The 57,671-nt window shown below is 70.1% G+C and carries 44 protein-coding genes and 1 riboswitch (2 of these 45 only partly in view); of the genes, 19 read left to right on the top strand and 25 right to left on the bottom strand.

The window, feature by feature from the left end; all coding sequences use genetic code 11:
• Both scpA and meaB read left to right on the top strand, forming a co-directional pair.
• Positions 1-494, top strand: the 3' end of a protein-coding gene (scpA, locus tag OG905_RS35800) for a methylmalonyl-CoA mutase (protein ID WP_328680965.1). Its footprint begins 1,708 nt before the window's first position; the window shows 494 of its 2,202 coding nt (coding positions 1,709-2,202); the start codon falls outside the window, past its left edge; it ends in the stop codon at positions 492-494.
• A 13-nt stretch (positions 495-507) separates the two neighbouring features.
• On the top strand, positions 508-1,497 hold the full coding sequence (gene meaB / locus OG905_RS35795; RefSeq protein ID WP_328680963.1) for a methylmalonyl Co-A mutase-associated GTPase MeaB: 990 nt from the start codon (positions 508-510) through the stop codon (positions 1,495-1,497).
• Positions 1,498-1,721: 224 nt separating this feature from the next.
• Here the strand turns inward: meaB and metE are convergent, their stop codons facing one another.
• Positions 1,722-4,043, bottom strand: a complete 2,322-nt coding sequence (gene metE, locus OG905_RS35790) for a 5-methyltetrahydropteroyltriglutamate--homocysteine S-methyltransferase (protein WP_328680961.1) — start codon at positions 4,041-4,043, stop codon at positions 1,722-1,724.
• Between the two features lie 124 nt (positions 4,044-4,167).
• Positions 4,168-4,400: riboswitch (cobalamin riboswitch) on the bottom strand.
• Between the two features lie 45 nt (positions 4,401-4,445).
• Here metE and OG905_RS35785 point away from each other — a divergent pair.
• A complete protein-coding gene (locus tag OG905_RS35785) occupies positions 4,446-5,198 on the top strand; it encodes an ArsR/SmtB family transcription factor (RefSeq protein WP_328680959.1) in 753 nt (250 codons plus the stop codon).
• 73 nt (positions 5,199-5,271) lie between these two features.
• Here OG905_RS35785 and OG905_RS35780 read toward each other — a convergent pair whose 3' ends face one another.
• Positions 5,272-6,483, bottom strand: coding sequence for an LmeA family phospholipid-binding protein (locus tag OG905_RS35780; RefSeq protein ID WP_328680958.1), 1,212 nt, complete (start codon positions 6,481-6,483; stop codon positions 5,272-5,274).
• Between the two features lie 149 nt (positions 6,484-6,632).
• Between OG905_RS35780 and OG905_RS35775 the strand changes: the two genes are divergently transcribed.
• Together OG905_RS35775 and OG905_RS35770 are read left to right on the top strand one after the other, a co-directional pair.
• On the top strand, positions 6,633-7,220 hold the full coding sequence (locus tag OG905_RS35775) for a putative glycolipid-binding domain-containing protein (protein ID WP_328680957.1): 588 nt from the start codon (positions 6,633-6,635) through the stop codon (positions 7,218-7,220).
• 34 nt (positions 7,221-7,254) lie between these two features.
• A complete protein-coding gene (locus OG905_RS35770) occupies positions 7,255-8,595 on the top strand; it encodes a 6-phospho-beta-glucosidase (protein ID WP_328680956.1) in 1,341 nt (446 codons plus the stop codon).
• 142 nt (positions 8,596-8,737) lie between these two features.
• Here the strand turns inward: OG905_RS35770 and OG905_RS35765 are convergent, their stop codons facing one another.
• Complete coding sequence (locus OG905_RS35765; RefSeq protein WP_328680955.1) at positions 8,738-9,682, bottom strand: lytic polysaccharide monooxygenase auxiliary activity family 9 protein; 945 nt, start codon at positions 9,680-9,682, stop codon at positions 8,738-8,740.
• A gap of 219 nt (positions 9,683-9,901) precedes the next feature.
• On the opposite strand from OG905_RS35765, the gene OG905_RS35760 reads away from it, so the two are divergent.
• The 4 genes from OG905_RS35760 (at position 9,902) to OG905_RS35745 (ending at position 14,845) form a co-directional block, all read left to right on the top strand.
• Entirely contained in the window at positions 9,902-10,732 is an 831-nt protein-coding gene (locus OG905_RS35760) for a hypothetical protein (protein ID WP_328680954.1), read from the top strand.
• Positions 10,733-10,800: 68 nt separating this feature from the next.
• Positions 10,801-13,158, top strand: a complete 2,358-nt coding sequence (locus OG905_RS35755; protein WP_328680953.1) for an FHA domain-containing protein — start codon at positions 10,801-10,803, stop codon at positions 13,156-13,158.
• A 14-nt stretch (positions 13,159-13,172) separates the two neighbouring features.
• On the top strand, positions 13,173-13,826 hold the full coding sequence (locus OG905_RS35750; protein WP_328680952.1) for a hypothetical protein: 654 nt from the start codon (positions 13,173-13,175) through the stop codon (positions 13,824-13,826).
• Positions 13,826-14,845 carry a serine/threonine-protein kinase gene (locus tag OG905_RS35745; protein WP_328680949.1) on the top strand — a complete coding sequence of 340 codons (1,020 nt, stop codon included), beginning with the start codon at positions 13,826-13,828 and terminating at the stop codon, positions 14,843-14,845. Before OG905_RS35750 ends, OG905_RS35745 begins: the two co-directional genes overlap by 1 nt.
• A gap of 19 nt (positions 14,846-14,864) precedes the next feature.
• On the opposite strand, the gene OG905_RS35740 is transcribed toward OG905_RS35745, so the two are convergent.
• Positions 14,865-16,133: a streptophobe family protein gene (locus OG905_RS35740; RefSeq protein WP_328680947.1), complete on the bottom strand. Its 1,269-nt coding sequence runs from the start codon at positions 16,131-16,133 to the stop codon at positions 14,865-14,867.
• Between the two features lie 215 nt (positions 16,134-16,348).
• Here OG905_RS35740 and OG905_RS35735 point away from each other — a divergent pair, with 215 nt between their 5' ends.
• Entirely contained in the window at positions 16,349-17,578 is a 1,230-nt protein-coding gene (locus OG905_RS35735) for a DUF6777 domain-containing protein (RefSeq protein ID WP_328680945.1), read from the top strand.
• Between the two features lie 36 nt (positions 17,579-17,614).
• On the opposite strand, the gene OG905_RS35730 is transcribed toward OG905_RS35735, so the two are convergent.
• The 3 genes from OG905_RS35730 to OG905_RS35720 form a co-directional block, all read right to left on the bottom strand.
• Positions 17,615-18,532: a GNAT family N-acetyltransferase gene (locus OG905_RS35730; protein WP_328680943.1), complete on the bottom strand. Its 918-nt coding sequence runs from the start codon at positions 18,530-18,532 to the stop codon at positions 17,615-17,617.
• Positions 18,533-18,604: 72 nt separating this feature from the next.
• Positions 18,605-20,056, bottom strand: a complete 1,452-nt coding sequence (locus OG905_RS35725) for an amino acid permease (RefSeq protein WP_328682776.1) — start codon at positions 20,054-20,056, stop codon at positions 18,605-18,607.
• A gap of 158 nt (positions 20,057-20,214) precedes the next feature.
• On the bottom strand, positions 20,215-21,171 hold the full coding sequence (locus tag OG905_RS35720) for a hypothetical protein (protein ID WP_328680941.1): 957 nt from the start codon (positions 21,169-21,171) through the stop codon (positions 20,215-20,217).
• Positions 21,172-21,588: 417 nt separating this feature from the next.
• On the opposite strand from OG905_RS35720, the gene OG905_RS35715 reads away from it, so the two are divergent.
• A complete protein-coding gene (locus OG905_RS35715; RefSeq protein WP_328680940.1) occupies positions 21,589-24,873 on the top strand; it encodes a GH92 family glycosyl hydrolase in 3,285 nt (1,094 codons plus the stop codon).
• Positions 24,874-24,923: 50 nt separating this feature from the next.
• On the opposite strand, the gene OG905_RS35710 is transcribed toward OG905_RS35715, so the two are convergent.
• Both OG905_RS35710 and OG905_RS35705 read right to left on the bottom strand, forming a co-directional pair.
• Positions 24,924-25,745 carry an alpha/beta fold hydrolase gene (locus OG905_RS35710; protein WP_328680937.1) on the bottom strand — a complete coding sequence of 274 codons (822 nt, stop codon included), beginning with the start codon at positions 25,743-25,745 and terminating at the stop codon, positions 24,924-24,926.
• On the bottom strand, positions 25,742-25,915 hold the full coding sequence (locus OG905_RS35705; protein ID WP_328680936.1) for a hypothetical protein: 174 nt from the start codon (positions 25,913-25,915) through the stop codon (positions 25,742-25,744). Before OG905_RS35705 ends, OG905_RS35710 begins: the two co-directional genes overlap by 4 nt.
• Before the next feature lie 195 nt (positions 25,916-26,110).
• Between OG905_RS35705 and OG905_RS35700 the strand changes: the two genes are divergently transcribed.
• Entirely contained in the window at positions 26,111-27,151 is a 1,041-nt protein-coding gene (locus tag OG905_RS35700) for a permease (protein ID WP_328680934.1), read from the top strand.
• Positions 27,148-27,918 carry a TIGR03943 family putative permease subunit gene (locus OG905_RS35695; RefSeq protein WP_328680932.1) on the top strand — a complete coding sequence of 257 codons (771 nt, stop codon included), beginning with the start codon at positions 27,148-27,150 and terminating at the stop codon, positions 27,916-27,918. Before OG905_RS35700 ends, OG905_RS35695 begins: the two co-directional genes overlap by 4 nt.
• 9 nt (positions 27,919-27,927) lie before the next feature.
• Here the strand turns inward: OG905_RS35695 and OG905_RS35690 are convergent, their stop codons facing one another.
• From OG905_RS35690 to OG905_RS35665, 6 genes are all read right to left on the bottom strand, one after another.
• The gene (locus OG905_RS35690) at positions 27,928-30,957 is read right to left on the bottom strand and encodes an alpha-mannosidase (RefSeq protein WP_328680931.1); all 3,030 of its coding nucleotides are present in this window, start codon (positions 30,955-30,957) and stop codon (positions 27,928-27,930) included.
• 30 nt (positions 30,958-30,987) lie between these two features.
• Positions 30,988-33,006 carry an endo-beta-N-acetylglucosaminidase gene (locus OG905_RS35685; protein ID WP_328680929.1) on the bottom strand — a complete coding sequence of 673 codons (2,019 nt, stop codon included), beginning with the start codon at positions 33,004-33,006 and terminating at the stop codon, positions 30,988-30,990.
• A gap of 219 nt (positions 33,007-33,225) precedes the next feature.
• Positions 33,226-34,482: a glycoside hydrolase 5 family protein gene (locus OG905_RS35680; RefSeq protein ID WP_328680928.1), complete on the bottom strand. Its 1,257-nt coding sequence runs from the start codon at positions 34,480-34,482 to the stop codon at positions 33,226-33,228.
• A gap of 44 nt (positions 34,483-34,526) precedes the next feature.
• Positions 34,527-35,378, bottom strand: coding sequence for a carbohydrate ABC transporter permease (locus OG905_RS35675; protein WP_328682775.1), 852 nt, complete (start codon positions 35,376-35,378; stop codon positions 34,527-34,529).
• A gap of 5 nt (positions 35,379-35,383) precedes the next feature.
• Complete coding sequence (locus tag OG905_RS35670; RefSeq protein WP_328680926.1) at positions 35,384-36,364, bottom strand: carbohydrate ABC transporter permease; 981 nt, start codon at positions 36,362-36,364, stop codon at positions 35,384-35,386.
• Between the two features lie 12 nt (positions 36,365-36,376).
• Complete coding sequence (locus OG905_RS35665; RefSeq protein ID WP_328680924.1) at positions 36,377-37,663, bottom strand: ABC transporter substrate-binding protein; 1,287 nt, start codon at positions 37,661-37,663, stop codon at positions 36,377-36,379.
• 274 nt (positions 37,664-37,937) lie between these two features.
• On the opposite strand from OG905_RS35665, the gene OG905_RS35660 reads away from it, so the two are divergent.
• Complete coding sequence (locus OG905_RS35660; RefSeq protein WP_328682772.1) at positions 37,938-38,942, top strand: LacI family DNA-binding transcriptional regulator; 1,005 nt, start codon at positions 37,938-37,940, stop codon at positions 38,940-38,942.
• Here the strand turns inward: OG905_RS35660 and OG905_RS35655 are convergent, their stop codons facing one another.
• The 3 genes from OG905_RS35655 to OG905_RS35645 form a co-directional block, all read right to left on the bottom strand.
• Complete coding sequence (locus OG905_RS35655) at positions 38,943-40,274, bottom strand: carboxyl transferase domain-containing protein (protein ID WP_328680922.1); 1,332 nt, start codon at positions 40,272-40,274, stop codon at positions 38,943-38,945. It lies immediately after the preceding gene.
• Positions 40,267-41,676: an acyl-CoA synthetase gene (locus tag OG905_RS35650; protein ID WP_328680921.1), complete on the bottom strand. Its 1,410-nt coding sequence runs from the start codon at positions 41,674-41,676 to the stop codon at positions 40,267-40,269. The genes OG905_RS35655 and OG905_RS35650 overlap by 8 nt, the downstream gene beginning before the upstream one ends.
• A gap of 96 nt (positions 41,677-41,772) precedes the next feature.
• Positions 41,773-42,744: a LysR family transcriptional regulator gene (locus tag OG905_RS35645; protein ID WP_328680920.1), complete on the bottom strand. Its 972-nt coding sequence runs from the start codon at positions 42,742-42,744 to the stop codon at positions 41,773-41,775.
• 85 nt (positions 42,745-42,829) lie between these two features.
• Between OG905_RS35645 and OG905_RS35640 the strand changes: the two genes are divergently transcribed.
• Complete coding sequence (locus OG905_RS35640; protein WP_328680919.1) at positions 42,830-43,525, top strand: type 1 glutamine amidotransferase domain-containing protein; 696 nt, start codon at positions 42,830-42,832, stop codon at positions 43,523-43,525.
• A gap of 156 nt (positions 43,526-43,681) precedes the next feature.
• Here OG905_RS35640 and OG905_RS35635 read toward each other — a convergent pair whose 3' ends face one another.
• On the bottom strand, positions 43,682-44,134 hold the full coding sequence (locus tag OG905_RS35635) for an SPW repeat protein (RefSeq protein WP_328680918.1): 453 nt from the start codon (positions 44,132-44,134) through the stop codon (positions 43,682-43,684).
• Positions 44,135-44,298: 164 nt separating this feature from the next.
• On the opposite strand from OG905_RS35635, the gene OG905_RS35630 reads away from it, so the two are divergent.
• Positions 44,299-45,417 carry a sulfite oxidase gene (locus tag OG905_RS35630; RefSeq protein WP_328680916.1) on the top strand — a complete coding sequence of 373 codons (1,119 nt, stop codon included), beginning with the start codon at positions 44,299-44,301 and terminating at the stop codon, positions 45,415-45,417.
• A 19-nt stretch (positions 45,418-45,436) separates the two neighbouring features.
• Here the strand turns inward: OG905_RS35630 and OG905_RS35625 are convergent, their stop codons facing one another.
• The 6 genes from OG905_RS35625 to OG905_RS35600 all read right to left on the bottom strand — a co-directional run bounded on the left by OG905_RS35625 (position 45,437) and on the right by OG905_RS35600 (position 53,555).
• Entirely contained in the window at positions 45,437-47,854 is a 2,418-nt protein-coding gene (locus tag OG905_RS35625; protein WP_328680913.1) for a SpoIIE family protein phosphatase, read from the bottom strand.
• Positions 47,851-50,409: a SpoIIE family protein phosphatase gene (locus OG905_RS35620; RefSeq protein WP_328680912.1), complete on the bottom strand. Its 2,559-nt coding sequence runs from the start codon at positions 50,407-50,409 to the stop codon at positions 47,851-47,853. The genes OG905_RS35625 and OG905_RS35620 overlap by 4 nt, the downstream gene beginning before the upstream one ends.
• Before the next feature lie 46 nt (positions 50,410-50,455).
• Positions 50,456-51,277 (bottom strand): maleylpyruvate isomerase family mycothiol-dependent enzyme, encoded by an 822-nt coding sequence (locus OG905_RS35615; RefSeq protein ID WP_328680910.1) that lies wholly within the window; start codon positions 51,275-51,277, stop codon positions 50,456-50,458.
• 108 nt (positions 51,278-51,385) lie between these two features.
• Positions 51,386-51,832, bottom strand: a complete 447-nt coding sequence (locus OG905_RS35610; RefSeq protein WP_328680908.1) for an SRPBCC family protein — start codon at positions 51,830-51,832, stop codon at positions 51,386-51,388.
• A 139-nt stretch (positions 51,833-51,971) separates the two neighbouring features.
• Positions 51,972-52,550, bottom strand: a complete 579-nt coding sequence (locus OG905_RS35605; protein WP_328680905.1) for a YdeI/OmpD-associated family protein — start codon at positions 52,548-52,550, stop codon at positions 51,972-51,974.
• Between the two features lie 42 nt (positions 52,551-52,592).
• Entirely contained in the window at positions 52,593-53,555 is a 963-nt protein-coding gene (locus OG905_RS35600) for an NAD(P)-dependent oxidoreductase (protein WP_328680903.1), read from the bottom strand.
• 174 nt (positions 53,556-53,729) lie between these two features.
• On the opposite strand from OG905_RS35600, the gene OG905_RS35595 reads away from it, so the two are divergent.
• The 3 genes from OG905_RS35595 to OG905_RS35585 form a co-directional block, all read left to right on the top strand.
• Positions 53,730-54,017, top strand: coding sequence for a hypothetical protein (locus tag OG905_RS35595; RefSeq protein WP_328680902.1), 288 nt, complete (start codon positions 53,730-53,732; stop codon positions 54,015-54,017).
• Positions 54,018-54,249: 232 nt separating this feature from the next.
• Complete coding sequence (locus tag OG905_RS35590; RefSeq protein ID WP_328680900.1) at positions 54,250-56,970, top strand: glycoside hydrolase family 2 protein; 2,721 nt, start codon at positions 54,250-54,252, stop codon at positions 56,968-56,970.
• 108 nt (positions 56,971-57,078) lie between these two features.
• Positions 57,079-57,671, top strand: partial view of a MurR/RpiR family transcriptional regulator gene (locus tag OG905_RS35585; protein ID WP_328680898.1) — the 5' portion only. It continues 331 nt past the right edge of the window; 593 of the gene's 924 nt are visible here — the first part of the coding sequence; it begins with the start codon at positions 57,079-57,081; the stop codon falls past the right edge of the window.

The following is a 57,671-nucleotide window of genomic DNA, read 5'->3' as shown; positions in this document are numbered from 1 at the left end:
CCGGTGTGTACCGGAACGAGGCAGGGACGTCACCCGCGGTGGAGCAGACCCGCACGCTGGTCGAGGAGTTCGAGCAGGCCGAGGGCCGCCGTCCGCGCATCCTGGTCGCCAAGATGGGCCAGGACGGTCATGACCGCGGCCAGAAGGTGATCGCCACGGCCTTTGCCGACCTGGGCTTCGACGTGGATGTCGGCCCGCTGTTCCAGACGCCTGAAGAGGTGGCCCGCCAGGCGGTCGAGGCGGACGTCCACATCGTCGGCGTGTCATCGCTGGCGGCCGGGCATCTCACCCTCGTACCGGCGCTGAAGGAGCAACTGGCCGCCGAGGGACGGGACGACATCATGATCGTGGTGGGCGGGGTGATTCCTCCCCAGGACGTCCAGACGCTGCACGAGGCCGGAGCCGCGGCGGTCTTCCCGCCGGGCACGGTGATCCCGGATGCGGCGCAGGACCTGGTGAAGACGCTGGGCGCCTCGCTCGGCCACGAGTTGTAGGACTGTGCCCCGGATGCGTCCCACCCTCGACATCGACAGCTATGTCAAGGGCGTGCGTGAGGGGTCGCGGGCGTACATCGCCCGTGCCATCACGCTCGTCGAGTCCACGCGCGCCGATCACCGTGCGCTGGCCCAGCGGCTGCTGACCGAGCTGCTGCCGTATTCCGGTACGGCACGGCGGGTGGGCGTCAGCGGTGTGCCCGGCGTCGGCAAGTCCACGTTCATCGACGCGCTCGGCACGATGCTCACCGGCCTCGGCCACCGGGTCGCGGTCCTCGCCGTCGATCCGTCGTCGACCCGTACGGGCGGCTCCATCCTGGGCGACAAGACCCGGATGGAACGGCTCGCGGTGGATCCGGCCGCCTTTGTGCGGCCGTCCCCCACCTCGGGCACGCTGGGCGGAGTGGCCAAGGCGACCCGCGAGACCATCATCGTGATGGAGGCCGCCGGCTACGACGTGGTGCTCGTGGAGACGGTCGGGGTCGGCCAGTCGGAGACCGCCGTGGCCAACATGGTGGACTCCTTCCTGCTGCTGAGCCTGGCCAGGACCGGTGACCAGCTGCAGGGCATCAAGAAGGGCGTCCTGGAGCTGGCCGACGTGATCGCCGTCAACAAGGCGGACGGCCCGCACGAGCGCGACGCACGCTCCGCCGCCCGTGAACTGGCCGGTGCGCTGCGGCTGATGCACCCCGCCGACGCCGCCTGGACTCCCCCGGTGCTGTCCTGCAGCGCGCGGGAAGGCACCGGGCTCGACACTCTCTGGGAACGTCTCGAACAGCACCGGGCGCTGCTGGACTCCACGGGCAGGCTGGCCGCGAAACGCCGCGACCAGCAGATCGACTGGGCCTGGACGATGGTCCACGACGAGCTGCGGGACCGGCTGCGCAGCCATCCCGGGGTGCGCGCGCTCGCGCCCGGCCTCGAACAGCAGGTGCGGGACGGGGAGTTGACGGCGACGCTGGCGGCGGAACGGATCCTTCAGGCGTTTCAGCGACCGCACTAGGCCGTGTCTGACAAATCTCGCCTGGCGCGCGACACCCGGCACGCACACTCGCTGCGTTGTCGGAGTCATCCAAGTACGTCCAGTACGAGGATGATCCTCCGCCTTGCGATTGCACGCACCGGACGCCGCGCACCCGCCCTGCGGGCGGACGGCGCTATTTGTCAGACACGGCCTAGCGGTTCCAGGGCGGGGCTCGATGCGGCTCCGCCCCGGAACCGAACGGCTCAGGACGACATCGTGAGCCCGGCGCGGACCTCGCGGGCCGCGGCGACCAGGTGCTCCAGTGAGGTACGCACCTCGGGCCAGCCGCGCGTCTTCAGACCGCAGTCGGGGTTGACCCACAGCCGCTCGGCAGGAATCGCCTCAAGTCCCTTCCGCAGCAGCGCGGTTGCCTCCTCAGCACTCGGCACCCGTGGTGAGTGGATGTCGTAGACACCCGGTCCCACCTCGCGCGGATAGCCTGCCGTGGCGAGTTCGCCGGCCACCTGCATGTGGGAGCGGGCGGCCTCCAGGCTGATGACATCGGCGTCGAGATCGTCAATCGCCCGGAGGATGTCGCCGAACTCGGCGTAGCACATGTGCGTATGGATCTGGGTGTCCGGACGTACGCCGCCGGTGGTCAGCCGGAAGGCCTCCGTCGCCCAGGCCAGATAGGCCTCGTGGCCGTCGCCGCGCAGCGGCAGCGTCTCGCGCAGCGCGGGCTCGTCCACCTGGATCACCGAACTGCCCGCCGCCTCAAGGTCGTTCACCTCGTCACGCAGGGCGAGGGCGACCTGACGCGCGGTCTGGGCGAGCGGCTGGTCGTCTCGTACGAAGGACCAGGCGAGCATGGTGACAGGTCCGGTGAGCATGCCCTTGACGGGACGGTCGGTGAGCGACTGGGCGTAGCGGGTCCAGCGGACCGTCATCGCATCGGGGCGGGAGACGTCGCCTGCCAGGATCGGCGGCCGGACATAGCGGGTGCCGTACGACTGGACCCAGCCGCGCTGCGTCGCGAGATAGCCGCTGAGCTGTTCGGCGAAGTACTGGACCATGTCGTTGCGTTCGGGCTCGCCGTGTACGAGTACGTCGATGCCGGTCTTCTCCTGGAAGGAGACGACCTCGCGGATCTCGGCCTCGATGCGCTCCTCGTACCCCTGGGTGTCGATGCGCCCGGCCCGCAGGTCGGCCCGTGCGGTGCGCAGTTCGACGGTCTGCGGGAACGAGCCGATAGTGGTCGTGGGCAGCAGGGGAAGGCGCAGACGTACGCGCTGGGCTGCCGCGCGCTGCGCGTACGGGAGGCTGCGCCGGGTGTCCGCCGCGGTGACGGCCGCGCTGCGGGCGCGAACGGCGGGGTCGCGGGTGAGCGCGGACGTGGCGCGGGAGAGCAGGTCGGCCCGGTTGGCGGCGAGCCTGGCGGCGATGGCGTCGGTGCCCTCTGTCAGCCCGCGGGCCAGCGTGACGACCTCGGCCGTTTTCTGGCGGGCGAAGGCCAGCCAGCGGGCGACCTGTGTGTCGACATCGCGTTCCGCGGCGGCGTCGAGCGGCACATGCAACAGGGAGCAGGACGGCGCGACATCCACTCGGCCGGCCAGCCCGAGCAGGGTGGCGAGGGTGGCGGCCGACTTCCCGAGGTCGTTGATCCATACGTTGCGACCGTCGACGACACCGGCGACGAGCCGCTTGCCGGGCAGTCCGCCGACGGCCGCGAGGTCGCGGAGGTTGGCGTGGGCCGCGCCGGTGAAGTCGAGGGCCAGTCCGTCGACGGGTGCCTTGGCCAGGACGGGAAGTGCGTCGCCGAGCCGGTCGAAGTAGGAGGCGATCAGCAGCTTCGGCCGGTCACTGAGCCCTCCGAGCTCGCGGTAGGCACGGCCCGCGGCGCCGAGCACGGCGGGCGGCTGGTCCTGGACCAGGGCCGGTTCGTCGAGCTGGACCCACTGGGCGCCCGCGGCCCGCAGCTCGCGGAGCACCTCGGCGTACACCGGCAGGAGCCGGTCCAGCAGGGTGAGCGGCTGGAAATCGGAAGCAACTCCGGGCGCGGGCTTGGCGAGCAGCAGATAGGTGATCGGCCCGACGAGCACCGGGCGGGCGGTGAGACCGAGCGCGAGCGCTTCCTTCAGCTCGGCGACCTGCTTGGCACAGTTGGCTGCGAAGGAGGTCTGGGGGCCGAGTTCGGGGACAAGGTAGTGGTAGTTGGTGTCGAACCACTTGGTCATTTCCAGGGGCGCGACGTCCTGGGTTCCGCGCGCCATGGCGAAGTAGCCGTCGAGCGCGTCGGCGTCGACGGCCGCCCGGTGACGCGGGGGAATGGCGCCGACCATGACGCTGGTGTCCAGGACATGGTCGTAGTACGAGAAGTCTCCGGTGGGGACTTCGTGGATACCGGCGCCTGCGAGCTGCTGCCAGGTGGCCCGGCGCAGCCGGGCGGCCGTCTCCTTCAGGGCGCCGGCGTCGACGCGGCCTTTCCAGTAGCCCTCGACGGCCTTCTTCAGTTCCCGGTTCGGGCCCTGGCGGGGGTAGCCGTGGACGGTGGCCCTGGATCCTGCGGCCGTGGATGTGCTGGTCACGGAACTCTCCTTCGCGAGTACTCGTCCATGACCTCGGACAGCTCGTGGGACGCGAAGGAGGGCAGAAACAGCCGTCTGCCCATGCCGCCGACCCGCCCACGAGGTCACCGAGATCTCCGCGCGCGTTCGCGCACGGGCAGTGGCAGGTCTTCGGACTCATGGGCACGCCCTCGCGTACGGGTTCGCGTACGCAGGCACCTACTGGCCGTCGCTTCCCGGATCCGCTGCCGGATCCAGTGCGTATGACGGCGGTCGTTCCCACTCACCGCTGCGGGGCAGTTCCGGATTCCCACCGGATTCCCTCTTGCGACGCGTCTGCCTGGAGGGCAGGGCGAACCAGCTGCACGATCACCCTAGGCGCGCCATTGACATGTGACCAAACGGTCACCTATTTTGGATGGCATGGACGAAGTGTTCAAGGCACTGGCCGACCCGACGCGGCGCAGCCTCCTCGACGAGCTCTTCCGTCAGGACGGGCAGACGCTCAGCGCGCTCGAGGCACGCTTCGGCATCAGCCGCTTCGGCGTGATGAAGCACCTCAAGCAGCTCGAGGAAGCCGGCCTGATCGTGACCAGACGCCGCGGCCGGGAAAAGCTCCACTTCCTGAACCCCGTCCCTATCCGGCTCGTCCACGACCGGTGGGTGAGCAAGTACGCGGAACCCTGGGCGGCCGCACTCAGCGGCCTCAAGAGCCGACTGGAGAGCCCCGTGGAAAAGGTCTTCGAGATTTACATCCGCACCACCCCTGAGCGCCTCTGGGAGGCGATCACCGACCCCGAGATCCGGAGCAAGTACAACTTCGGCATGCGGGTCACCTCGGACTGGAAGCCCGGCGGGCGCTTCGAGATGGGCTCCCCCAAGGCCGACGGCCTGCTCGGCGAGGGCGAGATCCTCGAAATCGATCCACCGCGCAAGCTCGTCCAGAGCATGGTCGCGCTCTGGAGCGACGAGGTGAAAGCCGAAGGCACGTCGAGGGTCACCTGGGACATCGAGCCCGTCGGCGACTCCTGCCGGCTCACCGTCACGCACGACCAGCTGCGCGAGGGCGCGAACGAGCAGCTGTACGGCGGTTGGCCGATGATCCTCTCCGGCCTCAAGACCTGGCTGGAAACGGGCGAGCTGCTGACCACGCCGGGCTCACTGATGTACACCTGATCAGGCCCGGCGACCCGCTTTTCCGGTACGGCTGTGCGAGGTGGGACCCGTACCGGAAAAGCGTCGGGTCACCTCAGGAGCCGCCGGACTGCCCGATACGCAGGCCGGCTCCCACCACGCGCGCCTTGATGCCGTCGCGCTCCACGGTGATGTGCTGGAGCCGCAACTCCTTCAGCGAGCGGGGAAGTTCGAAGGAGAGCGACAGCCGCTCGGACAGCTCCGGGGGCTTGAGGGCGAGCAGCGCCTCGACCACACCGGGATCGATGCCCACCTTCCGCAGCAGTTGCGGATGCTCCAGTACGACATCGACGAGATTGACCTTCATCAGCCGCTCGATGAACTTCGGTGCGCTGGTGAGCCGGTGGAGCTCCTCCTCGCTCCGCAGCGCCCGGCGCACATACTCCCTGGGCACTCCGAGCCGGTCCACGATCGCGGGCACCGCAAGCAGCGCCTTCAGCCGGGCGCCTTCGCTGCTGATCCGCTCGGCGGCCTCGCGGTGCAGTCGCAGGCCGGAGTGTTTCGGGTCCGTGCCGGGCCGGTAGGTGGCCACCCGGGGAATGTCGAGCTGCATGCCGTCCAGGGTGGTGGTGAGGGAGCGTTCGTTGTCGCGCTGAATGTGCGCCTGTGCCTGTACGCGCAGATCCTGTCCGGCGACGGCGAGTTCGCCGTTCACCCGGACCGCGTCCGCGCCGCTGCCGGTGAACTTCAGCTGTGAGGCGCCCAGTTCACGGTTCAGGTCGTCGAAGGAGAGCAGCACCTCGCCGTCCAGATCGCCGATGACGGCGCCCTTGATCGAGGTCGGGGCATCCCCGACGATGCGTACGTCCTTGGCGGTTGCCCGCACCTCGGCCAGCGAGACGCGATCGGCCGAGACATCGGGCACGGTGACATCGACCCGGTCGATCCGCTCGTCGAGCAGCTGGGTGAGGAACGGAAAACCGTGAATGTCCACGTCGGGCCTGGTGGCGAGCCCGAGCGACTTCTGGATCTTGTCCGCGGCCCTGCTCTGCGCGTAGTACTCCGCGAGACGGTCGGCGAGCAGCAGACACAGGGTGCACAGGACGGCCGCGGCGGTCAGCTTCACCACCGCGGGCAGCGCCGCGAACCGGCTCTTGCCACGGTGGTTGGGCGGTGTCCAGTCGTCGTCGTCCGGGTCGGAGGTGAGCCCGAGCTCCAGTGGGTCCTTCGGGTCGTAGACGCTGAAGTCGGGCTCGGGATCTGCCAGTTGAGCGAGTTCTTCGTACGGATTTCGTGGATGCGCTGATATGCGTGTGGGGGGTCGCATCGCCTCATCCCACCATGTCGGCCACCCTCGAACGCAAGTCCTACTACCGATGCGTAGGGGTTTGAGCCAAATATCGGCGACTCTGCTGCGCAGACGCCGTGGCGCGCGTCACCGAGCGCGGCGCCTCGCCGGCTCATTAGGCTGAGGAAATGGTCACGTCGCACGTCCTCACATGGGAAGTCACCGGGAGCCAGGGGTACGAGACCTCATGGATCGAGCTCCGTGGCACGACGCTCCAGGCCCGCGGGCGCGCGGTCGGAACCAGGCCGGAGGTCTACTGGCTCTCGTACGACCTCGACACCGACGAGGACTTCGTGACCCGTGAGCTGCATGTGCGCGCCGCGACCGCCCACGGTTCGCACGAACTGCGCCTGCTGCACGACGGCTCCGGCCGGTGGACGGCCGGCGGAAAGCAGCTTCCGGAGATCGACGGCGCGCTCGACTGCGATCTGGGGCTGTGTCCGCTCACCAACACCATGCCGGTGCTGCGGCACGGGCTCCACCTGGCGCCGGGCGAGCGGACGTTCCTGATGGCCTGGGTCTCGGTGCCCGATCTGACCGTGCACGCCTCTCGGCAGACGTACACCCATCTCGGGCGAACCGACACGGGTGCACTCGTCCGCTACGCGTCGGGCGACTTCCGCAGCGATGTGGAGTTCGACGCGGAGGGGCTCGTGATCGACTATCCGGGTCTGGCCCACCGCATGTCGGCAAGCGCGGCGGCGCGTCCCGAATGACCGTCGACGAGGCCGGAGTGAAGGTGGTGGAGGTATGAGGCTCACGATCCTCGGCGGCGGGGGCTTCCGCCTGCCGCTCGTGTACGGCGCCCTGCTCGCCGACCACGCGGAGGGCCGCATCACCCAGGTCGTCCTGCACGACGTGGACGCCGCTCGGCTGACCGCGATCGCACGGGTCCTCGCCGACCAGGCCGAAGGAGTGCCCGACGCGCCGCGGGTCACCGTCACCACCGACCTCGACGAGGCGCTGCGCGGCGCGGACTTCGTCTTCTCCGCCATCCGCGTCGGCGGCCTGGAGGGCCGCGCGGCCGACGAACGGATCGCCCTGGCCGAGGACGTCCTGGGCCAGGAGACGGTCGGCGCGGGCGGCATCGCGTACGGACTGCGCACCGTTCCGGTCGCTGTCGATATCGCACGCCGGGTCGCCCGGCTCGCCCCCGACGCCTGGGTCATCAACTTCACCAACCCTGCCGGTCTGGTCACCGAGGCCATGGCCCGCCACCTCGGCGACCGGGTCATCGGCATCTGCGACTCGCCGGTGGGACTCGGCCGCCGGGTCGCCCATGCCCTGGGCGCGGACCCCGCAACGGTTTCGCTCGACTACGCCGGCCTCAACCATCTGGGCTGGCTGCGCGGCCTGCGCGTCGACGGCCGCGACGAGCTCCCCCGGCTGCTCACCGACGCCGAGCTGCTCGGCTCCTTCGAGGAGGGCAGGCTCTTCGGCGCGGACTGGCTCCAGTCGCTGGGCGCGATTCCGAACGAGTATCTGCACTACTACTACTTCAACCGCGAGGCGGTACGCGCCTATCAGGAGGCCGGGCAGACCCGCGGCGCCTTCCTCCAGGAGCAACAGGCCACGTTCTACGCGGAGATGGAGCGGCCCGACACCCCGGCGCTCGCGACCTGGGACCGCACCCGAGCCGAGCGCGAGGCCACCTATATGGCACACAACCGCGAGGCCGCGGGTGCGGGTGAGCGCGACGCGAGCGACCTGGAGTCGGGCGGCTACGAGAAGGTCGCCCTCGCCCTGATGCGGGCCATCGCCCACGACCAGCGGACCACGCTCATCCTCAATGTCCGCAACCGCGCGACCCTTTCGGTGCTGGACGAGGCGGCGGTGGTCGAGGTGCCGTGCTCCGTCGACGCGAACGGCGCGCATCCCCTCCCCGTGTCCCCGCTGCCGCTCCACGCCACCGGTCTGGTCTGCGCCGTCAAGGCCGTCGAGCGCGAAGTGCTCGCCGCGGCCGACAGCGGCTCGCGCGCGACCGCGGTGAAGGCCTTCGCGCTGCACCCGCTCGTCGATTCCGTGACCGTCGCCCGCCGGCTCGTCGACGGCTACACCAGCGTCCACCCCGCGCTCGCGTACCTGAGGTAGGAGCCCGCACATGCACGACGAAACGCCGCCGCATCGAGGAGCGCGTCGCACGCATCCTGGACAACCCGGCCGTGACGGTCGAGGCGGTGAAGCTCGCGGACGACCGCTCGGGCGAAGTGGTCCTGACGCTTCGGCTGACCCGCTAGCGCGTGGCTCGGCGCCTGAGGACCACCGACAGGACCACCGCGAGCAGCGCCAGCACGGACGCCGCCCCGCCGATCAGCACAGCCGAGTCGTTCGCCCGTTCCGCCGTGGCCGCGGCAGAACGGCCGACGGGCTCGACGGGCGGCTGGGCGGCCTGCTGCCCGCCCACAGGGACGTCGGTGGGTGACGCCTCCACGGTAGGGGCCTGGCTCGGCGGCACCTCGGCCGGCTCGGTGTCGCCGGGCGGGGCCACGCTCGGCCCCGTATCGCCCTGCTGGCTGTCGTTCGACTCCTCGTGGTCGGCCATCACCACGTCGGAGCACGAGTAGTACGTGTCCGGAGTGCTGGAGTTCCGCCAGATCGTGTACAGAACGTGACGGCCGGTGAGCCCCTCCGGGAGCCTGCCGTTGATCCGGTAGGAACCGCCCCGCAGCTCCGGGTCGGTGGCCTTGGCGAACGGCACGGACTGCAGATCGTCCCAGGTCAGCGGTTCGGCGGGATCGTAGCTCTGCTTGGTGAGATACAGGCTGAAGGTTCCCTCGTGCGGGATCGTCGTCCGGTAGGTGAGCGTGAACGCGGACCCGGCCGTCAGGGGCGTCGCCGGCCAGTCCGTACGGGGAAGGTCCAGGCCCTTGTACGCGTCGAGGCCCGCGCTGCACAGCTGTCCGTCCGGGATGAACTGCCGGTCTCTGCCGCGGACGCCGGGGACGCGCAGGTTGTCCCAGTCCTCGAACGCCGATCCGCCATTGACGGCGATGGCGGCCCGGCAGGCCGCCGACGCCCGCTGCACGCCCTCGGAGCTGCATGCGGCGACCCGGCTGACGGGATCGGTCGGCGCGCCGTGCGCCTGGGCGGCGCCGGCGGCGGCGACGGTGACGCTGAGTGCGAGTGGCACGGCACCGACGAGCGCGACGGCGGCGACAGTGCGACGATGGTCAATCATCCGCGGCAGACCTCCTGGGTGGGCGGGGTGGCCTGCCGAGTAGTACGACATCGCCCGGCGTAGCGTTCATTACGGGCCACAACCCGAGCGGAACGGCCGAAGATCCGTAGAACCGCGCAGGTGGCCGGTTCCGCCCCCCGCGCCCTACCGGCCAACACCGGACGTCGGATAGACGTTCCTGGGCGCAGGGCTGTTCCCCAAACCGCGGAGGTATGCCGCATGAACCGAGGACGGACGAGCACCACGACACCCGGCAAGAGCCGCTTCGACGACATCTACAACCGGCCGGATCCGCGCGCCTACTTCCGTCGGCTCGCCCCGCTGCAGTACGAGATTCCGCATCAGGCCCAGGACGCGTTCCGCAGGGCCCGGGCCGACCGGGCCGCGGCCGGGGACACCGGCGGCCCCGTCACGGTCCTCGATCTGTGCTGCTCGTACGGCATCAACGCCGCGCTCCTCAACCACGACCTCACGCTGGCCGAGTTGTACGCGCACTACACGGGCCCGGAGGCACAATCCCTCACCACCACCGAACTCATCGACCTGGACAAGGAGTTCTACGCCTCGCGACGCCGCGAGGACGCGACTCCCGCGATCGGTCTCGACGCCGCGGACCAGGCGGTGCGCTATGCCCTGGCCGTCGGCCTGCTGGACGAGGGGTACGCCGAGAACCTGGAGCAGCACGCACCCAGTGAGCAGCTGAGGCGTGCCGTCGCGGGCACCGGGCTGATAACGGTCACCGGAGGAATCGGCTACATCACCCGCCGCACCTTCGAAGCCCTGCTGGAGTGTGCCGAGATACCCCTCTGGGTCACCGCGTTCGTCCTGCGGACCGTCGACTACGAGCCGGTGATCTCCGCTCTGGCCGATTTCGGTCTTGCCACCGAGACTGACCCGGCGCACGCCTATCCGCAGCGGCTGTTCACCGGTTCGGCGGAACAGCGCAATGCCGTCGAGCAGGCCCGTCTGCTGGGTCACGACCCGACGGGCCTCGAGGCCGAAGGCCGCTACTACACGCGGCTGTACCAGTCCCGCCCCCGCGCCGCCTGACCGGGCGCAGATCGCGGGCGACGGATCGCGGGCGGGCGCAGATGTGGACCAATCGCTAGAATTCGAGCATGGGAGAGCGGCCTGTCGCGCCGATTGCGCCCGAACTCGTCCTCGAAACCGACGCGGGCTCCACGGTGATGAGTCCGAGCCGGGACTATCACGTCGGGCGCGACCCCTTGAGCGACATCGTCATCGACGATGCCCGGGTGTCCTGGCACCACGCGGTGCTGCGGACCGAAGCCGGGCACTGGACGATCGAGGACGAGGACAGCACCAACGGCACGTACGCCGACGGCCGTCGGATCCACGAATGGGGCGTCGGCCCGGGCAGCGTCATCAGGTTCGGCAATCCCGCGGACGGACCGCGTGCTGTTCTGATCGGCCGGGATCCCCCGGCCGCCGTACTGCGGGAGCCGGACCGCCCGTCCCAGGTCTCCATGCCGTCAGCGACGGGTACGTTCCGGCAGCCGACCACCGTACGGCCGCTGCCGGTGCGCACCGTACGCATCGGGCGCGGCCCCGACAACGAGCTGGTCATCGACGATCTGGTCGTCTCGCGCAGGCACGCGGAGCTGCAGGCGCATCCTGACGGCACGTACGAGATCATCGACCTCGGCTCGCACAACGGCACCTACCTCAACGGCCAGCCGGTCGACCGCGCGCCGGTTCTGCCCGGTGACATCGTCGGCATCGGCCACTCCGCCTTCTGTCTCGTCGGTGACGAGCTGCAGGAGTACGTCGACACCGGCGAGGTCTCGCTCGACGTCCAGGACCTGGCGGTGTCGGTGGACCGGGGCCGTAAGACACTGCTCGACCACGTGTCGTTTCCGGTGGGCGAGAAGTGCCTGCTCGCCGTGGTGGGCCCCAGCGGCGCCGGCAAGTCCACGCTTCTCAACGCGCTCACCGGCCTGCGGCCCGCCGACCAGGGCACCGTCCTGTACGACGGACGCGACCTGTACCGCGACTACGCGGAGTTGCGCCAGCGCATCGGACTCGTACCGCAGGACGACATCCTGCATTCGCAGCTCGGTGTGGGCCGAGCCCTGGGCTACGCGGCCGAACTGCGCTTTCCGCAGGACACCGCGAAGGCCGAACGGCAGGCCAGGGTGGCCGAGGTGGTGCGTGAGCTGGGCCTGGAGCAGCGGGTCGGCCAGCCGATCCACAGTCTGTCCGGCGGCCAGCGCAAGCGGGTCAGTGTGGCCCTCGAGCTGCTGACGAAGCCCTCGCTCCTCTTCCTCGACGAGCCGACCTCCGGACTCGACCCCGGCATGGACCGCTCGGTCATGCGCATGCTCCGCGGCCTCGCCGACGACGGCCGCACCGTCATCGTCGTCACGCACAGCGTCCTCAGCCTGGATGTCTGCGACCGGCTGCTGGTGCTGGCGCCCGGTGGCCGGATCGCCTACTACGGGCCGCCGGACGACGCGCTGGCCTTCTTCGGCTTCGAGGAGTGGCCGGAGGCGTTCGAGGCCTTCGAGAACGACCAGGACCGGGACTGGGCGGGTACGTACCGCGGTTCGCCCTTCCACCGGCAGTACATCGCGAACTCCACGACGCAGCCGGTGCTGCCGCAGGACCAGGTGGCCGCCCAGATCGCTCCGCCGCCGAAGGCACAGAGCTGGGGGACACAGTTGTGGACCCTGGTGCGCCGGTACGCGGCCGCGCTCGGCGCCGACCGGACCTTCCTGGTCATCATGGTCGCGCTGCCCTTCGTGATGGGCGCTATGACCCGCGCCCTGGCGGGCAGCACGCTGACCCAGGAGACGGCGATGAACGCGCTGCTCATCCTGTGTGTGGGCGGGGTGCTGACGGGCGCGGCCAACGCTGTACGGGAGCTGGTCAAGGAACGCGTCATCTACCAGCGGGAACGCGCCGTCGGGCTGTCCAGATCCGCGTATCTGATGTCCAAGGTCGTGGTCCTCGGCACGATCACCGTGCTGCAGGCGGTCGTCCTGACCCTGGTCGGGCTCGGCGGCGTCGACCTCTCCGCGCCGGGCGGTGAGGGGGTGCTGATGCCGCCGCTCGTGGAGATCACCCTGGCCGTGGCACTGCTGTCCTTCACCGCGATGATGCTCGGCCTGCTGGTCTCCGCGCTGGTGCGCAAGGAAGAGGTCACGATGCCTCTGCTGGTGCTCCTCGCCATCGTCCAGGTCGTGTTCTGCGGCGCGCTGTTGAAGCTGGACGGGGTCCCCGGGGTCGAGCAGCTGGCGTGGCTGGTGCCCTCCCGGTGGGCGCTGGGAGCGATGGCGGGAACGATCGGACTGCACCGGATCGTCCCGGGCAAGCTGACCACCGACCCGCTCTTCGAGCACGACGCCGCGGTGTGGCTGCTCAACATGGGCATGATGGTGGTCCTCTCGGTCGTCTTCGGATACGCGGTCGCGAAGCTGCTGCGCCGCCATGAACCCGCCATCATGCGGAAGTAGGGGCGGGATCACCGATGACGATCGAGGACTTCCGCCCGACACATGTCGTCCCCCAGGACGGACTGCCCGCCTGGGAGGCCCCGGACGTGTCCCGGCCGACCGAGCCGCTGGACCCGCTGCTGCCGGTACAACTGCTGGAGCGGCGCGGGGACTGGGGGCAGATCCTGTGCGCGAACGGCTGGTCGGCGTGGGTGGACGGCCGATTGCTGGTCTCCGTACCGCAGGAACCCCCGGCTGCCGGACGGCCGATGGCCCGTACGGCGGATCCGCGGCCGCTGATGGCCCGCGTCGAGGAGACTCTGGGCCAGTACCGCAGCGCGGCGGAGGACCTGGCGGCCGGGCGGGCGGACGGCGAGACCTTCCACCGCCGGACGCGGGGGCTGCGGGTGGGCATGGTCGTGGAGGGTGAGTCGGTCTGGCTGTACGACGCCGAGCACGAGCGGTGGGTCTACTGCGACGGGACGCGCCTTCGGACGTACGCGACGCCGTCGGGACCCGCTGCCGGGACTTCGCCGTCGGGGACCGGTACCGCGGCGCCGGCGGAAGCGACGCGAGTGGTCGGCCCGGGCGAGGTCGCGCCGGAGTCGGGCAGGGCGGAGGAGACCCGTCCGGTGCCGCCCGTCGGGGACTCCCCCGGCCATCCGCCCACGCGGCCCGGTGAGCCCTGATGGCCGGTGCCCCGCGTGACGACGACCTGCCCACCGGAAGGCCCTCCGAGCTGCTCGGAAAGCAGATCGCGGGTTATCTCGTCGAGAGCGAGATCGGCCGCGGCGGCATGGCGGTCGTCTACCGCGCCAAGGACCTGCGGCTCGACCGCACCGTCGCGCTGAAACTGCTCGCCCCCGAACTCGCCCGCAACGACACCTTCCGCAAGCGTTTCACGCACGAGTCACGGGTCGCCGCCGCCATCGACCACCCGCACATCGTGCCGATCTTCGAGGCCGGTGAGACCGACGGCATTCTCTACATCGCCATGCGCTTTGTCGCCGGACAGGATCTGCGCGCCCTCCTGGACCGAAAGGGGCCGCTCTCGGTACGTGCGGCCGGCCGGATCGCCGCACAGGTGGCGTCCGCGCTCGACGCCGCCCACGACCACGATCTGGTGCACCGGGACGTCAAACCGGGCAACATCCTGGTCGCGGCGGGCACGGACAGCGACCACCCCGAGCACGTCTACCTCACCGACTTCGGGCTGACGAAGAAGTCGCTGTCGCTGACCGGGTTCACCACGGTCGGCCAGTTCGTCGGGACCCTCGACTATGTGGCCCCGGAGCAGATCTCGGGCCGCCCGGTGGACGGCCGGTGCGACGTGTACAGCCTGGCCTGTGTCGTCCACGAGATGATGGCGGGGGCCCCGCCCTTCCAGCGCGACGACGACATGGCGCTGTTGTGGGCCCATCAGTACGATCCCCCGCCGCCGCTGACCGAGCAGCGCCCCGATCTCCCGGCCGCGGTCGACGGCGTACTGGCGCGGGCTCTCGCCAAGTCGCCCGACGAGCGCTACGACAGCTGCCTCGCGTTCGTGTCCGCGCTGCGCACGGCGGGCGCCGTACGGGAGGCGGGTGGCGGCCATCCGCCGACGCGGGTGGATGTCCGCGTGGCCAAGGGAGTTCAGGAACCCGGGCCGCCGCCGCTGCCGCCGCCCTGGGCGAGGCCGGTGTTCCCCGGGCTCGGGCCCGGTGTGTGACGGCTGTCCGGCCGGCGGATCAGATCTCGCCCCTGCGGTGCACGCGGGAGGCGAGCAGACTGCCGAGGAAGCCGGTGACCAGTCCCCACAGGACGGCCAGGCCGAGCGCGGCCCACAGCTGCGGCTTCAGCGTCACCACTCCGCTCAGGCCGCCGGCGATGTCGCCGATGCCCAGCAGGGACAGGCCGTAGTGAGCGTCGACCGGAACGACGAGGCAGATGGTCAGCACCGTGAGCGTGAGCCCCACGGCCATGTGAACGGCGTGCTGCCAGGCTCGCATCCGGGCAGGTGAACGCACGGCCATCACGAACGCGGCACCCAGCACCAGGACCGCGGCCACGACAACGAGCCACCACGCCCGCTCGTCGTAGTCGGCGAGCGAGCCGACATTGAGTGTGGAGTCCTTGGGCGTACGGAGAACCGAGTCGAGCACCTGCGGCATGGGCAGCCCGAAGGGACCCTCGACCCGTCCCTCCCACGAGGCGCCGAGACCGAGGGTGAGGGCGAGCCAGACGAGGTTGGGCAGTCCGAGCAGGATCACGGCGAAGGTCTCGGCGGTGTGGCCCCGGGTCGCCGCGACGACGAGTCCGATGACCACGCCGACCACGACATAGGCGAGCAGGAGCACGACCATGGCGAAGGCGGCCGGGCGCACCGACTCCTGGAAGCGCACCAGTCGGGCGGGGAGCGGGGCCTTGCGCGATACGAGCAGGGCGAGGACGAGGAGGCCCGCGAGCCAGACCAGGCCGAGGACGAGCGTGAGCGGGATGTCGGCGCGGAATCCGACCTGGGGCGAGGCGTCCAGCAGGTCGCCGATGTCGCCGATCGTTCCTTCGCCGAGCGGGATGTCGAAGGTGTGGCGGGCCAGCGCTGCGAGGCCGATGAGCGCCAGCGCCCACAGCACCGCCAAGCGGGCGGCCCAGCCGACGAGTTCACGGGTCCCGGCGACGGCACGGTTGCGCAGCGGCCGCAGAAAGCCGGCGGCGATGACGAGGGCGCCGGCGAGGGTGACCGACAGTGGCAGCACGCTGAGGTCGGCCTTGGTGTCGGCGATGAATCCGGCGTCGCCCGAGAGTTCCACGGAGCCACCGACGGCCATGACGACCACGGCCGCGGCGACGCTTCCAAAGGCATTTCCGGGAAGGTCGGCGGCGCCTGCGGCCCACAGGCCGAGTGCGGCGGTGGCGAAGAGGGCGATCACCCCTGCGAGCACCGCCACCAGGGCGTCGCCCCAGCCGGGGGAGGAACGCGTCGTACGGCTCCGGCGGCCGGTCTCCTGGAAGCTCACGCTGCCACGCTAAGCAGGGCTGCGGCACTGCGCCCGCTGTGGTGGGCCGACCGCGTCGGCTTGCGGGCCGTCCAGGTGTGGAGCACACAATGGGCTCGGTATGCGCGATAGTAGGCATTTTTCGTTTTTGCCCGTATTCACCGGCATTGCTGTGTCGAGTTTCCGGCGCTGACGTACTCCTGCGCCGGACATTCCTACGCTGGAAGGAAGGGCCCGTGAGCGCCCAACCGCCGTCGTCCGACCGCCCCACAGGACCCCCGTCCGGCCCCCTCTCGGGCCCGACGCAGCAAGGCCCGACGCCTCCGCCCGGCACTCCCCCGGGACCCCCGACCGGTGGTGGCGGCGGTGGACCGGGCGGCACCGGAGGAGGCGGGCAGGCACAGGGCCCGGGCGGGGAGCCCGAACGCCCCTGGTGGCGGTCCGTCCCCAGAATCGCGACGATCGCCGCCGCGCTGATCGCCGTCGTGGCCCTGACCCTTGTCCTGACGCGCCCCGGAGGAGGCGGCACGGCCGCGGCCGGGGAGATCGTCAGAGACCCCGTCAACGCGGCGGGTGATGATCCGTACACGCCCCCGTCGACGGACAAGGAGCCCCCTCCCAAGGACCCGCCCGCCCCGCGGGCGGGAAAGCTGAGCGGCTCGGATGCCGGCGTGTACGGCGGAACACGGCATACGACCAGCTGCAACGTGGAGAAACAGATCGGCTATCTCTCCGCGACTCCGGCCAAGAACAGCGCGTTCGCCTCGGTCCTGGGCATCAGCCCCGACCAGGTGCCCGGTTATCTGCGCTCGCTGACCCCCCTTCGGCTCAGCTATGACACCCGGGTCACCAATCACGGCTACAAGAACGGCGGCCCCACCACGTATCAGTCGGTGCTGCAGGCGGGTACGGCCGTCCTCGTCGACGACCACGGCGTTCCGCGAGTGCGCTGCGCATGCGGCAATCCGCTGCAGGAGCCGAAAAAGGTGCAGGGCGACGCCAGGCTGACGGGCCCCACGTGGTCCGGCTTCCAGACCACGAAGGTGGTGCAGGTTCAGCCCTCCGTCACCGTGATCAACATCTTTGTCGTCTTCGACCCGAACCAGGGGGAATGGTTCGGGCGGAAGGCCGGTGACCAGCACGGACGCCACGACAAGAAGGTCTCGCCGCCCGTGACCCGGCCGCCCACGTCGCCGTCCCCGAACACGTCTTCGCCGTCGGCGGGTGTCTCGTCGCCCTGCCCGCCCCCGGCACAGCCCTCGCCCGGGTCGAGCAGCCCCTGCCCCCCGACGTCGCCTTCTTCGAAGCCCCCGTCGCCCGAGTCCCCGTCGTCCTCGTCGCCTTCATCGGAGTCGCCCTCGTCGGAACAACCGGAGTCGGGCTCGTCGTCCCCTGAGTCGTCCAGCGGCTCATCGGCCTCGCAGCCCGACGCGGCCTCCTGGTCCACCTTCACACCGAGCCTGTGAGCCCGTCGGCCCGCCGGGCTCAACCGCCCGGTGCCGCTACCCGAGTTCGAGCGTCGTGACGCCGAAGGTGCGCTCCGCCCGGATCTCGGGGACCGGCCCGGTGTACATGCGCACCGTGTGCGAGCGCGCTTCGAGGCCGCGCGCCGTAGCGAGGGCGCCCGCGGCGTGCTGGGGTTCGGGGATGTCGATGGAGACCTCGTCCTCGGGCCCGAGATGCGCGGTGAGGGCGTCGAAGAGCGCTTCGGCGTCCTCGGGCGTGTCGGCGAACAGCGGCCCGATGCGATGGCCGTCGCGGGCCGGGCGGATCACTCCGTAGCCGCTGAGGTGTCCCTCACGCAGGCGGGCGTAGGCGACATGTCCCGCCGCGGTGAGCCATCGCGCGACGAAGGCACGCCGGTCGGCGGGGAAGCACTGCCGGTCGTACGCAGCGATCGCGTCGACATGGGCCGCGGTGACGGGCACGACGTCCGGCACGGGGGCTGTGGACCGCTCGGGGCGGCCGCCGTAGCGGAGGGTGTCGTTGGCGGACTTGAACCCGGCGCGCATGTAAGTGGGTTGCTGCTCGGGGACCGCGTCCAGGCCGACGGTGCGGGTCCCGGCGTGCGGGAAGGCGGCCCGCCAGGTCGCCAGGCCGAGGCCCTGCCTACGGTGGTCGGGGTGGACGAGGTAGTAGCCGAGGAAGGCGTACTGCTCCGAGTAGTTGACGATCGAGACGGCGGAGAGCGTGCGGTCGCCCAGGCGGCCGATGAAGAAGCCCGCGGGATCGGTGGGGTGGAAACAGGCGACGTCGCCGCGGCCGGGATTCCACCCCTCCTCGGCGGCCCACCCCGCCACCTGGTGCCAGTCCTCCAACGAGGCTGCGGTGACGGTGAGTCCGCCCGCGCCGCCGGGCGTGCTCCCGGCGGCGCGCTCGACGGCGGCAGGTGACTGGGGGGCTTCGCCGAGGGGGTTCATACGTTCTTTCGTCCCTTCAGATGGTGGTGGGTGTGGCCGCCGTGCGCGGCCTCGGGGTGGTTGTGCCGGCGGTCAGATCAGGTCCATGGCGGCCACTTCGTCGGGGCTGCCGTAGCTGACCGGCCCCTGGAAGCGGCGGCGGGCGGTGGCGAACCACCACACCGTGGCGATGAACAGCACAACTCCCAGTGCGATCGGCGCGTAGTTGAACGTCGTTCCGGTGATCGGAGAGACCTGGGGCAGCATGAACAGCACGCTGCTGAAGACGATCCAGGTCACGGCGATCACGCCCACCGGCTTGCCGTAACGGCCCAGGTTCCACGGTCCCGGCTGGAAGTCGTCGAGCCGCAGCCGCAGGAAGATCGGCACTCCGTAGGCGAGATAGAGTCCGACGACATTGACGCTCACAATGGCGGTGAAGGCCGTGTGCGACCACCAGGCAGGAATGATCAGCGCCATGGAGCAGGCCGCGGCGAGCCACACCGCATTGACCGGTGTACGGGTCCGCAGGGACACCGAATGCCACCAACGGGAGCCGGGCATCGCCCCGTCGCGCGAGAAGGCGAAGATCTGGCGGGTATTGCTGGTCATGTTGGCGAGCCCGCAGAAGAGCATGGCGCCGATCACGATCAGCAGAAGCAGCTTCGCTGTGCCCATGCCGAGCGCGTCGATGAGAATCTGCACCGGGGGCGCTGCGGCGCTCGCTTCGGCTGCGTAATCGTGGATCGCGTACACCAGGGCGAGCATGAGGATCAGCCCGGCGCCCGCGGAGTAGGAGATCGCCCGCATGATGCCCTTGGGCGTGTTGACCGTCGCCTTCACGGTCTCCTCGGACATGTGGAAACTGCCGTCGAAACCGGTGAAGGTCCAGCTGGTCACGAGCAGACCCAGCATTGCGGCGTAGATGCCATTGGTGAAACCAGTGTTGTTCGCGAAATGGGTGACGAAGGAGGCCGACTGATGGTGCGCCGGTTTCACGGTCAGGGCGACGACGATCACCACCATGCCGATCAGCAGCCACCACACGGAGATCCGGTTGAGGGCGGCGACCAGTTGCACCGTGTACGTGTTGGCCAGCGCCTGAAGGACCAGGATCACCGCCGTGATGAGCACCGTGCGCTGCGCCGTGACCTCGTAGCCCGGCCACTGCATGACTATGAAGGCCTGGACGAAGGTGGCCGCGGCGTAACCGGTCGCGGCGGTGCCGCCCACCTGGCCGACGAAGTTCAGCCAGCCCGTGTACCAGGACCAGGCTCCGCGGTGCCGCTTGGCGAGCTTGCCCGCGGAGAAGTACAGCGCGCCACTAGTCGGGTAGGCGGAGGCGATTTCACCCATCGCCGCCCCGACGAACAGCACCATGACCGATACGCCGATCCACCCGAAGACAAGGATCCGCGGCCCGCCCGCGCCCATGCCGAAGCCGAACGCCGAGAAGATCCCGGAGATGATGTTGATGATGGTGAAGGAGATGGCGAAATTGTCGAACGCCCGGAATCTGCGGGTGAGTTTCCGGGGATAGCCCATGGCGTGCAGTGTCGCGTCGTCGTCGAGGGCGACCGACTCCGCATCCTGACGGTATTTCGAGCGAAGGGCAGACGTACGCTCGGACACAATCGCAGCCTTTCTCATTGGGGGTGAGAGAACTGGTCGGCTTCATTGAGGGAACATCTCGTGCAGCAATGTCATGCCGCACTGGGAATGGGGAGCCCGCAGGAGCGTCTCGCTCTGGTCAACTGGTCCGCCGGGGCACCGAAAGCACTCCACGGCATACGTGAGGCATAGGGCCCCATCGCCGTGAGCACCTCCCGAGCCTCGAATTCGCGCTTCGCCATGAAGAGCGCGTGGGCCAGATACGAGAGGTCGAGTACGGGAGTGAACCGGTAGTCGGCCACCTGGGGGAACCAGTTGTTGTAACTGCCCCTCGCAGCGGCCAGCCACTGCGGCTGTTCCCAGGTGCGGTCGGCCAGCAGGGCCGAGGCGTCGTAGTCCTCGACGAGGGCGACCAGCGGCAACAGCCTCAACGCGGAGGAGGCGGGGGCCCGGTGACTGAGGAAGGAGGCGACGTCCCAGCGCGCACTCGCCGTCCCGCCGTGGCGGGTGAAGAAGAAGGCAAGAAATCGGTGGTGCGCCTCGCGGTGCCAGGGGTCGAGCCGGAGGATGTGGGCGAACAGCTGCCAGGGTCCCGGCGGCGCGGTCAGCAAGCCGTTGGGGGCCGGGTCCCGGGGGCGCTTGAGGCGGGACAGGGCCAGTTGGACCACCCATGGAGTGGGGTCCTGCGGCAGCATCTGCGCCGCCCGTTCGCTTGCCGCCTGCGCTATCCCCACGAGCGTTCCCGCCCGGCGGTCATGGGCATCGGCCATCCGTAAGGCCCGGAGCATGGCCACGCGCGCCCACAGCAGTGCCGACTCCGGGCCCGGCTCCTCGTCCAGCCACCGCTCGGCAAGATCGGAGTCCGCCGCCTCGGACGCCAGCACCAGGGAGCGATGGGCCCGCACTTCGAAATCGTGGCGCGCGTCCAGGAGGGCTTCGTGCGCGCTCAGGTACCGGCCGGCCTTCACATCGATACAGGCCTGAGCCAGCTGGCGGTCATCGGCAGCCGGATGCCAGACATACTGCCCCTCGAACGAGCCAGCAGCCATGAACCCCTCCCCGCTCCTGCAGACGACACCACCCATGCACAGATTCCGGCCACGCAGAATTAAGCCGGATCCCTTCCATTGATCCACGGCAGCGAGCACACCCTACTCACCAACAAGTCATATCGAAAACAGCAGTCCGGTTGATCCCACCGTCAACTCATTCAGGATTGCACTAACCGGACCGTAGCCTTTTCCGCACCCCCAACTCGCGGGACATCCGTATGGCATATGCGCTTCTCCGTGAGATCTCCGGGGCGGAATCCGGTGCCCCGCCTGATGCCCCGTAGCGCCCGTAGCGCCCGTAGCGCCACCGTATGGCCGGGCGACCGTGCCGTGGACGGCCGTTGACAGGTTTGCGCGGCCGTGACATCTTTCCCGAGCCCGAATCAGACAACGTTGTCAACAAGGGGTGGCCCTATGCGACGGTCAGTCGGCCGGATCCGAAACTGCGTGACCAGCCTGGCCGTTGGCGCCCTGCTGACCGGCGCTCTCAGCGGGCCGGCCGCCGTCAGTGCCGCCGCCGCACCGGTGGCCGACCCGACGAGTCTGGTCAACCCCTTCGTCGGCACCCAGAACTTCGGCAACACCTTCCCCGGAGCGAGCGCGCCCTTCGGGATGGTCCAGGTCAGCCCGGACACCGGCGGCCAGGGCGGCTACGACTACCAGCAGAACAGGATCCATGGCTTCAGCCAGACCCATCTGTCCGGCGTGGGCTGCTCCGTCGCGGGCGAGCTCCCGATCATGCCGACCACCGGTGCGGTCGACCGCGTGAACCCGGATGACTACCGCTCGGAGTACTCCCACGACGACGAGCAGGCCGAGCCCGGCTACTACCGCGTGAAGCTGAAGACATACGGCATCGACACCGAGCTCACAGCAACGCAGCGCACCGGCTGGCAGCGCTACACCTTCCCTTCGACCGGCGCCGCCAACGTCCTGTTCAACACCGGCAGGGCCAACCAGAAGGTGTACGACTCCGAAGTGCATGTCGTCGGAGACCGCACTGTCGAGGGCCGGGTGCACGCGGGCAACTTCTGCGCGGGCAAGGACGACCACACCGTCTACTTCACCGCCACCTTCGACCGGCCCTTCAAGACCCAGGGCACTTGGCGCGGCTCGACCCCGGAGCCGGGCAGCCGGGACGCCGCGGGCGAAGGCGGCAACGGCGCGTGGGTGAGCTTCGACGCGAGCACCGACAAGGACGTCGTGGTGAAGGTCGGCCTCTCGTACACCGGCCTCGAAGGCGCCCGCAGGAATCTGACCGCGGAGACGAAGGACTCGTACGACTTCGACGCCACCCGCGCCGCCCTGCACCGCAGCTGGCAGGAGCAGCTCGGCTCGATCCGTATCGGCGGCGGTTCGCACGAGAGGCAGAGCGCCTTCTACACCGCGCTCTACCACGCACAACTGCACCCCAACCTGGCGGGCGACGTGGACGGCCGCTACACCGGCTTCGACCGCAAAGCCCATACGGCGAACGGCCATACGCCCTACCAGAACCTCTCGTTGTGGGACACCTACCGCCCGCAGAACCAGCTGCTTGAACTCCTTCAGCCCGGTGTCGCCCGCGATGTGGCGCTCTCCGTGGTCGCCATCGGCAAGGACGGCGGCTGGCTGCCGCGCTGGGCGCTCGCCAACAGCGAGACCAACATCATGACCGGTGACCCGGTGACCCCGTTCCTCGTCGAGGCCTGGTCGAAGGGCCTGCTCGCCGGGCACGAGCAAGAGGCGTACGCGCTGCTGAAGCAGAACGCCACGAGCACGCCGCCCGCCGAATCCCCGTACAACGGCCGCTCGGGCGTGGGCTTCTACCGCGAGCGCGGCTACATCCCCTCGGGTCTCGCCCTCGGCAAGGACTGCGCCGACAAGGGCGGCGACAACGACTGCAACCACCCCGCGTCGGCCACCCTGGAGTACGCGGCAGCCGATGCCTCGCTGGCCCTGATGGCCGGTGGGCTCGGCCACCGGGCCGACGCCAAGGCGTTCGCCGCACGCGGCCGGTGGTACCGCAACCTGTGGGACTCCTCGATCGGACAGTTCCGCCCCCGTACGACGCAGGGGACGTGGGTGACGCCGTACGACCCGGTCGAGGCGGGCCATCAGTTCCACGAGGGCGGCGCCCACCAGTACCAGTGGCTGGTGCCCCAGGATCCGGCCGGGCTTGTCGCGCTGATGGGCGGCAGGAAGGCCGCCGAGAAGCGGCTCGACGCCTTCTTCGTCCACGACAAACTGCTCACCGACCCGGCCGGTACCGCGCGCAACGACTGGATCTCCCAGCCCTACGACTACTACGGCAAGCCCACCTACAACCCCAACAACGAACCCGATCTGCACGCCCCGTACATGTATCTGTGGGCGGGTGCACCCGCGAAGACCGCGACCGTCACGCGCGCGGCGATGACGCTCTTCACCAACGGCCCGGACGGCATGACCGGCAACGACGATCTGGGCACGATGTCGGCCTGGTACGTCTTCTCGTCGCTGGGTCTCTATCCGACGATGAGCGGCGCCGACTTCCTGGCGCTGTCCAGCCCGCAGTTCGAGTCGGCGACGGTCAGGATCGGACAGTACGGCCACAAGCAGGGCGGCACGCTGGAGATCAGTGCTCCCGGGGCGAGCGACGACCGGCGCTATGTGCAGAGCGTGGCCCTGAACGGCGAGGACGTAGCCACCACCTGGCTGGACTGGGACGCGATCGCGCGCGGCGGGCGGCTGGCCCACCGGCTCGGAACCCGGCCGTCGGCGTGGGGCACCGGCAAGAACGCCGAGCCTCCGTCCGTGGGCGCGGCGGCCGCAGCCGACAGCCGCCGGCATGTCGACGCCTCGCTGCGCACCGCATCGGACGCCGTGCCGGCGGGCGACGGCGCACAGACCGCCCACCTCTCGCTGGACGTACTGGCCCAGTCGCCGGGAGATGTACGCGTGTCCCTCGCTGCCAAGGCCCCCGCGGGCTGGGCCGTGGAAACATCCTCGCCCCTCACTCTCGCCTCCCGCCGTCTGCCGGTGCAGACGACGGTCCCGCTCGCGGTGACGGTGCCGCCGGGCACCGCGGTCGGCTCGTATCCGGTGCAGATCACGGTCACGGCGCAGGGCATCGCGCCCGTCGTCCGTACGGCCACCGTGGATGTGCGGACCGCGGCGAGCTGTGCGGGAGCCGGGACCGGGCAGTGTGCGGTGGACCTGGGCGGCGCCATGAACCACGACGGTACGGCGACGAAGGAGCAGCCGGGCCAGGGCAACTTCGACGGCCTTGGCTGGAGTTACGACGGCGACCTGCTGCCGAAGGCCGGTCCGGTCGTCTGGAACGGCGTGACGTACAACGCGCCCGATGCGTCGGGGACGGCCGGGAACTTCGTCGAGGCCCGCGGCCAGGCGCTGCTTCTTCCCACGGGGGCACGCTCCTCGCTGCGTCTGGTCGCCGCCGCGCACAACGGTCCGGTCGCGACGACGCTCACCGTCCGCTACACGGACGGAAGCAGTGCGGATGTGCCGGTCACCGTGGGCGACTGGGCCGGTTCCACACCGTCCGGCAGCACGGTCGTGCTCGACATGCCGCACCGCATCAAGGACGGACAGGGCGTGGACGGCCCCCCGGTGCGGCTGTTCGGCGGCACGGTCACGCTCGACGGGACAAAGACACTGCGCTCGGTGACGCTGCCGGACGACCCTCGGGTCGAGGTGTACGCGATCACGCTGGCGTGAGCCACATCTGCACATCACCCGTGGCCGACTGCGCCCTGCCGCTGGAGCCGTCAGCCCCTGATGAAGTCGAGCAGATCGGCGTTGAAGGCCTGCTCGTAGTCGCCGGTCAGACCGTGCGGTGCGCCGGGGTAGACCTTGAGCGTCGCGTCCTTTACCAGCTGGACGGACTTGTGGGCGGCCGCGACGATGGGCACGATCTGGTCGTCGTCGCCGTGGGCGACGAGGGTGGGGACGTCGATCCGCTTCAGGTCCTCGGTGAAGTCGGTCTCCGAGAACTGGGCGATGCAGTCGTACGCGGCCTTCAGACCGCACTGCATGCTCTGCAGCCAGAACGCGTCCCGGGTGCCCTGGGAGACGGACGAGCCGGGCCGGTTCGCCCCGTAGAAGCTCTCGCTGAGGTCCTTGTAGAACTGCGACCGGTCGCGCTCGACGCCCGCCCGGATGCCGTCGAAGACGTCGATGGGCAGGCCTTCCGGATTGGCGTCGGTCTTCAGCATCTGCGGCGGTACGGCGCCGAGGAGTACGGCCTTGGCCACGCGGGCCGTGCCGTGCCTGCCGATGTAGCGGGCCACTTCGCCGCCGCCGGTCGAGTGCCCGACCAGGATGACCTCGTTGAGATGGAGCGACTCGATCAGCTGGGCGAGATCATCGGCGTAGGTGTCCATGTCATTGCCCTGCCATGGCTGGCCGGAGCGGCCGTGGCCCCGCCGGTCGTGGGCGACGGCACGGAAGCCGTTCTCGGCGACCAGCCGCAACTGCCCTTCCCAGGCGTCGGCGTTGAGCGGCCAGCCGTGGCTGAACACGACGGGCTGCCCGCTGCCCCAGTCCTTGTAGTAGATCTCGGTGCCGTCGGTGGTCGTGAAACTGCTCATGAGCTGCTGTCCTCTCGGTCGGACGAAGCGACGTACGCAGGTGAGAGCGGTGTTGGCGACCTGGCCTCCGTCCACGGGTCGAGGTTGGCGGCGGCGCCCTGGCAGAGCGGCGCGCTCGGCGCGGGCACCGCGAACTTCTCGTACAGCTCCTTCGCCTCATCCTCGCTCACAGCGCCGGCGAACGCGTACCGGAACGGCTCGTAGGTCAGCGGCACCGCCTGTCGGAGAAGTCCGGCACAGGGGAAGCTCCGCGGTTCGGAGCCGGAGATCACCTGGTATCGGTCACATGTTCGCGTTTCAACGTATGCAGGGCGCACCGATCTCCTGGTTATCGTGATGCCCTGTCACGGACAACCGGAGCAGATGTGCCCAATACGGAAGAACTGGCGGAGCGGCCGCTGAGCGGGCAGGCCGTCGAGCCCATCCCCCAGACCGCGCCTGACCGCCTCGTGCCCTCTGTTGTCGTCGCCGGAGCGGTCTCGCTGTTTCTCCTCGTCGCGCTCGGCCGACTGCTCGGCGCCGACCAGTGGCTCACCCATCCCAGTTTCCGGGCCTGGCAGACGATCTGCGTGGCCATCGCCGTACAGGCACTGCCGTTCCTCCTGCTGGGCACGCTGATCTCCGGCGCCGTCAACGCCTTCGTCCCCGCTCACGCCTTCAGACGGATCCTGCCGCGCAACCCCGCGCTGGCGGTGCCGGTGGCGAGCGCCGCGGGCGTCGTACTGCCCGGCTGCGAGTGCGCGTCGGTGCCGGTTGCGGGCAGCCTGATCCGGCGCGGTGTCACTCCGGCCGCCGCATTCGCGTTCCTCCTCTCCGCACCCGCGGTCAACCCGGTCGTGCTCGCGGCGACGGCGGTGGCCTTCCCCGGCAGTCCTCAGATGGTCGTCGCGCGGCTGATCGCCTCGCTGGCCACGTCCGCAGCCATGGGCTGGCTGTGGCTCAGGCTCGGCCGCTCCGAGTGGCTGCGGATGCCGTCCCGGCACACCGGGCACCAGAGCGGCCACGGCCGCTGGGACGAGTTCCGCCTGGGCTTCCAGCACGACTTCCTGCACGCCGGAGGGTTCCTGGTGTTCGGCGCCATGGCGGCCGCCACCTTCAATGTCACCGTGCCGCGCTCGGTGCTCGAGACCTTCTCCGGCTCGGCCTGGATGTCGGTGCTCTTCCTCGCGGGCCTGGCCGTCGTCCTGGCGGTCTGCTCGGAGGCGGACGCCTTTGTGGCCGCCTCGCTGACCGGCTTCTCCCCCACGGCACGGCTGGCGTTCATGGTTGTCGGCCCGATGGTCGACCTCAAACTGATCGCCCTGCAGGTGGGGACCTTCGGCCGGGCCTTCGCCGTACGGTTCTCGACGGCCACGGCCATCACCGCTGTCGTGTGCAGCGCACTGACCGGGTGGTGGCTGCTGTGAAGCGCACCCTCCAGGCAGGGCTGCTCCTGCTCACCGGGGCCGGGGTCCTGCGGGTCTCCCTGTTCAGCGACATCGTCCTGCGGTATGTCAAGGCGGGCCTGCAGCCGTACGTGATCGCCTCGGGCGTCTGCCTGATGGCGCTGGGCCTGACCGGCGCGGCGCGCGACAGACCCGGACGGGACGGACCCGCTGAGGACGGACCCGGACATGAGCACGAGCAGGAGCACGTTCCGGAGCACGAGCACGGACATGATCACTCGCACGGTCCCCGCATCGCGTGGCTGCTGCTCCTGCCCGCGCTCGCCCTCCTGTTCCACGCGCCCCCCGCACTCGGCTCGTACACAGCCGCCCGCGACAACGCCAAGGTCGTCGAGGACTACGACCGCTTCGACCCGCTGCCGGCGCACGGCCCCGCGCCTCTCTCGCTGACGGAGTTCATCGCCCGGGCGCAGCAGGACGACCACCAGGCCCTCAAGGACCGCACCGTGGTCCTGTCGGGCTTCGTCACACCGGGCAAGAACGGCACCTGGGATCTGACCCGGCTGCTGGTGGCCTGCTGCGCCGCCGACTCCCAGTCCCTGACGGTCACGATGCACGGCGTGACGGCGCCGCCCGCCGACACCTGGGCAAAGGTCACCGGCACCTGGCATCACGAGGGCACCCTGGGAACGCCCTCTGCCGCCCTCGCCCTCGACGTGACCTCCCTCCAGAGGATCCCGCAGCCTCCCAGCCCCTACCGGGACCGGGCCCCCGCCATCGATTCCTGAGCCGCGCGATCAGGCCCGCGACCGCGCCAGGCGCAGCGTGACCAGCTCGAAGGGCCGCAGGCTCAGCTTCACCGCGCCGTCGGCCAGTTCGGGCGTCGGCGCGTCGGCGAGGGGCCTCTCCAGCAGGTCGGTCGCCACTGCCGCCGCCACCTCGAAGCCGGGGGTGAGGCGGGCCCGTGCCCGGCCGCCGTGGGACTCGTAGAGCCGTACGACGACATCGCCACTGGCGTCGTCCGCCAGCTTCACCGCAGAGACGACCACCGCGTCGTTGTCGACCGTCACCAGCGGCGCCACCTCCGCGCCTCCGGCCACCCGTCGTTCGGGCAGATTGATCCGGAAGCCTTCGCGGACCGCGTCACCGATCGCCGCACCGGGCACCAGGGCATGGCGGAAGCGGTGCACACCCTGGTCGGTCTCGGGGTCCGGGAAGCGCGGGGCCCGCAGCAGCGAGACCCGGAGCGTGGTCGTCGTACCGGAGTCGGCGGCACGCACCGTACGGGTCATGTCATGGCCGTACGTCGAGTCGTTGACGAGTGCGACGCCCCAGCCGGGCTCCTCGATATGGACGAAGCGGTGGTTGCAGGCCTCGAACTTGGCGGCCTCCCAGCTGGTGTTGGTGTGGGTGGCCCGGTGGAAGTGGCCGAACTGGGTCTCCGACGCGTAGCGCTCGGCGTGGACGTCCAGCGGGAAGGACGCCTTGAGGAACTTCTCGGTCTCGTGCCAGTCGACCTCGGTGTCGATGTCGAGCCGCTTGGTTCCGGCGGCCAGGGTCAGCAACTGGGTGACCTTCGAGTCGCCGAAGCTGCGGACGACGCGCACCCCGGCGGAGGCCTCGCCCGCGACAGGCGTGACCTCATCGGCCCGAGTCAGGTCGGTGACGGTGTTGCGGTAGAACTCATCCACGTCCCAGGCGTCCCACATATTGGGGAAGTCGGGGTGGATCTGGAGCAGATTCGCCGCCTGGCCGGGGGCGACCGTCTCGCGCTCCGCTGCGATGTCGTACGCCGACACGATCAGGCCGCGTCCGTCGATCTCCACCTGGAGCAGGCCGTTGTCGAGGATGAAGCCGCCGCCCTCGCGCGGGATCAGCCGGGCCGGGTCGCCGCCGGTGGCGACGGCCGCGCCTCCGGCCGGAACGCCGTGCCGCTGGTGGGGCGCGGCGTTGAAGGCAAGCGTGCTGGAGCCGTCACCGGCGAGCGCGCGCTGCGCCGCGTCGATGATCCCGTCCAGTTCGCCGGCGAGTGCCACATACGTCTTCTCCGCCTCGCGGTGCACCCAGGCGATCGAGGAGCCGGGCAAGATGTCGTGGAACTGGTGCAGCAGTACCGTCTTCCAGATCCGGTCCAACTGCTCGTAGGGATAAGGGAATCCGGTGCGTACGGCGGCGGTCGCGGCCCACAGCTCGGCCTCGCGCAGCAGCGACTCGCTCCTGCGGTTTCCCTGCTTGGTCTTTGCCTGGCTGGTGAGCGTCGCCCGGTGCAGCTCCAGATAGAGCTCGCCCACCCACACCGGTGGATTGAGGTATTCGGCCTCGGCCTTGGAGAAGAAGTCGGCGGGCGTCTCCCACCGGACGGTCGCGGAGCCTTCGAGGCTGCGCATCCTGGCCGCCTTGGCGACCATCTCCCGGGTGGTGCCGCCGCCTCCGTCACCCCAGCCGGTGGGCGCGAGCGAGTGTGTGGCGACGCCCTTGTCCTTGAAGTTCTTTTCCGCGTGGGCGATCTCGCTGCCCCTCATCGAGCAGTTGTAGGTGTCGACGGGCGGGAAGTGGGTGAAGATCCGGGTGCCGTCGATGCCTTCCCACTGGAAGGTGTGGTGCGGAAACTTGTTCGTCTGCGACCAGGAGATCTTCTGGGTCAGCAGCCACTTGGAGCCCGCCGCTTTGATGATCTGCGGAAGACCGGCCGCGAAGCCGAAGGTGTCGGGCAGCCATGCCTCGTCGTTCTCGATGCCGAACTCGTCGAGGAAGAAGCGCTTGCCGTGCACGAACTGCCGGGCCATCGCCTCCGAGCCCGGCATATTGGTGTCGGACTCGACCCACATGCCGCCGGCCGGCACGAACCGTCCCTCTGCCACGGCCTCTTTGACCTTGGCGTAGACCTCGGGGCGGTGCTCCTTGATCCAGGCGAACTGCTGCGCCTGCGACATGGTGTAGATGAAGTCCGGCTCGTCCTCCAGCAGGGCCGTCATGTTCGCTGTCGTACGGGCGACTTTGCGCACGGTCTCGCGCAGCGGCCACAGCCACGCGGTGTCGATATGGGCGTGGCCGACCGCGCTGATCCGGTGCGCCGAGGGCGCGGCCGGGGTGGACAGGACCTCTTCGAGGCGTGAACGGGCGGCGGCAGCACTGCCATTGACGTCCTGGAGGTCGATCGCGTCGAGGGCGTGCCCGACGGCACGCAGGATGTCCCAGCGGCGGGCGCCCTCCACGGGAAGCTCGTGCATCAGCTCGCCCAGCACCTCCAGGTCGAGCACCAGCTGCCACACCGTCTCGTCGAAGACGGCGAGATCCATACGCGCCAGCGTGTACTGCGGTTCGGTGCCCGCCGTCTCCTTGTCACCGAGCCGCGTCGGCCGGAAGGGGCGGTAGTCGAGGATGACGGGATTGGATGCTGCCTCGATGTGCAGCCGTACCGCCTCGCCGCCCTCGACGGGCGAACCGATGCGCACCCACTGGTTGCGCGGGTTGAGCCCCTTCACCGGGGTGCCGTCGGGGCGGTAGACCAGGCCCTCGCACTGGAAGCCGGGCATGTTCTCGTCGAAGCCCAGGTCGAGGATCGCCTCCACCGTCCTGCCCGCCCATTCGGCGGGCACGGTCCCGGTGACGGTGAACCAGCTGGTGCCCCAGGGAGCGCCCCACATGTCGCCGACCGCGATCGGCCCCGGCGAGGCGGCGAGCCCTTCGGCGACCGGGACGGGCTCCCCCGGCGCGTTCCAGACGGCCACCTGGAGGGGTACGGACTCGGGGTACACGGCGGGTCGGATGCGCTCGTCGAGTACGCGCTTGAGGCGGGCTTCGACGAGGCTGCGGTCGTCATGCATGCGGGGCTGCTCCGAGGGTTGCGGTGGTGGTTACCAGGGGTGGACTGCGGTCGCGGGGGTCGATGTGATGTAGAGCTCCCCGACCGCGCGCAGTTCGAACCGCGCGGACCGCTCACCCTGCTCGGGTGTGAGCCCGGGTACGAAGAAGGCTCGCTGACAGGTCGCGCCGAGGAAGCGGCGCGTCCCGTCGTGCAGGACACGGTGCAGTGCGTAGTGCCGCACCGCACCGGGGGCTGTCTGCCACACGAAGCGCAGATCGCCGCCTGTCGCGGACGCGATCCGCAGCCCGGACGGCGCGGCGGGGCTCTGGGCGGCCTTGTCGCGGACGGCCAGGGCGCCCAGCCGCCATGCCACGGGTCCGCCGCTCGCGGTGAGGCGGACACCGAGGGCGCGGACGGTCCCGGACAGACCGGTCAGCCGCACGGTCGTGGTGGTCCAGTCGCTGCCCGGGCCGAGGGTGCCCACGGCGCGATAGGTGTACGGATGGGGCTTGCCCGGCCCGGACGGCTCGGCCACGGCGACCGCGAGCTCGACGGTGCCCCGGCCGGTGTCGGCGCGGTGGGTGAGCTCGATGACCGTGTCCGTGGTGAGCGGCAGCCGGGTCGCGTACAGGTCCACCGTGGCGGGCGCGCCCAGCGGGACGTGGACGAGGAGGCTGCTGCCGCCGTGCCAGGCGTCGGCGAAGTCATAGGCGACCGAGGGGCGTTGGCCGTTCGTGCGCACGACCCACTGGCGGGAGGGGAGGCGGTCCTGGACACCGAGGTGGTTCCACGGGGCCTCCGACGTCACCTTGCCGCCCTCGTACCAGCGCAGTCCGTGGCCGGTGTTGAACACGGTGGCGAAGGGCACGCCGTCCACGGTCGAGCGGTCGGCGACGGCCGAGGCCGGAGCCCGCCAGGCGTCCCCGGGTGTGGGCTTGGACGGGTCGAGCGACTGCCCGCTCCAGAACCGGTCGTCGGCGGCGTGGAACTGAGCAGGGGTGCGGCCTGTGGGCAGGTGATTGCGGGTCCACTCGGGCCGGTAGAAGCCCAGCGAGACGACGTCGGCCGATTTCTCGGGGATGATGGCGTCCCAGTCGACGGACCGGTTCCAGCCGTTTGCCTCGACGTCGACACCGGCCCACAACTCATAGCGGCTGCGGCCCAGTTGCTGGGCACTCTGCCCCGAGGAGGCGAGCGAGGACCGCGACCAGCGGAAGTCGACGAACATGGAGTCTGCGGCCTGGAAGAACGGCTTGTTGCGGTCGTTCAGCGCGCCCTGCCAGCTCACCGAGCCGTTCACGGTCATCGAGTCGTACCAGCAGACGCGCAGGCCCTTCGGCGTTCCCAGACTCCTCAGTTCCTTCACGAAGCCGATCATGTCGGCCGCGAGTGCGCTGTTGCCGCCGCCGGTCTCGGCGTTGATGAACCAGCCGTCGAAGCCGTAGGCCGTGGCCAGAGCCACGAGCCTCTCGGCGAGCGGGAATCTGCCGAAGGAGTCCTTCTGGACGAGATCCCGGGTCCAGCGCAGATCACCGCCGTAGGCGACGGGCGGCAGGAAGACATTGCCGAGGACCGGCACGCCGTGGCGGTGCGCGGCGTCCACGATCGGGGCGTTGGGCGCGAGGATCAGCCCCTCCCCCGACGAGCCGCCCCAGAAGACCAGCTCGTCGAGGTACGACCAGTGGGTCAGGGCGTAGTAGTCGGCGGTGGCAGCGCCCTGGGAGGGGTTGCTCGACGTGGGCCCGAAGGACACGAGCGACTGAATGCGGGCCTGCCCATCGCGTGCGGTGGCATTGACGGGCATCGGCGTGAACCGCTTGGCCAGCGGCACCGCCGCCTTGTTGAAGGCGAGGTCGGCGTCGTCCTCGGCGCGCCATGCCTTCAGGCTGCGCCAGGTGATGCCCTGTCCCGGCGTGCCGGAGGGGAACGTGTCGGGGTACCAGTAGCCGGCGTACGGCGCGCTGACGGCCTTCGTCGCGGCGGACGCGGCGCCCGGCAGGAGAGCCGGAACCAGGGCCGCCGCCGCGGATGCGGTGAGGAAGGCGCGTCGGCTGGGGTGGGGGGTCATGATGCGCTCCGTTTCTTGACCGGGGCTCCGCCCCAGACCCCGCTCCTCAACTGCCGGCGGGGCTGGGTATGCGGCAGGGCCGCACATTTCAGCCCGTCCGGCGTTTGAGGACATGCGGCCGAAGGTCGCATACGGGGTCCAGGGGCGGAGCCCATGGTTCGGGATGGGGGTACCTCCCACGGCCGCCAGGCCGTAGGAGGAGGGCGGGTAGGGGAAACCTCATGCGTCAACCTGATCCGGGCTGACCACTTCGGTGATGCCTCGTGCAACCAGGTGCTCCTCGTCCTCCGCCCGGCTCGCCAGAACCACGGCAGGCCGAACACCCCCCGCCGTGAGCCGAGCAAAGGCCTCGAAGAACTGGCCACCGGGCGCGCAGGAGGACCGCGCGGATCCCGCCCCGTCGTCGCCGGTGTCGACGACAAGAGCAGTGGTACGCGGCGCGGGACTGTGTTCCTTCCCCCGCCACTCCTCGACGATGCGCGCGATCGCCCGCCCGGCCGGTTTGACCTGCCGGTCGTTGGTCAACAGGCCGAGGCTGTACTCGAGTTCGGGGAAGTCCGCCAGCGATCGGGACACGTCGTGGGAGCACCACCAGGTGACGCCCCAGACGTCTTCGCAGTCCAGCGCGTTGGCCACGGTCGCCTCGGTGAAGGCGGCAGCGTGCTGGGCCGGGACGAGTGGCGCGGGTGCACCGACCTCCTGCAGCCAGACGGGCCGGTGCGGATCGAGCGCCCAAGCCTTGGACAGCTCGATCAGATACGCGGCGTGGTGCTCGGTCGCGACTCCCTTGCGCCCGTGCCGCTGGGCGGTGCCGTTGAAGACCCAGGAGTGCACGGCGGTCGCGGAGCCGATGCGTGCCGCGTGGGCGGGGGTGAAGGGCTGGTCGTCCTGGTACCAGGCGGCGTCGTACTCGGCGTGCAGATGCATCCGGCCGGGCGCGGCCTCCTCGCAGGCGTCGAGCAGCAGACGGAGCCAACGGCCCGCCTGTTCGGGCGTGATGCGGTCGGGGTCGGGGTGCGGCCCGCTCGCGAACTGGTTGATCTCGTTGCCGATGGTCATGCCGATGAAGTTCGGCCGGTCGGCGAGTGCGGCCGCGAGCGTGCGCAGATAGGTGGTCTGCCCGGCGATGACGTCCGGGTCGGTGAAGATGTTGCGCCGGTGCCAGGTCCGGGTCCAGGCGGGCAGAAAGTCGAAGCTCGAAAGGTGCCCCTGCAGGCCGTCCACGGCGACGTCGAGACCGCGTTCGGCGGCGGCGTCGGCGAGCTGCACGAGCTGTTCGACGGCGCGGGGCCGGATGAGGGTGCGGTTGGGCTGGAAGAGCGGCCAGAGCGGGAAGACCCGGATGTGGTCGAGGCCGAGACCGGCGATCGAGTCCAGGTCGGCGCGTACGGCGTCGATGTCGAAGTCCAGCCAGTGGTGGAACCAGCCCTGGCTGGGCGTGTAGTTGGCGCCGAAGCGCGGCGCTGAGTGGCTCATACGCAAGGGGTGTCCTGGTTCTCTGGTGCGGTGGCGGCCGGGGCTCAGCCCTTCACTGCGCCTTCGCCGACGCCGCGGAAGAAGAAACGCTGCAGACAGGCGAAGAGGATGATCAGCGGGAGTACCGCGATGATCGTCCCCGCGGCGACGAGGCGTTCGTCGTTGGCGAAGGTGCCGTGCAGATAGTTGAGGCCGATGGTCAGGGTGAAGTTCTCCGGGTCGCTCAGCACGATCAGGGGCCACAGGAAGTCGTCCCAGGCGCCCATGAAGGCGAAGATCGCGACCACGGCGAGGGTGCCCCTGACCGAGGGCAGGGCGATACGCAGGAACCGCTGCCAGGCGTTGGCACCGTCGACGAACGCGGCTTCCTCCACCTCGTAGGGGAGATTGAGGAAGGCGTTGCGCATCAGCAGCACGTTCATCGCGGCGATGGAGCCGGGCAGCAGCACGGCGACCAGGGTGTTGTTGAGGCCGAGGTCCCGCATGGTCGTGAACTGGGCGATGATGATGCCCTCGACGGGGACGAGCATCGCGAGGATGAACGCCAGCGTCGCGGCTCTGCGCCCGCGGTAGCGCAGGCGGGCGAGCGCGTAGCCGGCCAGCGATGCGCCGACGCAGTTGGTCACCACATTGGCGGAGGCGACCTTGAGGGAGTTCAGCGCGTAGTCCCAGACCGGGATGGTGTGGGCGACGCGTGTGTAGTTGTCGAGGGTCGGCTCGCTCGGCAGGAACCTCGGCGGGGAGCTGAAGATGTCCTCGTGCGGGCCTTTGAGCGAGGTGGACAGCTGCCACAGGAAGGGTCCGACGGTCAGCGCGAGGACGGCGATGAGCAATACGTATCGCAGCACGAGCTGCCAGGCGGGGATGCGCCTGCCGTCCGCGTCGGCGGTCTTCATGAAGCTCACGCGTCCTGCTTTCGGTCGGTACGCAGCACCAGCAGCATCAGCGCGACGGTGACGACGAAAACGACCACGGAGATGGCGGAGGCGTAGCCGACGCGGCCGGTCAGTCCGGTGCCGACGCGCTGGACGAGCATGACGAGTGTGGTGTCCTCGCCCGCGGGTCCGCCGCTGGGTCCTGCCATCAGGTACACCTCGGAGAACACCTTGAACGCGGCGACCGAGGAGAGCGCCCCGACAAGGACCATGGTGGAGCGGACGGCGGGCACGGTGACGGTGAAGAAGCGGCGTACGGGACCTGCTCCGTCGACCGCCGCGGCCTCGTGCAGCTCGCGCGGGACATTGGCGAGCGCGGCCAGATAAATGATCATGTAGTAGCCGAGGCCCTTCCAGACCGTGACCGCCATCGCGCTGCCGAGCAGCAGCCACTGGTCGCTGAGGAAGCCGACCTTGCCGATTCCCACGGCCTCCAGCACCGCGTTGATCAGCCCCCGGTCGTCGAGCATCCACACCCAGATCAGGCCGACCACGACGATGGAGGCGACGACGGGGGTGTAGAAGGCGGAGCGGAAGAAGGTGATGCCGGGGACACGACGCTGTACGAGCATGGCGAGCAGCAGCGGCAGGATCACCAGGGCGGGGACGACGCCGAGGACGTACAGGGTGCTGTTGCGCAGCCCGGTCCAGAACATCTCGTCGTGGATCAGTTCCTCGAAGTTGGCGAGGCCCACATACTCACCGGGGACCAGGGTCCGCCGGTCGGTGAAGGCATTGACCAGGGTACTGAAGAACGGATACACGCTGAACGCACCGGCGATCAGCAGGCCCGGCGCCGCGAACAGCCAGGGGCTGGTGGGCAGATGGCGCCTGATCCCGCGGCCGGGCCGGCCGCGCCGACCGCCGTCGGAGCCGGGGCTCCGGGCGGCGGGGCCTGTCGTGGTCAGGTCCGACGAGATCGCCTCGGAGGCGGTGGGGGTCTTCATCACCGACTCGGCTCAGCTCTGCTGCAGCAGCCGGTCACAGGACTTGACAGCGTTGTCAAGCGCTTCTTTGGGGCTCTCCTTGCCCTGGAGCGCCTTGGCCACCTCATTGCGCAGCTCGGTCTTCATCTGCTCGCTGAACAGCACCGGCGTGTAATTGACCGCTGTCTTCAGCGACTTGGCGGCGGCGATGCGCACGCGGGTCTCGTCGGTGCCGTCCTCCTTGGTGAAGTACGGGTCGTCCAGCGAGCCCGCGGTACTCGGGAAGATGGCGACCTTCTTCGCGAACTCCATCTGGCGGGTCGCGTCGGTCACGAAGTGGGCGAAGGCGACGGCGGCGGGCTTCTGCCGGGACTTGGAGTTCACCATCACGCCCATGACGTACATATTGGCCTTGCCGGTGCTGCTGATCTGGTCGGTGATGCCGATGTTCTTGTAGAGGCTCGGCGCCTGCTTCTTGAAGTTGCCGAGGTCCAGGGCGCTTCCCGGGTTCATCGCGACGGCCTCGGTGAGGAACTTCTTGCCGGAGGACTCGGGGGTCGCGGTCAGCGCCTGGGAGTCGAGCGCCTTGGCGTCGTACAACTGCTTGTAGCGGGTGAGGAGTTCGACACCCTTGGCATCGTTGAAGGCGAAGCCGTTGCCTTCCTTGTTCATCAGCGCGACCCCGTAGCGGCCGAAGTCCTCGATGGTGGGGACGTTCGCGAGGGTCGCGATCTTTCCCTTGCTTCTGTCGGCCATCTTCAGGCCGGCGTCGAAGACCTCGTCGTATGTCTTCGGAGGCTTCTCGGCGTCGAGGCCCGCCTCCTGGAAGAGGCGCTTGTTGTAGAACAGCGGGCCGGTGTTGAGATACCAGGGGAAGGCGTACGTGCCCTCCATGCCCGGTATCCGATGGCTCGCCCAGGCACCCGGCAGATACTCCTTCTGGTACTTCGCCGCCGCCTTGTCGAGGTCGAGCGCGAGGCCCGCCCTGGCCAGCGGGGCGACCAGGTCCGGGGAGACATTGACGACGTCGGGCAGCGTGCCGCCGGCGGCGTCGGCGCTGATCTTGTCCGCGTAGCCCTCGGCGGGCCGGTCGACCCACTTCACCTCGGTGCCCGGGTAGGTCTTCTCGAACTGCGCGATCAGACCGTTGAAGTAGTCCTTGAAGTTCGCCTGCAGGTTCCAGGTCTGAAAGGTGATCTTTCCTTCGACCTTGCCGGAAGTGTCGGACGAACCGGCGTCGGACCCGCCACCGCAGGCGCTCAGCGGCACAACGGTGGCGAGGACGGCGGCAGCGGCGAGTGCCCTGCGGGGGATACGCACGGTGAACGGCTCCTTTGCTCGGACCAACGTGCAGACCTTGCAAGCGAATTGCGGGTGAAGTCAATACATTCGCTTCAACTAAAGCGAATGATCGAGCATTAGTGCAGGTGAAGGCAGTTGTGTGCGACGACTTGCGGTGATCGACTAATGCGCTTTAGAGTTCGGATGCTCAAGCGCATTAGTACGCAGGGTGAAAGGGGCACCGGTGGCAGCCGACAGCCCGTCAGGCAAGGACGCCTCGCCGGCCAGGCGCGCACCCGCACGCCGTCCGACGATGAAGGACATCGCCCGCCGCGCGGGTGTCTCCGAGAGCGCCGTCTCCTTCGCGCTCAACGACCGCCCCGGCGTCTCGGAGGTCACCCGCGACCGCATCCGCCGCGTCGCCGAGCAACTGGGCTGGCGGCCGAGCACGGCCGCCCGCGCACTGTCCGGCGAGGGCGCGGCGACGGTCGGCCTGGTGCTCGCCCGGCCGGCGGCGACCCTGGGTGTGGACTCCTTCTTCCTCCAGCTCATCTCCGGCATCCAGGAAGTCCTGGCGGAGCGCCAACTGGGCCTGCTCTTCCAGGTGGTGGAGGACGTCACGGCCGAGTGCGCGGTCTACCAGCGCTGGTGGGCCGAGCACCGGGTCGACGGAGTCCTGGTCGTCGACCCCCGCACCGACGACCCCCGGCCCGAACTGCTGGACGAGCTCGGACTCCCGGGTGTCGTCATCGGCGGACTTCCGGGCGCCCACCCCAACCTCTCCCAGGTGCGTGCCGACGACACCGGGGCGATGGCCTCCATCGTCGGCCGCCTGTACGAGCTGGGACACCGGCGCATCGTGCACATCGCGGGCCTGCCCTCGCTCGCCCACACCGACCGGCGCATCCGCTCGCTGCGCGCCGAGGCCGAGCGGCGCGGACTGACCGAGGCCCACTCGGTCACCACCGACTACTCCGACACGGAGGGCGCGGCTGTCACCCGCCGGGTGCTTCAGGGGGACGCGGCGCCCACGGCGCTGATCTACGACAACGACGTGATGGCCGCGGCGGGAGCCACCGCCGCCGCGGGCCTCGGCCTGTCCGTCCCCGGCGACGTGTCGATCGTCTCCTGGGAGGACTCCGTCCTGTGCCGCATGGTGCATCCCTGGCTCACCGCGCTCTCCCGGGACACGATCGCCTTCGGGCGCATCGCCGCACAGGAGCTGACCGCGCTGCTGGACGGCGGTGCGGCCCGGTCCGTGCGAGTGCCGCTCCCCCGGCTGATCGAACGGGAGAGCACGGCGCTTGTTTCCAGATAGTCAGTTCGTGGGCACGATGCCCCGGGCGATGCCCAGGTCCACCAAGTCCTGCGGACGCAGCCGGAGTTGTTCGGCGGTCACGCGCGTCTGATCCGGCCCGCGCTTGAGGATCGCCGCGGCCAGCTCGGGAGCGATGACCGAGAAGTAACTGTCCGGCGTGGCCCAGGTGTTGCCGGGTGAGGCGAGCGCGAGCGCCCCGCCCGATCCGCCCTCGCCGATCACGAGCGTGGTGACCGGCGCACGGGCGGCGGCCACCGCGGCGAAGGCGTCCGCGATCGCGGGTCCCGCTCCCGTGTGTTCCGCCGCGGCGTCGTTGGCGGCGCCCGGCGTGTCGATCAGGGTGAGCACCGGTACGCCGAGACGGCCGGCGAGCCGGATCAGCCGGGCCGCGGTCCGGTAGCCGGCCGGGAGGGTCGCTGTGCCGCACTGGGCCGCGTAGGCGATGGCCCGCCCCTGGTGCAGTCCGAAGCCGCACAGCATGCCCGGGTCGACGCCTCCGCACCGGTCGCCGCTGATGGCCTCGCGTGTCTCGAAGTACGCGTCGAGGTAGCCGGCCGCCCTCGGGCGGTCGGCGGAGCGTGCGTTCTGGACGGCTTCCCAGCCGGTGGCGGGGAGTTCGGCGCGGCCGAGGGCGTGGGGCGGGTGGGCCGGTGCGTCGGACGGGGCGGTGAGCAGCGTCAGCCAGCGGCCCAGCGTCTCGCGCAACTCCTCCTGGCGTACGACCGCGTCGACATGGCCCGCGGCCAGCTGAGCCTCCGCCGTGTAGGCAGCCGGGTCGGCGTCCGCCGGGCGTACCCGCGAGCCCGCGAAGCCGATCTGGGCGCCGGGCAGCGCCAGGACGACATCCGCGCCGGCGCCCAGAGTGGCCCAGCCGCCGCCTGTCGACGGGTCGCGCACCACCGCGATCTGGGGCAGTCCCGGGGCGCGTGTGAGCGTGGACTGCCGTGCCACGCGCTGGAGTTGGACCAGCGCACGCATGCCCTCCTGCATCCGGCTGCCGCCGGTTGCGATCAGCGAGACGACGGGCAGCCGCCGCTCGCGCGCATGCGCGTACGCCGCCTCCAGCCGGTCGCCGGTGCGCTCCCCCAGCGATCCGCCGAGGAAGCCGAACTCGAAGGAGATCAGCACCACTTCGGTGTCGCCGACGGTGCCGGTGCCGAAGACGACCGACTCTCTCTCGCCGGTGCGCAGCGCGGCACGGGCGTGCTGCTCGTCGTAGCCCTGCCAGGCGATCGGACCGTCGGGCGCGGACGTGCCTTCGGGTGCGGGCAGTTCGGTGAAGGCGGAGGCCACCCGGGTGATGGCCCCGCGTGCCGTGAGCCGCTCAGCCATGGAGCGCCCGCTTCATGATCTTGCCCATGTCGTTGCGGGGCATGGTGTCGAGGAAGCGCACGTCGCGCGGTCGCTTGTGCGGGGCGAGTTGGGCCGCGACATGCGCGGACAGCTCTTCGGGGGCGGGGGGCTCGGCCGGGTCCGCCGGGACGATCCAGGCGACGATCCGCTCGCCCAGATCCGCGTCGGGCTCGCCGGTCACGGCTGCCTCGCGGACGCCGGGATGGTCGAGCAGCGCGTTCTCGATCTCGCCCGCGCCGATCTTGTAGCCGCCGCTCTTGATGAGGTCGGTGGCCTTGCGGCCGACGATCCGCACATAGCCGTCGGCGTCGAGGCTCGCCATGTCTCCCGTACGGAACCAGCCGTCGTCGAAGGCCGCCTCGGTCGCGTCGGGCCGGTTCAGATACTCGGTGAAGAGGTTGGGCCCGCGCACCTGGATCTCGCCGATGCCGTCGCTCTCGTCGACCAGCCGGAACTCAACTCCCTTGAGGGGCACACCGACCGTCCCCGGGCGCGGCTCGCCGTCCGCGCGTACGGAAGTGCTCATGAGCGTCTCCGTCATCCCGTAGCGCTCGATGACCCTGCGGCCGGTCGCCGCGGCGATCCGCTCATGGTCGTGCACGGGCAGCGCGGCCGATCCGGAGACCAGCAGCCGGGCCCCGGCCAGGGCCTTCACCAGCTGCGGATCGCCGGGCAGTGCCTCGGCGATGCGGTGGTACATCGTCGGTACGCCGAAGAGCATCGTGGCGCCCGACGCCAGTTCGCGTGCGACGCCCTGCGTGCTGAACCGCCCCAGGTGCCGCACCTCGCCGCCGCGGCGCAGCGGCCCCAGGATGCCGAGGATCAGCCCGTGGACGTGGAACAGCGGCAAGCCGTGCACCAGAACGTCGTCGGCGGTCCATTGCCAGGCGTCCTCCAGCGCGTCGAGTGTGGAGGTGATCGCCCGGCGCGGAAGGACGGCGCCCTTGGGCGGTCCGGTGGTGCCCGAGGTGTAGACGATCAGGGCGGGCGCCTCGGGTGACGGCTCGGGCGACAGCGGTGTTTCCGGTCCGGTGAGTTCCACGTCCGTACGCGGCAAGGCGCCCAGGGCCGCGGGCAGTTCGGCGCCCGGCTCGGCCAGCACCAGCGACGGCTCGCTGTCGGCGAGGATGTGCGCCAGTTCGCGCTCGCCGGTCTTCGGATTGAGCGGTACGGCGGGCACGCCCGCGAGCAGCGCCGCGACCACGCCCACCGCGGTCTCCGGCGTGGGCGTCGCCCACACCGCGACCCTCCGCGCGCCGGCCAGCCTTGCGGCCAGTGAGCCCGCGGCCGCGGCCAGTTCGGCATGGGTCAGGGACCGGTCACCGAAGCGGAGAGCCGGCAGCGCAGACCTCGCGGCGAGTGCGGGGAAGAGAGGGGACACGCGTCGTACTCCTTGCTGTCGTCGGACCGCTGTCACGATGATCCCTCCATACTCCGTCCGCTGCCGAAGGAATCGTTCACCAGCCAGGTGCCTCGCTCACCAGCCGCGCGCCTCCCGCAGCAGCCGGTCGCGCACCAGCGTGCGGTGCGGGTTGTCGGTGGCGCCCGGGCGCTGCACGAGATAGCCGGTGTTGATGGGCGGGTCCTCGGGCGCCAGCAGCGGCACCACCACACCGGCGGTGAGTTCGCCCTGGCAGAGGTAGCGCGGCAGCACGCTCATTCCGGCGCCCGCGGCGACGGCCGAGAGCACCCCGCGCAGATCGGGGACGGTCAGTGCGGCCTGCGCGCTCAGGCGGGTGCCGAAGACATGGCGCCAGTAGCGGCGGGCGATGGGCAGATCCTCCGCGTAGGTGACCAGCGGGACGCCGCGCAGGGCGGCGGGCCCCTCGTCCGCCACCCGGTCCTGCCAGTCCCCGTCCCGGCCGATGCGTTCGGCCCACAGCGGCGATGCGACGAGCACGAATTCCTCGTCCATCAGCGGTACGGCGGTGAGCGTGCGGCCGCGCGGGCGGTGGGTGGAGATCACCAGGTCGTAGTGGCCCTGGCGCAGGCCTTCGAGCAGTTCGTCGGTCAGTCCGGTCGTGACCCTGAGCCGTACGCCCTGCTCGACCATCGGCGCGAGGGCGGGCAGCGCGCGTACGCACAAGAGCTCGGCCGGACCCGCGAGGTGTACGGGATCGGCGGGCACGGTCTCGTCGAGATGGCCGCGGTCGGCGACGGCTGCCAGGGCGTCCAGGGGCGACGCGATCCGTGCGGCGAGCCCGTCGGCGACCGGGGTCGGAGTCACGCCGCGGGGCAGCCGCCCGAACAGCTCGCGGCCCAACTGCCGTTCCAGGGAGCGGATCTGGGTGGTCACCGTGGGCTGGGACAGACCGAGCAGACGTGCGGCCGCGGTGAATGAGCCCGCCCGGTGGACGGCGAGGAAGGTCCGCAGGAGGGTCAGATCGAGGGGTGCGTTCGACGCGGCCTCCCGCATTCCCGTCGATCCATTGGATTCTCTATGGCTCATGGTGGTGAGCCTATTGGATCCGAATGACCCGGCGATTTAGGTTCGAGTACGTCAGCAAGAGCGAAGCCCAGCGGAGAGATGTGAGATGGCGAAGATCCTGTTCGTACTGACCGGCGCGGACCACTGGACGCTGGCGGACGGCACGCGGCACCCGTCCGGCTACTGGGCCGAGGAGGCCGTGGCCCCCTACCGGGCGCTCACCGCCGCGGGCCACGAGGTCGTTGTCGCCACGCCCGGCGGCGTCGTCCCCACCGTGGACGGCGGGAGCCTGGCCCCCGAGGTGAACGGCGGCCCCGAGGGCGCCGCCGCCGTGCTGGCCGCACTGGGCGAGATGTCGGCCCTGGAGCACCCGCTCAAGCTCGACGAGGCCGATCTCGCCGACTACGCCGCGGTCTTCTATCCCGGCGGGCACGGCCCGATGGAGGACCTGGCGGTCGACGCCGACTCGGGCGCCCTCCTCACGGCCGCGCTGGACTCCGGCAAGCCGCTCGGCGTGGTGTGCCACGGCCCGGCCGCGCTGCTCGCCGCCCGGCGCGAGGACGGCACGTCGCCGTTCGCGGGCTACCGGCTCACCGGCTTCACCAATGCCGAGGAGACCCAGGCCGGTCTCGCGGACAAGGCGAAGTGGCTGCTGCAGAACCGGCTCGTGGAGATTGGCGCGGACTTCCAGGAGGGCGAGCCGTGGGCCCCGCACGTGGTCACCGACCGCAATCTCATCACCGGCCAGAACCCGTCGTCGTCCGCCCCGCTGGCCGTCGAGCTCCTCAAGGCACTGGGCTGACCCGCCGTATGCCGCGCCGTTGGCCACGTACCTGACGAGCGGTGGTCCGTGCCCATCGTCCGAGCCATGCCCCCGTGCGGCAGGCAGCCCGGTGGGGTGCGGCAGCCGCACCCCACCGGGCCCTTCCGTTCGGAACGTGCGCGTCAGCGCTGGGGATCACATGGCCGCGTTCCCGCGAGGGCGAAGGCGGCTGGGACGGCGGATGTCCATGGCGGCCATGGCCAGGCCGAGCAGCAGGGCCACGGCTCCGACAATGACGTTGCTGACGATCGTGCGGGTCGTGTCGACACTGCCTGCCACGACCCACGGAGCGATGATCGTCCACGCTCCGATGGCGATGGCACACCATGCCATGGCGTGAGTCCGCTCGTAAGCCGAGCCGAACCCTCCCATGCACAGGCAGTAGGCGGCGCCGGTGATCAGGTTGCAGACGGCCAGAGTGCTCAGGTCGTTGAACCCGACTATCCAGGGCGAGGCGGCCAGGTACAGACCCGTCAGGAGGGCCAGTGTCTCGATCGCCTGGGCACGGGGGGTCGTGGTCGCCCGTTCGAACCGGGAACGCATCTCGGCCAGATCGGGGTGTTGCTCAATGCTCGGGTGGGTGGTCATTGCGGGCTGCCTCCTACTCAGAAGCCTTTATCTGCCCTTTATCTCCGATATAACGCTTGCCAGGGCGTTCCAGTCAACAGGCAGCCCTAGGTCCTGTCCGGCCGGGATGTGCTCACCTCCGCCCGCAAGGTGCCCGGGACCCGCCCGGAGAGCACCATGAAGTCATGGAAGGACGCATCGCCGACCTCAGCACGCCCGGGCGTCTCGCGGAGCCCGGCGAGGGCATCGGCCTGGACGAACTGGCCCTCGCGGCCCGCAATCACGGGCTTCCTCTGGAGGCGCTGCGCTACGACCTCACCCCCGCCGGACTGCACTATGTGCTCGTCCACTACGACATCCCCGCCGCCGACGCCGACGAGTGGAGGCTGACCGTGAGCGGCCGGGTGCGCACCCCGCTGACCCTGGACATGCCGAGGCTGAAATCGCTCCCGTCGACCACCCATCGCGTGACGATGGAATGCGCCGGAAACGGCAGGGCGCGCCTCGATCCACGGCCGGTGAGCCAGCCCTGGCTGGTCGAGGCGGTCGGAACCGCCGAGTGGACCGGGGTGCCGCTGCGCACACTGCTCGTCGAGGCCGGAGTGGAGCCGGATGCCGTCGAGGCCGTCTTCACCGGGGCCGACCACGGCGTCGAGCGCGGCATCGAGCAGGACTACCGGCGCAGCCTGCCGCTGGCACTGGCCCTGGGCGAGGATCGCGAGGTGCTGGTCGCGTACGAGATGAACGGCCTTCCCCTGCCGCCGCAGCACGGCTATCCCCTGCGGCTGATCGTCCCCGGGTGGTACGGCATGGCGCAGGTGAAGTGGCTGCGCGACATCGCGCTGACCGACACCCCGTTCACCGGATTCCAGCAGGCGGTGGCGTACCGCTTGAAGCAGTCTCCCGACGAGCCCGGCGAACCGGTCGACAAGATCGCCCCGCGTGCGCTGATGATCCCGCCCGGGTTCCCGGACTTCATGTCCCGGGCCCGTGTCGTACGCCCCGGCGAGGTGCCGCTGGAGGGCCGGGCCTGGTCCGGTCACGGCCCGGTGACCCAGGTGGAGGTCAGTACCGACGACGGCGGTTCCTGGGGCAAGGCCGCTCTCGGCCCGGCGGACGGACACGGCTGGGCCTGGCGGCAGTGGCGGACGGTCTGGACCGCGACGCCCGGCAGCCATGTGCTGAGCGTCCGTGCCACCGACGCCGACGGCGGTACGCAGCCCCTCACCCAGCCCTGGAACCGCGGCGGGTTCGCCAACAATCTGGTCCAGCGGATCCCGGTCCTGTGCCTGGACGGCGACTGACGCCCTGCCTGCTCAGGCTCTACGGCAGCGTCTGTTCGGCCCAGATGGTCTTGCCGCTGTACGCATGGCGGGTCCCCCACCGCTGGGTCATCTGGGCGACGAGGAAGAGACCCCGGCCGCCTTCGTCGTCGTAGCCCGCCCGGCGCAGATGGGGTGAGGTGTGGCCGTTGTCCGACACCTCGCAGATCAGCGTCCGGTCGCGGATGAGCCGCAGGCGGATCGGGCCGGAGGCGTACCGCAGGGCGTTGGTGACCAGCTCACTCACCACCAGTTCGGTGGTGAAGACGAGATCGTCCAGTCCCCAGACGCTCACCTGAGCGGCGGCCTCCGCACGGGCCCGGGCGACCTCCTCGGGATCGGGTGTCAGCTCCCAGGTGGCCACCTGACGGCCGTCCAGCGTGCGGGTCCGGACGAGGAGCAGCGCGACGTCGTCGTCGACGGGACCGGCAAGCAGCGTTGCCAGCGCCCGGTCGGCCAGCTCGTCCAGCGGGCGCTCGTGCTCCGCGAGGACGGCCCGCAGCCCGTCGAGACCGGCGTCGACATCCCGTTCGCGGGTCCGCACGAGGCCATCGGTGAACAGGGCGAGGACGCTTCCCTCCGGCAGTGTCAGTTCCCCTGTCTCGAAGGGAAGGCCGCCCAGGCCGAGGGGCGGTCCCGCCGGAAGGTCGGGGAACGTGACGGAGCCGTTCGTGGGATCGACGACGGCGGGCAGCAGATGCCCGGCCCGCGCCATACGGCACAGGCCGGACACCGGGTCGTAGACGGCGTACAGACACGTCACGCCGAGCGCCGCGTCGTCGGGCAGTTCGTCGCCCTCCATACGTGCGGCCTCCTGCTCGTGGGCCCCCTGCCAGAGCAGGTCGTCCAGGCGGGCGAGGAGTTCGTCGGGCGCAAGGTCCAGTCGCGCGAGCACCTGTACGCTCGTGCGCAGCCGGCCCATGGTGGCGGCGGCCCGCAGCCCGTGGCCGACCACATCTCCCACGACCAGACCGACCCGCGCGCCGGACAGGGCGATGGCGTCGAACCAGTCGCCGCCGACTCCGGCGCTGCTGTCCGCGGGCAGATAGCGGTGGGCCAGCTCGACGCCGGTCAGCCGTGGCAGTTTCTGCGGGAGCAGACTGCGCTGAAGCATCAGGGCCGCGGCATGCTCACGGGTGTAGTGGCGGGCGTTGTCGATGCACACGGCGACCCGGGCCGCGAGTTCCTCGGCGACGGCCTGTTCGGCGGGGTCGAACGGGCGGGGCAGACGGTTCCGCGTGAAGGTGACCACGCCCAGCGTCGCGCTTTCGACACGCAGGGGCACGGCCAGGCACGAGCGCCGGGGCGATGGCCCGTCATCGTCCTCCGGGCCCCCCGGGCATTCCAGCACGGGCCTGCCGGAGGCGAGGCTGCGTGCCTGGGGCGAGTCGGCGGCGTAGTCGATCCGCTTCCCCGGTACGGCCGTTTCACCCGCCGCGCCCGTGGCTGCCTCAGCCTCCCCGAGCACCCGAACCACACCTCCCGCCCGCCGCGCGCCGGGCGTGGCCCGATCGCCTTCGAGGACGTCCTGGAGGAGATCGACCGTCACCTGGTCGGCGAAGTCCGGGACGGCGACGGCGGAGAGCTCCCGAGCCGTGCGGGTGATGTCCAGGGTCGTGCCCAGATGCGCCCCGGCGCGGACGAGCAGATCCAGTCGCTGCTGCGCGAGATAGCGATCGGTGATGTCCACCGTCTCCTCGCACACACCCAGCGAGACCGATCCGGCGTCCTGCAGCCGGTAGTAGGAGCACGACCAGACGTGATCGCGCTCCGGGTCCGCGGGCGGGCGGCCCCGGTAGTGCAGGTCGACGACTGTCTCACCGGTGGCGAGCACCCGCCGCATCATCTCTTCGAGACTCTTCGGATACGACGCGGACAGCACCTCGCCGTGGGTCACCATGTCGTCCGGGCCGAGGCCCACGTACTGCGAAGGGCCCATCTCCTCGTACAGGGCGGCGTTCGTCCACACCACCCGCAGAGCCGTGTCGTAGATGGCCAGACCGACGGGCGACTGGGTGGCGAGTCCCCGGAGCATCGACTGGAGGGCCTCCCACTGCTCGGTCTCCTCGGCGTCGGCCAGTGCCAGGAGCCGTGCGGGGCCGGGGCCCGTGTGGGCGAGCGGCAGCTCTGTGGTGGTCACGCGGAGGGCGCGGCCGTCCTGGTGGCGCATACGGAGCGTCCGGGCGACGCGTCCCACAGTCGGCGCTTCGGGCGCCGCGTGATCCTCTTCCGTTCCGTCCATCACCAAGGTGTCGATCGGGCGCCCGAGCACGTCCTGTGGTGCGTATCCCAGCAGCCCCTGAGCCGTCGGGCTCCAGCCGACGACCGTGCCGTCGGCATCCAGGACGGCCGTGGCGGCCCTCGTGGCGTTGAGGGGCCCGCGCACGCTGTGGTGCTCGGCGCCGTACACGGTGCTCATGGCGGGTTCCCGGTGCCGGATTCCGTCCAGCGGGCGGCGACCAGCAGCGCGATGTCGTCGGGCCGGTCGGTGGCCTGACGTGCCTCATTCATGAGGCGGTCCGCCGTTCCGGCGAGCGAGGACGAGCCGGCCTCGGCGAGCGAGCCGCGCAGCCGCTCGACGCCGAGGTCGATGTCGATTCCCGCCTGTTCCACGAGTCCGTCCGTGTACAGCGCGAGGACATCGCCGGGCCCGAGCCGCAGTTCGGTGACGGGGTACGAGGCATCCACGTCGATGCCGAGCACGACCCCGCCGGCAAGGTCCAGGACCTCGGTCCTGCCGTTGGCGTGGCGCAGCAGGGGCTGCGGATGCCCGGCCCGCACCGCCTGTGCGGAGCCGGTCGCCGGGTCGAGGACTACGTAGCAGCAGCTGGCGAACTGGCCGGGATCGAGGTCGATGAGCAGCCGGTTGGTGCCGGTCATCACCTCCTCCGGGTCGTGCCCGCTCAGCGCGAAGGCGCGTACGGCGCTGCGCAGTTGGCCCATGGTGGCCGCCGCGGAGACTCCGTGTCCCTGTACGTCGCCGATGACCAGGGCCAGCCCGCGGTCGGTCTCGACGACGTCGTACCAGTCGCCTCCGACCTCCATGCCCTGGGTGCCGGGCAGATACCGGCCCACGGTGTCGACCTGGTCGAGCACGGGAAGCCGGTGCGGCAGCAGGGCGTCCTGCAGTCCGCGCGCGAGGGCCGCTTCGGTGTCGTAGCGCTGTGCTCGCTGGAGAGCCTGCGCGATGAGTCCGGCGAGCGCGGTCAGCACCGTGCGCTCCTCGGGGCTGAAGCCGCGCGGCCGGTCGAAGCCGAGGATGCAGGAGCCGACGGGCCTCCCCGAGGCGATCAGCGGCAGGAAGGCCCGGGCGCCGACGTTGGCGTCCAGGGGGATGCCGGGGTAGGCCTCGGCCAGGTGCTCCATGGACTCGAAGAAGATGGGGCGGCCGGTGGTGAGCGTCTCGACGCCGGGCAGCCGGGCGTCGAGCCCAACACCGTCGAAGCGGTTCAGGAAGCCCTGCGGGAACCCGGTCTCCCAGGCCAGATAGAGATGGCGCTCGTTGAGCAGGTAGATCGCCAGCTGGCGGCCGCCGAAGGCGGGCAGCAGTTCCTCCGTGACCACGGCGGACACCTGGCGGGCCGTGACAGCCTCGGTCAGCGCGATGGCCAGGGCAACCGGGCGGTACAGGGCCGATGCCCGGTCGGCCGGGGAGCCGAGTCCGGCGCCGGGCAGGGCGATGGACCCCGGCGGGTACGAGGGCTGATCGGACGGGGAGACGGTGGCGGTCAGGCCTTCGTGCCCCGGATAGAGGGTGACCGACAGCACGTCCTGGGGCGAGCGGCGGGCCATGAAGTGCACGGGGTCACGGGCGAGCAGCGCCGCCCGGTAGTGGTCCTCGTATGCCGGGTTCCCGAACCATGGCAGGACCTCCCACAGGACACGTCCGGACAGCTCCGACCGCGGCCGGCCGAGCAGGATCTCTGCGCTGTGGCTGACATAGGTGATCCGCCCGAGCCGGTCGAGCGCGAAGAGGCCGCGCGGGAGACGGTCGGTCGCCTCGGCCACCGTCGGTCCGGTGCCGAGGTCGACCAGGAATCCGGTCAGACGGCGGCCCGGGCTGTCTCCGCGTGGTTGCGCCTGGGCGGAGAGTTCGAGCAGGTGAGGCCGTCCGTCCGGGCCGCGCAGGCGCATGCTGCGGGAGATGGGTCTGCCCGTCTCCATGGCCTGGCGGGCGATGGACCACAGCCCGTACATGTCCTCCGGTGCCAGCCGCGCCGCCAGTGCGTCGACGGTGTCGCCGAAGTCCGCCCGATTGGTGCCGAGAATCGCGCACAGCTCCTCGTCGGCGGATATTGCTCCTGTGCCCAGGTCCCAGTCGAAGCGGCCGAAGCGCACGGGCGGCGTGGTGACCGCGGGCAACTGGACGGACACCGGTTCGCCGTCCCACAGGACGGGCACCCCCCGCGCGCCCAGCGTGACGAGGGCGGTGCCGAGCCGTGCCGCGGCGTTGTGCATTCGCAGCCGGTCGGCGTGCGTCACCGGGTGGCCGGGCGTGGCCGGGCGCAGCACGACCAGCACCCCGAACTTCTGGCGGCCGCTGACCACGGGCGCGTACAGCGAGCCGAAGGGGAACGGCAGACCCGCCATGAGCTGCGGATATCGCCGCATGGCTTCCTCACCGTCGCCGAGGTGGATGGCCTGGCCCGAACGGTGCGCGTCGGCCACCGGGAACGGCCGGTTCACATGCATCCGCCACCAGGGCCTGAACAGCCGGCTGGGCAGCCCGGCCATCACGGCCAGCCGCAGCAGCCCCGGCGTGCGCGAGGGCAGATAGACGCCGCCCGCGTACCCGCCGACAGCCTCGATCGCCCCTATGGCGGCCTGCGCGAGCACCAGGGCCAATTCGTCCGGAACGCGGTCGGTGCCGTTCGGTCCCCCGGGTTCCGCCCCGCCCTCGTTCACCGCGGCGCGCCCGGCCGCGCGGTACCAGGTCACACAGCCAGCATGCTCCCCGGCGGGCGCCCCGCGCATCTCCTTGCCACCCGGGCACCTCACAGCGGCCGCGCGCCCGCGTTCCTCAGAAAGCGGAGTTGGCGAACCAGCGCGCCAGCAGATCCTCGTCCCCGGTGATCTCGAAGGCATCCGCGCTGCGGTCGAGGCGTCCGTACAGGAGCAGCAGCAGATCGGCCGCGGCTGCCTGGACCGTGGCGTCCGCCGATGTGTCCGCGGAGTCCTGGTCGTCGACGCCGAAACCGTCGGGCCGCAGGCGGACGAGCCAGTCGCCGTCGGCGTCGGTGCAGCGGAAGCGCAGGGTTTCGCCGCTGCCGCGCAGCTTGGCCACGTCCGGCGCGAAAGGTGTGGCGAAGGGCAGGTTGACCAGGAACTCGTCCACTCCGTCGGCCGCGAGGTCGCGGTCGATCGCTGGCCGCAGTCCCAGGGCGAGTTCGGCGTCGACGCGGTGCACCAGGGTCTCGAACAGCATCCGCCGCACCCAGAACCTGGCGTGGTGATCGGCGCCCCACACCCACATCGGGGCGTCCGGATCGGTGACCGCGAACGCATCGGCCGCCTCGGCCGCGCTCGCGGTCAGCCAGTCGGCGAACCCGTCCTCGTCCGCGGGAAGCTGCAGCTCGACTTCACGGCTGCGCGGCGGTTCCTGGACGAGCTGACGCAGCAGTACGGAGAACCAGCGCTGCACACTCCCGGCGTGGCGTACCAGGTCGAGGAGCGTCCAGCCCGGACAAGTGGGCACCGGGGTCGCCAGGTCGGCTCCCTTGACGACCGTCACGAATCTGGCGGTCTGAGCCGCGACGGCGTCACGATGAGCCCCGGACGTCAAGGAGGAACTCGACTCCGTCTCCGACTCCGACTCCGACCCGGAATGATCCACTATGGCCATGGGCTGCGCTTCCCGATCCGTCCGGCCCGGCGACCTGTCCGGCCGGGCGTCCACAGGAAGCCTGTCACAGCACTGGGTGCCGCCAGGACCTCTCCGGCGGGTTCCCGGTCAGGACGCCTCGACGGCCGTCTTGATCCGCTGCCCGAACGCGTCCGCGTCCTTGCGTGCCGCGCTCAGGGCGAGGCCCACGATGAGCTTGCCGATGCCATGGCCCTCAAGGCTGTTGAAGATACGCAGGCGAGTATTGCCCTCCGGCGTGGGCTCGAGGTCGTAGCCGCCTTCCTTGGACACGACGAGGTTCTTGGAGGTCTCGGTCCAGCGGAGGGTGCTCGGCGGCACGAACTCACTGATCCGGATCTCACGCTTGGTCGTCATCCCGGCGTCCTTGACCGTGCTCCTGAAGACGGTGCCCACCCCCGTCGGCCCGTCCGGCGTCTTCGTGATCTCAAGGACCCTCGGGCTGAACTTGGGATCGTTCCTGCCGTCCCCGAGGAAGGCGAAGACTTCCTCGACGGGACGGCCGATCTCGACCGTTGCCTCGAAATGACCGGCCATGCTTCCTCCACTGATCGCTCGCGCCCGGGGTGCGGCGTGCGGGCATCATCCCAGAGGGCCATGGTGTGCATACCGACTTCACGGCGGCCAGCCGGAAGGCGCGTGGCCGGCCCTCACGGCGAGCCCCTCACGCGTAGGACTACCGAATCGGCTGACCCGCTTCCAGCGCGGCGATCATCTCCCGGAGCCGCGCGGCCCTGATATCGGGAGTCTTCGCCGTCAGAAGGCGATAGATCACGGCGTATCTCTTCGTTTTGTTGAATGTCCCGAAGGCGGTTTTCGCCGGCTCATTTGCCTCCAGCGCGGCTTCCAGATCGGACGGGACGGTGGCTTCCTTCTGCGATGCGTACGCCGCGGCCCAGCGTCCGTCCGCCTGGGCGGCCCCGACCTGGGCAAGGCCGGGCTCCCGCATACGACCTGCCTGCGTCAGCGCCTCGACCTTGCGGATATTGACCTGCGACCACATGCTCCGCGGCCGTCGTGGCGTGATCTTCTGCAGGAAGTACGACTCGTCCAACGACCGGCGCTGACCGTCGATCCAGCCGTAGCACAGGGCGACATCGATGACCTCCGCGGCCGTCACCGAGGCAATTCCGGAATTCTTCTTGGCGAGCTTCAGCCATACGCCGGACTGCAGCCCATGATGTTCGGCGAGCCAGGACTCCAGCTCCGCCGCTTCCCCGAAGGCGATCACTTCCAGCCCATTGAACAATTCCATCGTGGCGCCTCCCCGGCCTCGAATGCCTCACGTGATGCCACGTTAGACATCCTCTAGGCCAGTTCCTGTCCTAGTTACGCCTCCTTGGGCCGGAGGCTCCACGCCGTCGTCGAAGGAGGCGAGATAGGTGGCGGCCATGTCCTGCTCGCCCAGGCCGCTCCGCTCCAGTCGCTCGAAGCGCGCCACACCCGCCTGCGCGAGATCGAGCCGTACGCCCGCGCGCTCCCCCGCCTCGACGATCAGCCGGGAGTCCTTGAGCGCGTTGTTGACCGCAAAACTTGGCGTGTAGTCGCCGCCGAGGATCGCCTTGGCCTTGGCGCGCAGGTATCCGCTGTCGAGCGGGCCGCCGGACACGCTGTCAAGGAAGGACTGCGGATCCACACCGAGCACTCTCGCCAGCGTGAGCGCCTCGCCGGTCGCATGGGTCAAGGCGGCGACCCAGCTGTTCAGTACGAGTTTGAGCCTGCTGGCGGCCGCGCGGGAGCCGTCGGTGTCGACCCATGTGGTGCGCCGGCCCACGGCGTCGAAGACGGGCGCGAGTACGGCTCGCGCACTGTCCGGCCCCGCCGCCAGGACCAGCAATTCCCCCGCCTCGGCGGGCTGGCGCGTGCCGAGCACGGGGGCGTCGACGAAGACCAGAGAGTGCCGCCGGGCGAAGTCAGCGAGCTCGGCCGTCGCGGCTTCCCCGACGGTGGCCGACTGGGCCCACACCGTTCCGGGAGCCAGGCCCGCGCTCGCCGCCCGCATGGCGTCCAGCACCCGCGGCCCGTCGTTGAGCATGGTCAGCACGACGTCCGCACCCGCGACAGCATCCTCCGGGGACTCGGCGCAGTACGCTCCGTCGGCCACGAGGGCTTCGGCCTTGTCCCGTGTACGGTTCCACGCCCGGACGGACAGACCGGAGCGGAGCAGACGGCGGGCCATCGCGGCGCCCATGATGCCGGTGCCGAGCACCGCCACCACGGGACGATTCTTCTCGCTGCTGCCTGCCGACGATGTGATCATGAGTGCCGCCTCTCCATGCCGGGTGCTGCCGACACCTCGTAGCCAACCAGCCGATCGCACCCCTCGCAGCCGGTCACCCCAGCCGCGGCGTCATCAGGGCATCGCGCGATACGGCCCGCGGGTGAGTGACGCCGTTCGGCCGTGTCTGGCCGCCATGTCAGCCGTTGCCAGGGCATGAACAAAACACGACGCGTTCTCGCCGCCGTAGCCCTTGCCACCGGCGCCACGGCGCTGGCCGCCCCGGCCGCCAGCGCCGATGCAGCCGCCGACCACAAGATCCCCGTCATGAGCCAGCTGGACTCTCTCGCCGCGAGCAGCATCGCTCCGGAGCACCGGGCCGAAGTGCCGTCGGTGTCCGGCCAGTTCCGGGGGGCCGACAAGGGGCTCACCGAGTTGAACCAGCTGCACCAGCTCACCGACCTGGTCGCGCCCGTCACGGGGCTCCTCCCCTCGGTTCAGTAGCAGGTCGCACGGCAACGGCCGGGGCCCGGCGGCGAAACAACGCCGGGCGGGGACGAGCCCCGGCCCGCCAACTCCCAGCCACACCTGAGGGATTGCGTCATCCCGGGGCGACGAGCGGCGGTCTCATTGACATGGCCCACTCAGATCTCTAGCGTCGAAATCAGTTAGTAAAGGTTCCTAACTTGACCGCGCCGAAGCGCGGACGCCCCGAACAGCCCTCTGGGAGATCACCGTGGCCCACCGCCCCGCACTGTCCCGGCGCCTGACCGCTGCGGCCGCCGTCCTCGGCCTGCTCCTCGCGCTCCATACGAGTACGACGTCCGCGACGCCCGCCGAGCCCACCGCACCCGGCCCCGCGGTGACCAGGGTCGCCGCCGCCCCGGGCAGCAGGACCGCACTGTCCGGCTATGCCATCCAGTCGACGGCCAAGGTCTCCGACTCGGCGGCCGAAGTCTCCAGCCCCGGCTATCCGGCCGCCGGCTGGTATCCGGCCGGGCCGCGGTCCACGGTCCTCGCCGCACTGCTCGCGCACGGCACGTACGCCGATCCGTTCTACTCCACCAATCTGAAGAAGATCCCGGCAGCGGACTTCGACGTCCCGTGGTGGTACCGCTCGGACTTCACCGTCTCCGACACCTCCGAGCGCACCTATCTCGACTTCAGCGGAGTGATCTCCGCTGCCGACGTGTATGTCAACGGCAGCCAGGTCGCGGCAAGGAGCGCGGTGACCGGTGCGTACACACACCATGAACTGGACATCACCGCCCTGGTGAAGGAGGGCACGAACACCGTCGCCTTCCGCATCCAGCCCAACGACCCCCGGAAGAACCTCACCATGGGCTGGATCGACTGGCTCCAGCCCCCGCCGGACGAGAACATGGGCATCGTGCGCGATGTGCTGGTCCGCCGCGGCGGTCCGGTGGCGCTGCGCGATGCGCATGTGGTGACCAAGCTCGCGGTGCCCTCGCTCTCCTCCGCCGAACTGACCGTCAAGGCGCAGGCCCGCAACGACTCGGCGAATCCGGTCACCGCGACCGTGTCCGGCACCATCGGCTCCACCACCTTCAGCCAGGACGTCGGCCTCGCGGCGCACGAGACGAAGACGGTGACCTTCACCCCGGCCGCCCATCCTCAACTCCGCCTGCAGGCACCGCGCGTATGGTGGCCCGCCACGATGGGGCAGCAGCCTCTGTACGGGCTCGACATGAGCGTCGCGCTCTCCGGCACCGTCTCCGACACCGCACACGAGACCTTCGGCATCCGCGATGTGAAGGCACCGCTGAACAGCGACGGCGCGCGCCAGTACAGCGTCAACGGCCGCGCGTTGCTCATCAAAGGCGGCGGCTGGTCCCCCGACGAGTTCTTGCGCTGGGACCGTACATACGTCGAGGACCGGCTGAAGTACGCGCTCGATCTGGGGCTCAACACCATCCGCCTCGAGGGCCATATCGAGCCGGACGAGTTCTTCGACCTCGCCGACCGTTACGGCGTTCTGGCTCTGCCCGGATGGGAATGCTGCGACAAGTGGGAGGGCAACAACAACGGCAGCGAGCCCGGGGACAAGTGGACCGACGCCGACTATCCGGTCGCCAAGGCCTCCATGGCCGCCGAGGCCTCACGGCTGCGCGACCACCCGAGCGTCATCTCGTTCCTGATCGGCAGCGACTTCGCCCCCGACGCGAAGACCGAGAAGAACTACCTCGACGCTCTCGAAGCGGCCGACTGGTCCACTCCGGTGATCGCGGCGGCATCGGACAAGTCCTCGCCGGTCTCGGGCAGTTCGGGCATGAAGATGACCGGCCCCTACGACTGGGTTCCGCCCAACTACTGGTACGCCAAGCGCGAGGGCGGAGCCACCGGCTTCAACTCCGAGACCAGCGCGGGTCCCGACATCCCCACGCTCGACACGCTGCGCCGCATGATGCCACCGGCCGAACTGGAGACTCTGTGGCGCAACCCGTCCGCGAAGCAGTACCACCGCTCGCCGTCGAGCACCTTCAGCACCCTCAAGCTCTACAACAACGCTCTCGCCGGACGTTATGGCCCACCCACGAGCCTCGCCGACTATGTGCGCAAGGCCCAGCTCGCCCAGTACGAGAACGTGCGCGCGCAGTTCGAGTCGTACGGACGCAACGCCACCGACTCCACCAAGCCCTCCACCGGGGTCGTGTACTGGATGTTCAACAGCGGCTGGACCTCATTGCACTGGCAGCTGCTGGACCGCTATCTGGACCAGGGCGGCGCCTACTTCGGGGCCAGGAAGGCCAATGAGCCGCTGCACGTCCAGTACTCCTACGACAACCGCTCGGTGGTCCTCGTGAACAACCGGCACACCTCCGCCTCGGGTCTCACCGCGCGCGTGACGCTGTTCAACACCGACGGAACCGAGAAGTACGACAGGACCGCGTCCGGCCTGAGTGTCGGCGGCGACGGCGCGAAGACGACCGCGCTGACGCTGCCCTCGTCGGTCGACGGGCTGTCCACGACCTATCTGGCCAGGCTGGTGCTCACCGACGGCACGGGCAAGGAGGTTGGCCGTAACGTCTATTGGCTCTCCACCAAGGCCGACGTCCTCGACTGGGACAACACCGACTGGTACTACACACCCACCACGGCCTACGCCGACCTCAAGGGCCTGGGCTCCATGGCGAAGGCAACCGTGTCCGCGACCGCCAGCACCACGGCGGGCGGCGACGGGACCTCCACGACCACGGTCACGGTGCGCAACACGGGCACGGGCAGGACCCCGGCGCTGCTCACCGATGTCCATCTGGTGGACGGCGCGGGCGCTCCCGTACTGCCCGTCCAGTGGTCCGACAACCAGGTCAGTCTCTGGCCCGGCGAGTCGGTGACGCTCACCGCCGGCTACCGAACGAGCGACCTGCACGGTTCCGCACCCCGTCTGAGGATCTCCGGCTGGAACACTCCGACAACGACGGTGGACGCACGCTGATCCGAGATCGGGCAGCCGCCGGCGGCTGCCCGATCTCGTTCTCGGCCCCTTGCGACCACGGTGAGTGAGCTATGTTGAGCGGAAGTGGGACGAGAAGGAGTGACACCGGTGCCATCAGATCAGCAGGCACGCGCACAGGCGTCTGCGATCACGCCGGGAGGGCAGTCTCCCGAGACGGAAGCCGCCCCCACGGACAGGGTTCTCGCCCTGTTCGGCGGCCACCGGCTGTCGCCCGCGCAGCGCCGCATCGCCCAGTACCTGGTGGACCACCTCACCGAGGCCGCTTTCCTGTCGATCACCGAGCTCGCGGAACGCGTGGGGGTGAGCCAGCCGTCGGTCACCCGCTTCGCGGCCTCGCTGGGTTTCAGCGGGTACCCCGCGCTGCGGGAGGCACTTCAGCCCATCGCCCTCAGCGCGGTCGCCGGTTCGCCGGACACCCGGGAGGAAATCCGCCGCAACGAACTGCAGGCCGCCGTCGACGCCGAGATCGAGAACCTGGAGAGCCTTCGCCGCCTGCTCGCGGACACCAATCAGGTCCTGGACGTCGGCCGGGAGCTGGCACGGTCCGTTCCGCTGACGATTCTGGGCCTGCGGATCTCGGTGTCCCTGGCGGAGTACTTCGCCTACGCCGCGAGACGGATCCATCCCGATGTACGCACGGTGACCCGCGGCGGCAGCGTCGCCTATGACGCGCTGCTGCA

Source organism: Streptomyces sp. NBC_00322 (assembly GCF_036147535.1).
Classification (GTDB): domain Bacteria; phylum Actinomycetota; class Actinomycetes; order Streptomycetales; family Streptomycetaceae; genus Streptomyces.
This window is presented reverse-complemented; position numbering and strand designations above follow the sequence as displayed.

Bases quoted from the DNA above. Each gene is read 5' to 3' on its own strand.
- meaB (WP_328680963.1), top strand. From the start codon at position 508: ATGCGTCCCACCCTCGACATCGACAGCTATGTCAAGGGCGTGCGTGAG.
- OG905_RS35785 (WP_328680959.1), top strand. From the start codon at position 4,446: ATGGACGAAGTGTTCAAGGCACTGGCCGACCCGACGCGGCGCAGCCTC.
- OG905_RS35780 (WP_328680958.1), bottom strand. From the start codon at position 6,483: ATGCGACCCCCCACACGCATATCAGCGCATCCACGAAATCCGTACGAA.
- OG905_RS35775 (WP_328680957.1), top strand. From the start codon at position 6,633: ATGGTCACGTCGCACGTCCTCACATGGGAAGTCACCGGGAGCCAGGGG.
- OG905_RS35770 (WP_328680956.1), top strand. From the start codon at position 7,255: ATGAGGCTCACGATCCTCGGCGGCGGGGGCTTCCGCCTGCCGCTCGTG.
- OG905_RS35765 (WP_328680955.1), bottom strand. From the start codon at position 9,682: ATGATTGACCATCGTCGCACTGTCGCCGCCGTCGCGCTCGTCGGTGCC.
- OG905_RS35760 (WP_328680954.1), top strand. From the start codon at position 9,902: ATGAACCGAGGACGGACGAGCACCACGACACCCGGCAAGAGCCGCTTC.
- OG905_RS35755 (WP_328680953.1), top strand. From the start codon at position 10,801: ATGGGAGAGCGGCCTGTCGCGCCGATTGCGCCCGAACTCGTCCTCGAA.
- OG905_RS35750 (WP_328680952.1), top strand. From the start codon at position 13,173: ATGACGATCGAGGACTTCCGCCCGACACATGTCGTCCCCCAGGACGGA.
- OG905_RS35745 (WP_328680949.1), top strand. From the start codon at position 13,826: ATGGCCGGTGCCCCGCGTGACGACGACCTGCCCACCGGAAGGCCCTCC.
- OG905_RS35730 (WP_328680943.1), bottom strand. From the start codon at position 18,532: ATGAACCCCCTCGGCGAAGCCCCCCAGTCACCTGCCGCCGTCGAGCGC.
- OG905_RS35725 (WP_328682776.1), bottom strand. From the start codon at position 20,056: ATGGGCTATCCCCGGAAACTCACCCGCAGATTCCGGGCGTTCGACAAT.
- OG905_RS35720 (WP_328680941.1), bottom strand. From the start codon at position 21,171: ATGGCTGCTGGCTCGTTCGAGGGGCAGTATGTCTGGCATCCGGCTGCC.
- OG905_RS35715 (WP_328680940.1), top strand. From the start codon at position 21,589: ATGCGACGGTCAGTCGGCCGGATCCGAAACTGCGTGACCAGCCTGGCC.
- OG905_RS35710 (WP_328680937.1), bottom strand. From the start codon at position 25,745: ATGAGCAGTTTCACGACCACCGACGGCACCGAGATCTACTACAAGGAC.
- OG905_RS35690 (WP_328680931.1), bottom strand. From the start codon at position 30,957: ATGCATGACGACCGCAGCCTCGTCGAAGCCCGCCTCAAGCGCGTACTC.
- OG905_RS35685 (WP_328680929.1), bottom strand. From the start codon at position 33,006: ATGACCCCCCACCCCAGCCGACGCGCCTTCCTCACCGCATCCGCGGCG.
- OG905_RS35680 (WP_328680928.1), bottom strand. From the start codon at position 34,482: ATGAGCCACTCAGCGCCGCGCTTCGGCGCCAACTACACGCCCAGCCAG.
- OG905_RS35675 (WP_328682775.1), bottom strand. From the start codon at position 35,378: ATGAAGACCGCCGACGCGGACGGCAGGCGCATCCCCGCCTGGCAGCTC.
- OG905_RS35670 (WP_328680926.1), bottom strand. From the start codon at position 36,364: ATGAAGACCCCCACCGCCTCCGAGGCGATCTCGTCGGACCTGACCACG.
- OG905_RS35660 (WP_328682772.1), top strand. From the start codon at position 37,938: ATGAAGGACATCGCCCGCCGCGCGGGTGTCTCCGAGAGCGCCGTCTCC.
- OG905_RS35655 (WP_328680922.1), bottom strand. From the start codon at position 40,274: ATGGCTGAGCGGCTCACGGCACGCGGGGCCATCACCCGGGTGGCCTCC.
- OG905_RS35645 (WP_328680920.1), bottom strand. From the start codon at position 42,744: ATGAGCCATAGAGAATCCAATGGATCGACGGGAATGCGGGAGGCCGCG.
- OG905_RS35640 (WP_328680919.1), top strand. From the start codon at position 42,830: ATGGCGAAGATCCTGTTCGTACTGACCGGCGCGGACCACTGGACGCTG.
- OG905_RS35635 (WP_328680918.1), bottom strand. From the start codon at position 44,134: ATGACCACCCACCCGAGCATTGAGCAACACCCCGATCTGGCCGAGATG.
- OG905_RS35630 (WP_328680916.1), top strand. From the start codon at position 44,299: ATGGAAGGACGCATCGCCGACCTCAGCACGCCCGGGCGTCTCGCGGAG.
- OG905_RS35625 (WP_328680913.1), bottom strand. From the start codon at position 47,854: ATGAGCACCGTGTACGGCGCCGAGCACCACAGCGTGCGCGGGCCCCTC.
- OG905_RS35620 (WP_328680912.1), bottom strand. From the start codon at position 50,409: ATGCGCGGGGCGCCCGCCGGGGAGCATGCTGGCTGTGTGACCTGGTAC.
- OG905_RS35615 (WP_328680910.1), bottom strand. From the start codon at position 51,277: ATGGCCATAGTGGATCATTCCGGGTCGGAGTCGGAGTCGGAGACGGAG.
- OG905_RS35610 (WP_328680908.1), bottom strand. From the start codon at position 51,832: ATGGCCGGTCATTTCGAGGCAACGGTCGAGATCGGCCGTCCCGTCGAG.
- OG905_RS35605 (WP_328680905.1), bottom strand. From the start codon at position 52,550: ATGGAATTGTTCAATGGGCTGGAAGTGATCGCCTTCGGGGAAGCGGCG.
- OG905_RS35600 (WP_328680903.1), bottom strand. From the start codon at position 53,555: ATGATCACATCGTCGGCAGGCAGCAGCGAGAAGAATCGTCCCGTGGTG.
- OG905_RS35595 (WP_328680902.1), top strand. From the start codon at position 53,730: ATGAACAAAACACGACGCGTTCTCGCCGCCGTAGCCCTTGCCACCGGC.